The 57,671-nt window shown below is 42.6% G+C and carries 49 protein-coding genes, 5 tRNA genes and 1 pseudogene (1 of these 55 cut by a window edge); 34 read left to right on the top strand and 21 right to left on the bottom strand.

Going from position 1 to position 57,671, the window contains the following annotated elements; all coding sequences use genetic code 11:
- Positions 1–313 precede the first annotated feature (313 nt).
- Positions 314–1,591: an HlyC/CorC family transporter gene (locus F9Y84_RS06625; RefSeq protein ID WP_147388843.1), complete on the bottom strand. Its 1,278-nt coding sequence runs from the start codon at positions 1,589–1,591 to the stop codon at positions 314–316.
- A 68-nt stretch (positions 1,592–1,659) separates the two neighbouring features.
- Positions 1,660–2,466, bottom strand: a complete 807-nt coding sequence (locus tag F9Y84_RS06630) for a cytochrome C assembly family protein (protein ID WP_125254077.1) — start codon at positions 2,464–2,466, stop codon at positions 1,660–1,662.
- Positions 2,467–2,674: 208 nt separating this feature from the next.
- Here F9Y84_RS06630 and ffh point away from each other — a divergent pair, with 208 nt between their 5' ends.
- Entirely contained in the window at positions 2,675–4,054 is a 1,380-nt protein-coding gene (gene ffh, locus F9Y84_RS06635) for a signal recognition particle protein (RefSeq protein ID WP_147388844.1), read from the top strand.
- A gap of 49 nt (positions 4,055–4,103) precedes the next feature.
- Here the strand turns inward: ffh and F9Y84_RS06640 are convergent, their stop codons facing one another.
- Positions 4,104–5,819, bottom strand: a complete 1,716-nt coding sequence (locus tag F9Y84_RS06640; protein ID WP_225740685.1) for a tannase/feruloyl esterase family alpha/beta hydrolase — start codon at positions 5,817–5,819, stop codon at positions 4,104–4,106.
- Positions 5,820–6,074: 255 nt separating this feature from the next.
- Here F9Y84_RS06640 and rpsP point away from each other — a divergent pair, with 255 nt between their 5' ends.
- The 8 genes from rpsP to F9Y84_RS06680 all read left to right on the top strand — a co-directional run bounded on the left by rpsP (position 6,075) and on the right by F9Y84_RS06680 (position 13,852).
- Positions 6,075–6,323: a 30S ribosomal protein S16 gene (gene rpsP / locus F9Y84_RS06645; protein ID WP_017216164.1), complete on the top strand. Its 249-nt coding sequence runs from the start codon at positions 6,075–6,077 to the stop codon at positions 6,321–6,323.
- A gap of 17 nt (positions 6,324–6,340) precedes the next feature.
- Entirely contained in the window at positions 6,341–6,874 is a 534-nt protein-coding gene (gene rimM, locus F9Y84_RS06650) for a ribosome maturation factor RimM (protein WP_125254079.1), read from the top strand.
- Complete coding sequence (trmD, locus tag F9Y84_RS06655) at positions 6,874–7,641, top strand: tRNA (guanosine(37)-N1)-methyltransferase TrmD (protein ID WP_128731398.1); 768 nt, start codon at positions 6,874–6,876, stop codon at positions 7,639–7,641. The genes rimM and trmD overlap by 1 nt, the downstream gene beginning before the upstream one ends.
- A gap of 33 nt (positions 7,642–7,674) precedes the next feature.
- Positions 7,675–8,034, top strand: a complete 360-nt coding sequence (gene rplS, locus F9Y84_RS06660) for a 50S ribosomal protein L19 (protein ID WP_125254081.1) — start codon at positions 7,675–7,677, stop codon at positions 8,032–8,034.
- 212 nt (positions 8,035–8,246) lie between these two features.
- A complete protein-coding gene (tyrA, locus tag F9Y84_RS06665) occupies positions 8,247–9,395 on the top strand; it encodes a bifunctional chorismate mutase/prephenate dehydrogenase (RefSeq protein WP_147388845.1) in 1,149 nt (382 codons plus the stop codon).
- A 695-nt stretch (positions 9,396–10,090) separates the two neighbouring features.
- Positions 10,091–12,100: a methyl-accepting chemotaxis protein gene (locus F9Y84_RS06670; protein ID WP_147388846.1), complete on the top strand. Its 2,010-nt coding sequence runs from the start codon at positions 10,091–10,093 to the stop codon at positions 12,098–12,100.
- Positions 12,101–12,272: 172 nt separating this feature from the next.
- Positions 12,273–12,800: a hypothetical protein gene (locus tag F9Y84_RS06675; protein ID WP_147388847.1), complete on the top strand. Its 528-nt coding sequence runs from the start codon at positions 12,273–12,275 to the stop codon at positions 12,798–12,800.
- A gap of 590 nt (positions 12,801–13,390) precedes the next feature.
- Positions 13,391–13,852 (top strand): GNAT family N-acetyltransferase, encoded by a 462-nt coding sequence (locus F9Y84_RS06680; RefSeq protein WP_147388848.1) that lies wholly within the window; start codon positions 13,391–13,393, stop codon positions 13,850–13,852.
- Positions 13,853–13,880: 28 nt separating this feature from the next.
- Here the strand turns inward: F9Y84_RS06680 and F9Y84_RS22105 are convergent.
- Positions 13,881–13,997: pseudogene (locus F9Y84_RS22105) on the bottom strand (IS110 family transposase); the annotation flags it as partial.
- A gap of 92 nt (positions 13,998–14,089) precedes the next feature.
- Here F9Y84_RS22105 and F9Y84_RS06685 point away from each other — a divergent pair.
- The 4 genes from F9Y84_RS06685 to F9Y84_RS06700 all read left to right on the top strand — a co-directional run bounded on the left by F9Y84_RS06685 (position 14,090) and on the right by F9Y84_RS06700 (position 17,829).
- Positions 14,090–14,491 (top strand): VOC family protein, encoded by a 402-nt coding sequence (locus F9Y84_RS06685; protein WP_147388849.1) that lies wholly within the window; start codon positions 14,090–14,092, stop codon positions 14,489–14,491.
- A 50-nt stretch (positions 14,492–14,541) separates the two neighbouring features.
- Positions 14,542–15,546 (top strand): hypothetical protein, encoded by a 1,005-nt coding sequence (locus tag F9Y84_RS06690; protein ID WP_147388850.1) that lies wholly within the window; start codon positions 14,542–14,544, stop codon positions 15,544–15,546.
- Between the two features lie 269 nt (positions 15,547–15,815).
- Positions 15,816–16,565, top strand: a complete 750-nt coding sequence (locus F9Y84_RS06695; RefSeq protein WP_128731405.1) for a type 1 glutamine amidotransferase domain-containing protein — start codon at positions 15,816–15,818, stop codon at positions 16,563–16,565.
- 133 nt (positions 16,566–16,698) lie between these two features.
- A complete protein-coding gene (locus F9Y84_RS06700) occupies positions 16,699–17,829 on the top strand; it encodes a serine hydrolase domain-containing protein (protein ID WP_147388851.1) in 1,131 nt (376 codons plus the stop codon).
- A 313-nt stretch (positions 17,830–18,142) separates the two neighbouring features.
- Here the strand turns inward: F9Y84_RS06700 and F9Y84_RS06705 are convergent, their stop codons facing one another.
- From F9Y84_RS06705 to F9Y84_RS06740, 8 genes are all read right to left on the bottom strand, one after another.
- Positions 18,143–18,970: a hypothetical protein gene (locus tag F9Y84_RS06705; RefSeq protein ID WP_147388852.1), complete on the bottom strand. Its 828-nt coding sequence runs from the start codon at positions 18,968–18,970 to the stop codon at positions 18,143–18,145.
- 243 nt (positions 18,971–19,213) lie between these two features.
- Positions 19,214–20,077, bottom strand: coding sequence for a sugar phosphate isomerase/epimerase family protein (locus F9Y84_RS06710; protein WP_225740686.1), 864 nt, complete (start codon positions 20,075–20,077; stop codon positions 19,214–19,216).
- 65 nt (positions 20,078–20,142) lie between these two features.
- Positions 20,143–20,895, bottom strand: a complete 753-nt coding sequence (locus tag F9Y84_RS06715; protein ID WP_125254090.1) for a gluconate 2-dehydrogenase subunit 3 family protein — start codon at positions 20,893–20,895, stop codon at positions 20,143–20,145.
- On the bottom strand, positions 20,895–22,577 hold the full coding sequence (locus F9Y84_RS06720; protein ID WP_225740687.1) for a GMC family oxidoreductase: 1,683 nt from the start codon (positions 22,575–22,577) through the stop codon (positions 20,895–20,897). The genes F9Y84_RS06715 and F9Y84_RS06720 overlap by 1 nt, the downstream gene beginning before the upstream one ends.
- Positions 22,577–23,272, bottom strand: coding sequence for a 3-keto-disaccharide hydrolase (locus F9Y84_RS06725; RefSeq protein ID WP_147388853.1), 696 nt, complete (start codon positions 23,270–23,272; stop codon positions 22,577–22,579). Before F9Y84_RS06725 ends, F9Y84_RS06720 begins: the two co-directional genes overlap by 1 nt.
- Before the next feature lie 171 nt (positions 23,273–23,443).
- Positions 23,444–24,661, bottom strand: a complete 1,218-nt coding sequence (locus F9Y84_RS06730; protein WP_147388854.1) for an MFS transporter — start codon at positions 24,659–24,661, stop codon at positions 23,444–23,446.
- A 14-nt stretch (positions 24,662–24,675) separates the two neighbouring features.
- The gene (locus F9Y84_RS06735; protein ID WP_147388855.1) at positions 24,676–25,731 is read right to left on the bottom strand and encodes a sugar phosphate isomerase/epimerase family protein; all 1,056 of its coding nucleotides are present in this window, start codon (positions 25,729–25,731) and stop codon (positions 24,676–24,678) included.
- 7 nt (positions 25,732–25,738) lie between these two features.
- Complete coding sequence (locus F9Y84_RS06740; protein ID WP_147388856.1) at positions 25,739–26,899, bottom strand: Gfo/Idh/MocA family protein; 1,161 nt, start codon at positions 26,897–26,899, stop codon at positions 25,739–25,741.
- 157 nt (positions 26,900–27,056) lie between these two features.
- Here F9Y84_RS06740 and F9Y84_RS06745 point away from each other — a divergent pair, with 157 nt between their 5' ends.
- From F9Y84_RS06745 to F9Y84_RS06755, 3 genes are all read left to right on the top strand, one after another.
- Positions 27,057–27,788, top strand: coding sequence for an AraC family transcriptional regulator (locus tag F9Y84_RS06745; RefSeq protein WP_128731265.1), 732 nt, complete (start codon positions 27,057–27,059; stop codon positions 27,786–27,788).
- Between the two features lie 600 nt (positions 27,789–28,388).
- Positions 28,389–31,373: a TonB-dependent receptor gene (locus tag F9Y84_RS06750; RefSeq protein WP_147388857.1), complete on the top strand. Its 2,985-nt coding sequence runs from the start codon at positions 28,389–28,391 to the stop codon at positions 31,371–31,373.
- Between the two features lie 144 nt (positions 31,374–31,517).
- Positions 31,518–34,358 (top strand): discoidin domain-containing protein, encoded by a 2,841-nt coding sequence (locus tag F9Y84_RS06755; RefSeq protein ID WP_147388858.1) that lies wholly within the window; start codon positions 31,518–31,520, stop codon positions 34,356–34,358.
- A 280-nt stretch (positions 34,359–34,638) separates the two neighbouring features.
- Here F9Y84_RS06755 and pheA read toward each other — a convergent pair whose 3' ends face one another.
- Positions 34,639–35,793: a prephenate dehydratase gene (pheA, locus tag F9Y84_RS06760; protein ID WP_125254099.1), complete on the bottom strand. Its 1,155-nt coding sequence runs from the start codon at positions 35,791–35,793 to the stop codon at positions 34,639–34,641.
- A 365-nt stretch (positions 35,794–36,158) separates the two neighbouring features.
- On the opposite strand from pheA, the gene F9Y84_RS06765 reads away from it, so the two are divergent.
- Entirely contained in the window at positions 36,159–39,122 is a 2,964-nt protein-coding gene (locus tag F9Y84_RS06765) for an EAL domain-containing protein (RefSeq protein WP_147388859.1), read from the top strand.
- A 122-nt stretch (positions 39,123–39,244) separates the two neighbouring features.
- Here the strand turns inward: F9Y84_RS06765 and F9Y84_RS06770 are convergent, their stop codons facing one another.
- A complete protein-coding gene (locus F9Y84_RS06770) occupies positions 39,245–39,574 on the bottom strand; it encodes an SUI1 family translation initiation factor (RefSeq protein ID WP_128731260.1) in 330 nt (109 codons plus the stop codon).
- A gap of 141 nt (positions 39,575–39,715) precedes the next feature.
- On the opposite strand from F9Y84_RS06770, the gene F9Y84_RS06775 reads away from it, so the two are divergent.
- The 4 genes from F9Y84_RS06775 (at position 39,716) to F9Y84_RS06790 (ending at position 43,918) form a co-directional block, all read left to right on the top strand.
- Entirely contained in the window at positions 39,716–40,021 is a 306-nt protein-coding gene (locus F9Y84_RS06775; RefSeq protein WP_147388860.1) for an STAS domain-containing protein, read from the top strand.
- Positions 40,022–40,042: 21 nt separating this feature from the next.
- Positions 40,043–41,701 carry a fused response regulator/phosphatase gene (locus tag F9Y84_RS06780; protein ID WP_147388861.1) on the top strand — a complete coding sequence of 553 codons (1,659 nt, stop codon included), beginning with the start codon at positions 40,043–40,045 and terminating at the stop codon, positions 41,699–41,701.
- A 128-nt stretch (positions 41,702–41,829) separates the two neighbouring features.
- Entirely contained in the window at positions 41,830–42,495 is a 666-nt protein-coding gene (locus F9Y84_RS06785) for a GAF domain-containing protein (protein ID WP_147388862.1), read from the top strand.
- Positions 42,496–42,727: 232 nt separating this feature from the next.
- Entirely contained in the window at positions 42,728–43,918 is a 1,191-nt protein-coding gene (locus F9Y84_RS06790) for an amino acid aminotransferase (protein ID WP_128731256.1), read from the top strand.
- A gap of 130 nt (positions 43,919–44,048) precedes the next feature.
- On the opposite strand, the gene F9Y84_RS06795 is transcribed toward F9Y84_RS06790, so the two are convergent.
- Entirely contained in the window at positions 44,049–44,357 is a 309-nt protein-coding gene (locus F9Y84_RS06795) for a YebG family protein (RefSeq protein ID WP_125253516.1), read from the bottom strand.
- A gap of 272 nt (positions 44,358–44,629) precedes the next feature.
- Between F9Y84_RS06795 and F9Y84_RS06800 the strand changes: the two genes are divergently transcribed.
- On the top strand, positions 44,630–44,932 hold the full coding sequence (locus F9Y84_RS06800) for a ComEA family DNA-binding protein (protein WP_128731985.1): 303 nt from the start codon (positions 44,630–44,632) through the stop codon (positions 44,930–44,932).
- A gap of 53 nt (positions 44,933–44,985) precedes the next feature.
- On the opposite strand, the gene F9Y84_RS06805 is transcribed toward F9Y84_RS06800, so the two are convergent.
- From F9Y84_RS06805 to F9Y84_RS06815, 3 genes are all read right to left on the bottom strand, one after another.
- The gene (locus F9Y84_RS06805) at positions 44,986–45,294 is read right to left on the bottom strand and encodes a hypothetical protein (protein ID WP_125253518.1); all 309 of its coding nucleotides are present in this window, start codon (positions 45,292–45,294) and stop codon (positions 44,986–44,988) included.
- Positions 45,295–45,306: 12 nt separating this feature from the next.
- Positions 45,307–45,816: a disulfide bond formation protein DsbB gene (dsbB, locus tag F9Y84_RS06810; RefSeq protein WP_128731984.1), complete on the bottom strand. Its 510-nt coding sequence runs from the start codon at positions 45,814–45,816 to the stop codon at positions 45,307–45,309.
- 169 nt (positions 45,817–45,985) lie between these two features.
- The gene (locus tag F9Y84_RS06815; protein ID WP_147388863.1) at positions 45,986–47,482 is read right to left on the bottom strand and encodes an amidohydrolase family protein; all 1,497 of its coding nucleotides are present in this window, start codon (positions 47,480–47,482) and stop codon (positions 45,986–45,988) included.
- Between the two features lie 145 nt (positions 47,483–47,627).
- Between F9Y84_RS06815 and F9Y84_RS06820 the strand changes: the two genes are divergently transcribed.
- From F9Y84_RS06820 to F9Y84_RS06830, 3 genes are all read left to right on the top strand, one after another.
- Positions 47,628–49,400 (top strand): winged helix-turn-helix domain-containing protein, encoded by a 1,773-nt coding sequence (locus F9Y84_RS06820; RefSeq protein ID WP_147388864.1) that lies wholly within the window; start codon positions 47,628–47,630, stop codon positions 49,398–49,400.
- Positions 49,401–49,660: 260 nt separating this feature from the next.
- Positions 49,661–50,374 (top strand): fatty acid metabolism transcriptional regulator FadR, encoded by a 714-nt coding sequence (gene fadR / locus F9Y84_RS06825; protein ID WP_125253522.1) that lies wholly within the window; start codon positions 49,661–49,663, stop codon positions 50,372–50,374.
- Positions 50,375–50,695: 321 nt separating this feature from the next.
- Positions 50,696–51,301, top strand: a complete 606-nt coding sequence (locus tag F9Y84_RS06830) for a peroxiredoxin C (RefSeq protein WP_099641288.1) — start codon at positions 50,696–50,698, stop codon at positions 51,299–51,301.
- A gap of 419 nt (positions 51,302–51,720) precedes the next feature.
- Here the strand turns inward: F9Y84_RS06830 and F9Y84_RS06835 are convergent, their stop codons facing one another.
- The gene (locus F9Y84_RS06835; RefSeq protein WP_147391149.1) at positions 51,721–51,963 is read right to left on the bottom strand and encodes a hypothetical protein; all 243 of its coding nucleotides are present in this window, start codon (positions 51,961–51,963) and stop codon (positions 51,721–51,723) included.
- Positions 51,964–52,178: 215 nt separating this feature from the next.
- Positions 52,179–52,730, bottom strand: a complete 552-nt coding sequence (gene smrB, locus F9Y84_RS06840) for an endonuclease SmrB (protein ID WP_125253524.1) — start codon at positions 52,728–52,730, stop codon at positions 52,179–52,181.
- A gap of 95 nt (positions 52,731–52,825) precedes the next feature.
- Between smrB and prmB the strand changes: the two genes are divergently transcribed.
- The 3 genes from prmB (at position 52,826) to F9Y84_RS06855 (ending at position 55,423) form a co-directional block, all read left to right on the top strand.
- On the top strand, positions 52,826–53,761 hold the full coding sequence (gene prmB, locus F9Y84_RS06845; RefSeq protein ID WP_147391151.1) for a 50S ribosomal protein L3 N(5)-glutamine methyltransferase: 936 nt from the start codon (positions 52,826–52,828) through the stop codon (positions 53,759–53,761).
- Between the two features lie 47 nt (positions 53,762–53,808).
- Entirely contained in the window at positions 53,809–54,906 is a 1,098-nt protein-coding gene (aroC, locus tag F9Y84_RS06850; protein ID WP_147391148.1) for a chorismate synthase, read from the top strand.
- 85 nt (positions 54,907–54,991) lie between these two features.
- Positions 54,992–55,423: a hypothetical protein gene (locus F9Y84_RS06855; RefSeq protein WP_147391147.1), complete on the top strand. Its 432-nt coding sequence runs from the start codon at positions 54,992–54,994 to the stop codon at positions 55,421–55,423.
- Between the two features lie 61 nt (positions 55,424–55,484).
- On the opposite strand, the gene folD is transcribed toward F9Y84_RS06855, so the two are convergent.
- A complete protein-coding gene (gene folD, locus F9Y84_RS06860; protein WP_125253528.1) occupies positions 55,485–56,339 on the bottom strand; it encodes a bifunctional methylenetetrahydrofolate dehydrogenase/methenyltetrahydrofolate cyclohydrolase FolD in 855 nt (284 codons plus the stop codon).
- A 416-nt stretch (positions 56,340–56,755) separates the two neighbouring features.
- On the opposite strand from folD, the gene F9Y84_RS06865 reads away from it, so the two are divergent.
- The 6 genes from F9Y84_RS06865 to tig form a co-directional block, all read left to right on the top strand.
- Positions 56,756–56,832 (top strand) — tRNA-Pro (locus F9Y84_RS06865).
- A gap of 43 nt (positions 56,833–56,875) precedes the next feature.
- Positions 56,876–56,952, top strand: a tRNA-Arg gene (locus F9Y84_RS06870).
- Between the two features lie 24 nt (positions 56,953–56,976).
- Positions 56,977–57,052: transfer RNA gene (locus F9Y84_RS06875), tRNA-His, on the top strand.
- Between the two features lie 19 nt (positions 57,053–57,071).
- Positions 57,072–57,148 (top strand) — tRNA-Pro (locus tag F9Y84_RS06880).
- Between the two features lie 21 nt (positions 57,149–57,169).
- Positions 57,170–57,246, top strand: a tRNA-Pro gene (locus tag F9Y84_RS06885).
- Between the two features lie 279 nt (positions 57,247–57,525).
- On the top strand, positions 57,526–57,671 hold the 5' end (the start) of the coding sequence (gene tig, locus F9Y84_RS06890; RefSeq protein WP_125253529.1) for a trigger factor. It continues 1,159 nt past the right edge of the window; the window shows 146 of its 1,305 coding nt (coding positions 1–146); the start codon lies at positions 57,526–57,528; its stop codon lies off the right edge, out of view.

The raw sequence follows: 57,671 nt of genomic DNA on the forward strand, positions 1-57,671 counted from the left end.
TTGACACACCATGAGAACTCTAACAAGTGGCTGAATAGAGATTATCAGAGCAAGTCATGTCTCTGCCTTCACAACTGTCACGCTATACTCAGTTAACTCGTTAGTCACGCGTTACTTTACAAAAAATAGCGATGAATTAGCCTAAATGCGTTCATTGTAGTGATTAAGGTGATGTGGCATTGGTATTGCGAGCGTTACGCCTTGGTTGGGCCTTTTGACTCCCTGCAGTAATGGCTTTTGATAGTATGGTAACAAAGCCTAGCAGATACAGCTAAGTATAAATAAGGCGAGCTAACTAGTTCGCCTTTTAGTATTAGCTGTGTTTTGTTGCTTCAGTCTCTAGTGAGACCTTTACTTGCTTAATCATGTTCTCTTTGATCTCAACCACTTCCATACGATAGTTGTCGACACGTAAGCTTAGCGGGGCATCAGGAATGTCTTCGAGGTGCTCGACAATCAAGCCGCTTAGGGTTTTAGGGCCTTCTGTAGGTAAGTCCCAATCCATCTCTTTGTTTAAGTCACGAATGTTGACACTGCCTTCTACCATTACTGTGCCGTCGTGTTGCATGTTGACGTCTTCACTCGGTGCACGCGTCTGCGTTGTCGTAAAGTCGCCCACAACTTCCTCAAGTATATCCTCAAGCGTTACTAAGCCTTGAATATCACCATACTCGTCAACCACAAGCCCGATGCGTTCTTTTGCTTTTTGGAACTTGATGAGCTGAGTATTTAACGAGGTATTCTCTGGGACATAGTAGATTTCTCGCACTGCTCGCAGTAGCGATGGCTTATCAAATTGTTCTTTGGTCAGTAGGCGTAGTGCATCTCTGGCATGAATAAAGCCTACTGCATCGTCAATTTGGTCACGGTAAAGTAGTACACGGGTGTGCTGAGCATTGGTTAACTGACGGGCAATGTCTTTCCACTCGTCGTTAATATCAATGGCATTGATTTCACTTCGTGGGATCATGATGTCTTCCACAGTAACATGATCTAAATCGAGAATAGAAGTCAGCATATTTTGGTGGTTGGAAGGCAACATTGCACTGGACTCATTCACCACGGTTTTTAATTCTTCTTTACTGAGACTATGCTCTTCAATTTCTTGTGGTGTGATACCAACCAAACGTAGCATGCCGTTGGTGATCCAATTGGTTGCAACAACCAAAGGGAATAGTACTTTCAATAATACTTTAAGAATAACAGAGCTAGGGAATGCGACTTTTTCTGGATATAGCGCAGCTAATGTTTTTGGTGTGACTTCAGCAAAAATAAGCACCACAAGTGTAAGACCGAAAGTAGCGACAGCAATACCCATGTCGCCATAAAGGCGTAATCCGATAATTGTTGCGACCTGAGCGGCGGCTATGTTGACAAGGTTATTTCCGATCAGGATCAGACCAATCAGTCTGTCTGGACGGTTGAGGAGGTTACTTACACGCTTCGCGCCACGGTGATTCTCTTTTTCAAGATGTCGCAGGCGAATACGGTTGATTGACATGATACCGGTTTCTGAACTAGAAAAATAAGCCGACATCAAAATGAGCACACCGAGTATAATAAACAAGGCGCTGGTCGATATGTCTTCCAACAGTGGATCCCTTTTTTACTTACGAAAGCGTATTAAGCGTTAGTGAGTTACGATAGTCAAGTTAAAGTTTAAAACCTGCCTAAAATCACTTCTTGTATAAAGCGACTACCAAAGTACCCAAGCGTAACGACACCAGAAGCGGTGATGATAGAGATAACAACCGGCTTACCACGCCATCCAAACACACGATGTCCAAAAGCTATTACTACATAGATAAGCCAGCCCACGATAGACAATATGGTTTTATGGATAGTCTCTTTGGCGAACATGCCGTCTAAAAAGTAAAAACCAGAAGCCAAAGCGAGCGTAAGTAGTCCAGTGCCCACAAACAATAGCTGATAAAGCTGCCTCTCTACCTGCATAAGCGGTGGTAAGTGGCTCGTCATGATGGCCAAGTCTCTTTGTTTTAGACGCTTATCGATAAACATAAACTGGATAGCGTAGAGTGTAGCAATAATAAGTACGCAGTATGCCAATAGCGATAATGAAATATGTAGCACTAAGCCAATATCTACGTTTATGGTATCCATAATAATATGATGCGGGATAAACAGACTAGCTAAGAGTAAAATTGCTGCAAATCCATACACAACAGGAAGCAGTAAGGTTGCAGGAAAACGCAAAGATACCGTGGTTACTGAAACCACAATAACCCAGCAGGTTAATAGTGCGACATTTACCGTGCTGAGGTCTTGACCTTGATGAGTAAATACAGAGTTTACCAACACGAGCATGTGGGTCAAAATAGCAACGGTACTTAGTATTAAAGTCTTCTTTTGATTAGGTCCTTGTTTGTCAAATAAGCGCGACAAAACATGACTGGTGGCCATGGAATAAAAAAGGCAGGCGATTAATGACAAGCTAACAATCAACATAAAGATAAATGCTCAATTTTTTGGTTTTCCTTTACGGCTATTGTATTTAAAGCCACTTCGCTTGCATAGAGTTTTATTTCAATCTATTAACTTATTCTTATTTTAGTGCAAGGAAAGCGTAAAAAGCAGAACAATCAGCTTGAATACTGTATTAGTCGCTCGCATATCAGTATAATGCCCGTTAATTTCGAGATTTTGGAACCGATACATGTTTGAAAACCTCCAAGAGCGTTTAGGAAAAACGCTCAAAAACATTAGTGGCCGTGGCCGATTAACCGAAGACAATATTAAAGAAACACTCCGTGAAGTCCGCATGGCGCTACTTGAGGCTGACGTTGCCTTGCCAGTTGTGCGCGACTTTGTAAAACAAGTAAAAGAACGTGCGGTTGGTGTTGAAGTCACAAAAAGTCTGAGCCCAGGCCAGGTTTTCATCAAGATTGTTCGTGAAGAACTTGAAAAGTCTATGGGTGAAGCCAACGAAGAGCTGAACTTAAATGCTCAACCGCCAGCGGTTGTGATGATGGCAGGCCTTCAAGGTGCGGGTAAAACCACCAGTGTTGGTAAGTTGGCTAAGTTCCTAAAAGAGCGCAAAAAGAAATCTGTGCTGGTGGTCAGTGCTGACGTTTATCGTCCCGCTGCTATCAAGCAGCTTGAAACTTTAGCCGCTGAAGTCAACGTCGAGTTTTTCCCTAGTGATATTTCACAAAAGCCAATTGATATCGCAACGGGTGCAATTTCTCACGCTAAGAAAAAATTTATTGATGTGGTACTTGTAGATACCGCAGGTCGTTTGCACGTTGATGCAGACATGATGGATGAAATCAAAGATTTACATGCGGCAATTAATCCTATCGAGACTTTATTTGTGGTCGACTCAATGACGGGTCAGGATGCTGCAAATACGGCAAAAGCGTTTGATGAAGCGCTGCCGCTAAGTGGTGTGATCTTAACCAAAACAGATGGTGATGCACGAGGTGGTGCAGCATTGTCAATTCGTCACATTACGGGCAAACCTATAAAATTTATCGGTGTAGGTGAAAGGACGGATGCGCTTGAGCCATTCCATCCAGATAGAATTGCGTCTCGGATCTTAGGTATGGGTGATGTATTGTCCCTTATCGAAGAAGTAGAGATGAAAGTCGATAAAGACAAAGCTCAAAAAGTGGCTGAAAAAGTCTTTAAAGGCGATGGCTTCACATTGGAAGACTTTGCAGAGCAGCTACGTCAAATGAAAAACATGGGCGGTATGATGTCGATGCTAGACAAGCTTCCGGGCATGTCAAATCTTCCCGATGCAGTAAAAGGCCAAGTAAATGACAAGACCTTTAATCAAATGGAAGCCATTATCAGCTCAATGACACCTAAAGAGCGCGCGCGTCCTGAAATCATCAAAGGTTCTCGTAAGAAGCGGATTGCAGCCGGTTCTGGTACACAAGTACAAGACATCAACAAGCTGCTGAAGCAATTTACCCAAATGCAAAAAATGATGAAAAAGATGAAGGGTAAGGGCGGCATGATGAAGATGATGAAGAACATGAAAGGGATGATGCCACCAGGTATGTTTGGTGGTGGTGGACCTAAGTTCTAACACTGTTTATATTACAAAAGGCGAGCACCTCACTGCTCGCCTTTTTACTTTATCTAACTCGTTTGCCAATTATATCGCCGGACTCGTTAGAGGTAACGGATATTGATTTATTAGTAAAATCGGGCACAAAGGGTTTAAAGTTTTCAGCTTTTTTAGGATCACCACTACCGATGTACTGCGCCTCTTGCGGATATGAATATACTGGGCGGGTGAAAATAATATTACCTTGCGTATCTTCTTTTTGTGTCATCAGTGTATCTGGTGCTACCCCAGTATCTAGCCAGTGTTCTAACGCAGCTATGGCATCAAAGGTTTCAGCACCTGGCCCTTCAATACCACAATGAACAAGCCCAGGGGGTAAAAATAGCCGCGCAAAGTCGTATGTATTATCTTTGCCCATGTAGTTGATCACTGCGTTGTACCAGTCAATCGTTGCGTAAGCAGGAATTGCCGCATCTGACCATCCGTGTAGTACTATCATTTTGCCGCCGCTATTTCTAAATCCGGTCAGATCAGGGTGGTCAGCATCCATAAAGCTTGAAATAGACGAGAGTTCGCCGACTTCATTGTTATAAGAAAAACTTCTCCAATTGCCTTGGTGATATCTCTCTTGAGGAAACGCAAGGTATTTCAAATATTCGGTTGCGGCATAGTAGTGGTAAGGTTTGATAAATGGTGCTTCTGGGAATAGCCAACCTGTCCACTCCGGTTCAGAGCCATAAGGTAGGCCACCATAAATGGCGTTGCCCTGTTGGTCGTAGGAAGGGGCATATATTTCTTTGATTGCATTGGCCTGACGTGGTGTTAGACACTTACTAGAACTGTTGTTTTCACATATCAGCGTTTGCGGGTCAAAATCACAGCGTCTTGGATCGCTGATCAACCCATCAACCAAACCATCTTTATGATCGCAAGCTGCCATGACAGCCTGTGAGATAAAATCCGTGTAGCTGGCGTCGAGCAGTGCATTGTCGTTTTCATCCAATATTGCTTTGGCATTATCCATACAGTTGATCAGGTTGACTTTGGTGTAGTTAATTGTTGGTCCTCTGGCGATTACCCCATCAAAGTCGTTAGGGTAACGCTTAGCAGCCATGATGCCTGCATGACCTCCTTTTGAGCAACCTGAAATAAATGAGTAGGTTGGAGGCTTGGCATAAAAGCGTTCAATAATAGCTTTTGCCGCAACCGCTACCACATGATTTGCTCGATAGGCAAAATCTTCCTTTAATGACACATTATTTTTAGCCCACAAGCCATCAAATCCGGCTGCGGTATGGCCGCCATCATGAGACATGGTGGCGTAGTTACGTATGATCCCTGCCATCGTGGGGTAGTTTGATACTTCGCCACAAAAACCCATACAAGCATTGAGTAAAAAGCGTTTATTCCAAGCTTGATCCAGTGGCAATCTCAGCTGAAAGCGTATCGTTGGTGCTGCATAGCCTTCGACTAAACAGTGTGCAGGGAGCGTGTTTGTCCCTTTGGGGATTGGGGCACCTAATAACCGACTATATTTATACGTCCAAAGCTCAGTATCGGCATCAAGGGTTTGGCTTGGGATATATTCAGCATTAGTAATACTTGTTGCCGCGTTACCATTTTCCAGTTGGGAGTAGTCACCAAAGCGTAATAGCTTACAGGCTGTCGCTGTGTCATTATTTGCGGCGAAAGCTGAGAGTGTGGTTAAACTGGCCGTACCAAGAAGAGCTACGCCGATGAAGCGCTGCGCTATGCGGTGTGTTTTCATCCTTATTCGGATCATGTGATTACTTTCCTTAATAACAAAAAATAACAGTGCGTTTTGACTTTTACCGTGCTTACACACCGTCTGTGTTTGTACCTAAAATGAGACGGTAGTGCTGAGGTAAACTTTACTTTTGCGTTTTGCTGAGCGAAATCTGCGCTTGGCTTTGGAATTTACTTGCATTGCGCGTGAAAATGCGTAAAATGCCCGAGCTTCCCGTAGTGGGAAGTACAAACTTATTAATGAAAACAGTCAATCTATGTAGAGGACGGTATGGTAACTATTCGTTTGCAACGTGGCGGCGCTAAAAAGCGTCCATTCTATCAAATCGTGGTTGCGGATAGCCGTTTCTCGCGTGACGGTCGTTTCATCGAGAAAGTAGGTTTCTTTAACCCGATCGCAGCAGGTCAGGAAGAAAAAGTACGTTTAGATTTATCTCGTGTTGATCACTGGGTAGGTCAAGGCGCATCTCTTTCAGATCGCGTTGCTAAGCTGGTTAAAGACGCTCGTAAAGCGGCTTAATAGGCGTAAGTGTAACCATGAGTCAAAGTAAAACCTCGACAATCGTTGTTGGTAAGCTTGGTGCTCCTTATGGCATCAAGGGTTGGCTTAAGGTGCATTCATTTACTGATGATCCCCAAGGGATCTTCGATTTCAGCCCATGGTTGATAGGGCAACAAGGTAAATGGCAAAACCTTGAAGTGAGCGACTGGCGTCGTCACAACAAGGGATATATCGCTAAATTTGCGCAAGTAAACGACAGAGATGAGGCAATGGCTTATACCAATGCAGAAATCGCTGTTTATGCTGAGCAGCTTCCTGAATTACCTGAAGGGGAGTTTTATTGGCGAGATCTTATTGGCATGTCGGTCGTAACAAATAAAGGTTACGACTTAGGCGTAGTCGATGACTTGATGGAGACAGGCTCAAATGACGTTTTGGTTGTGAAAGCAAACAAAAAAGATGCGTTTGGGCAATCTGAAAGGTTAATTCCATTCTTAACAGACTCTGTTATTTTGGACGTTAACCATGAAGAGAGAAAAGTTACTGTAGATTGGGATCCAGCGTTTTAATGAGTGATCAGCAAAAGCTATGGGTTGGGGTGGTTTCACTTTTTCCTGAAATGTTTGATGCGATAACTCAGCAAGGCGTAACGGGTCGAGCTGTGAAAAACGGCTTGATTGAGTTTAATTGCTGGAACCCCCGAGATTATGCCATTGACAAGCATAGAACTGTGGATGACCGACCTTATGGTGGTGGTCCTGGAATGCTAATGATGGTTGAGCCTCTCAAAAAAGCCATTCTTGATGCCAAAGCGGCAGCAGGTGATGGTGCTAAAGTAATTTATATGTCCCCTCAAGGGCGAAAACTAGATCAGCAAGGTGCGTCAGAATTGGCGAAATCTGAAAAATTGATACTAGTTGCGGGTCGTTATGAAGGTATTGATGAGCGGATCATCGAGTCTTTTATAGATGAAGAATGGTCCATTGGTGATTTTATACTGAGTGGCGGTGAGTTACCTGCCATGACATTAATTGATGCAGTCGCACGATTAGTGCCAGGCGTACTAGGTCACAACCAATCAGCTGAACAAGATTCATTTTCGGATGGCTTGTTAGATTGTCCTCATTATACTCGGCCGGAAACATTGGATGATAAAAAGGTGCCTGCTGTATTACTCAGCGGAAACCACCAAGAAATAGCCAAATGGCGCTTAAAGCAGTCTTTGGGTAGAACTTGGCAACGTCGTCCTGACTTGTTGCGTAACCTAGCTCTGACTGAGGAGCAGGCGGCATTACTTGCTGAGTTTCAGCAAGAGAATGACCAAGCTTGTGGCTAGAAGACAGTTACACCTAGGAATGTGAGAAATAAAATGGCAAAAGTAAACCAAAATATTATTAAAGAGCTTGAAGCTGAACAGCTTAAGCAAGACGTACCTGCGTTCGGCGCTGGTGATACAGTTGTTGTACAGGTACGCGTTAAAGAAGGTAACAAAGAGCGTCTACAGGCCTTTGAAGGTGTTGTAATCGCTAAGCGTAACCGTGGTCTACACTCATCTTTCACTGTTCGTAAGATTTCAAGCGGTGAAGGTGTTGAGCGTGTATTCCAAACGCACAGCCCTCTTATCAGCAGCGTAACAGTTAAGCGTCGTGGTGCGGTTCGTCGTGCTAAGCTTTACTACCTACGTGAGCGTTCTGGTAAATCTGCACGTATTAAAGAGAAACTTAACTAATACGTCGCATTTATCAAATGCAGATAAAACAGGCCGCTATATGCGGCCTGTTTTGGTTTTAGCCTTGCTCATTATTCCCATTCTGTAAATACTCACTCTCATATCACATCTTTTGTCATGATATTTTCATGGTAGCTTACTTTTAATGCGGCTTACTTCTTGTTAGACTCGGTGTATTATTTAATTTACTACCGTATATATAAGTTTACATCATGAATGGGGCTAATGATTTAGAAGCAATACGCGTTGCAATAGATGAGTGTGATAGCGAACTTGTCGCATTACTTGCAAAGCGCAAAGCATTGACCGAGCAAGTTGGAAAAATAAAACAGCAAAAAGGCGCGCCACTGCACGTGCCAAAGCGCGAGGCTGAGCTTATCAAAGCACGCCGTGTAGAAGCCGAGAACAAAGGGGTTAACCCTGATCTTGTCGAGGATATTCTGCGCAGAATGATGCGAGAAGCCTACGAAAACCAACAAAGTGAGCTTGCGTGTGCAGCACCAATAATGTCACCTATTGTGATCGTTGGGGGTCAAGGTGCCATGGGTAAACTGTTTGCGAAACAGTTTAAACGCTCCGGTTATGAGGTACGAATACTTGATAAAGATAATCAATCAGAGGCTACTGCGTTACTAAATGATGCAAAACTGGTGTTGGTGAGCGTACCAATTAACGCACTAGAGCAAGTTGTTAATGCACTGCCTGCGCTACCTGATGATTGTATTCTCGCTGATATTACCTCGGTGAAACAGGCGCCGCTAAAAGTGCTGTTGAACAAGCATAGCGGCCCTGTTGTGGGGCTGCACCCAATGTTCGGCCCTGATATATCACATTGGGTTAAACAGACTATAGTTGTGTGTGAAGGACGCATGCCAAAACAGTGTGAAGGGCTAATCAAACAGCTGAGAATTTGGGGAAGCCAGCTGGTGCAAATGGACGCTAAAAAGCATGATCAATCTATGCAGATTATCCAAGTTATGCGCCACTTAACCACTTTTGTATACGGGCAGTTTTTATCTAAGCAATGCCATTCACTGAAGGAGCTAAGAAGCTGCTCATCGCCAATTTACCAATTAGAATTGATGATGGTCGGGCGTCTATTTGCGCAATCGCCAGAGCTTTACTCTGATATTATGCTTGCGCAATTTAATGATGTTGAAGGGCTTTTAGCAAGCTATCAAGATACCTTCGAACAAACACTGACGAAGTTGCAGCAGGGCGACAAAGAAGGCCTAATGCAGTCTTTTTCAGAGGCCAAACAGTATTTCTCAGAAAGCGCGAAACACTTTCTATCACAAAGCCGAGGCCTGCTTAACAAAGCCAATGACGCTAAAGTGTTGGATTATGAGGAAAGTATTTAGCTTTTAGGTATGCCAGTTCAATGAGTTAAACATTATCGCTTTACACCGAAGCATTATGGACAACAATTTGAGCTGGTATGTAATACTTTGTTTGTTCTCAGGGCAAAGTAGTAACGACTCGATCACGGCAAACGAATGTTGCGTAGGTGTGATTGATTTGTACATGAGGGTGTTTTTACCATGACAAACATCATAGCTTCAGAGTGCGTAATTACTGCTGGGTATCTTGGGTTTGTGGTGAAATATTTCTCGTGGTTCTCTAACTAGAAACTTGAATTTTTTAAACCATTATAGATAGCATTTACTCTAAAAGTTTCTTCCGAGTAACTTGCGTAAGTTACCGCTAACTTGATGACTACAGTATCATTTTATTTAGACTATATTAAATTATCAGTCCAAAAGGTTAATTATCTGTAAGGGTTAGCCTTGCATTTATTGACAACAAACACTTCTAGAGACTATAACAAGATAAATAAGTTTGAAGTAGAATCAATGATGCCTTTATATTTTTTCAGCGCTTATAATCGCCAGATTGTCTCTTTACAACACTCAACGATATCTCTTTGCATGACATGTAGAGGTGATATTTCGCCATCCTGATCTTTTATTCCGGCTGTTTTTTTGTATGCAACGGTGAACGTATAGTCATCATCGCTGTTAAATCTTTTGTTACTCCAACTTTTAGTGGTGGCATAATGTTTAAATCTCTCGCTCGTGTTGTTTCCAGCCATATGACGTTAATGGTATTGATGCCATGTATGTTACTTGGCGCTGTCATTTTTTATGATGTATCAGTATCTGCTAAAAGAATGAAGGACGCATATGACGCAGAGTATAATGCCTTTTTGAGCCATGCAGTTTTAAATGTGATCCATGAAACACAAAAAGAGCGGGGAGCATCAGCAGGCTTCATTGGCTCTCAAGGTCTTAAGTTTGAGCAAAACTTAAGGCTGCAACGTAATCTTACCGATAGTGCAATTGCAAAACTAAAGCAACAACAGCAAAAGTGGGATCTTATGCCAGAAATGGCACAAGAGCTGATAGAGTTTGAGAGTAAATTATCTCGTTTATCTAGTGTACGTTCTAGTATCGATTCTCTTTCTATGCCTATTTCAGAAGCGCTAAAGTATTACACAGATATTAACCTAAAGGCTCTACATATCGTTATCAAGGCCTCGAGACTGAGCAACGATCACACTATATCTACTGAATTAGTCGCAATATATAACTTTTCAAATGCCAAGGAATCAGCTGGTATAGAGCGCGCAGTTTTGTCTAATGTGCTTAGTGCTAATACATTTACACCTTCACTGAAAAACAAATATGTTGCTCTGATAACCAAACAAGCCGTATACCTTGAAGAAGCGTTAGAAGCCTCTCCTCCACAAATGCGTGAATTATTCAAACAAGCGTTGAATCATTCATCCATGCGCGCCGTTGACGTCTTCAGACAAAGTGTTGCTGATAAAAATGATGGCTTTAATCTCAGCGCTGAAGCATGGTTTAAAGCTGCGACAGAGCGAATCAACATATTAAAAGAGGCAGAAGAAAAAGCACTAACATTGGTTGATAGAACAGCTATTGATATCCAACAGCATGCCGTGTTGGTCTTGGTAATAGAATTTATCATATTAATTGTTGGCTTTTTTATTACTGCAGCATTGTTTTTTGCGATTCGTCTGCGTAAGCAACAATCAGCAATGATTGCTGAGGGTATTGAAATTGCTCGAGTCAAAAAAGACTTAGGTCATGAAATTAAAGTAGTCACCGAGGATGAGTTAGGGCAATCAGCAAAAAGCATTAACAATCTAACGAAGCAATTTGAGGACGATTTGGTTGAATTTGCTAGAGTTTCAATGGGTATAACCAATTCGTCAGAAGAGACAGCTACCGCCATTCAGCAAAGCCAAGATAACCTAATTAGTCAACAATCAGGGATCCAAACTATTGCATCCGCTTCAGAACAAATGAGCGCTAACATACAAGTCATTGCAAGCTCCATGCATGAAAATGCCACCGCAGCTAAAACTGTGACACAAGAGTCTTTACAAGGACAGCAAGTTGTGGAGGATGCTGTAAATGTTATTCAGCAAGCATCAAATGATATGGAGCGATCCGCAACTACGGTGGATGAACTGAACAATCGAGTGGGTAGTATTTCATCGATGGTTGATATGATTAGAAGTATTGCTGAGCAAACAAATTTATTGGCATTGAATGCAGCTATCGAAGCTGCAAGGGCTGGAGAACAAGGAAGAGGTTTTGCTGTTGTTGCAGACGAGGTGCGCAGCCTTGCCAGTCGTACTCAAAACTCGACTGAAGAAATTTCCGCGCTAGTATCTGAGCTTCAAAGTAGTTCATCAGAAGCATCCAATGTTATCACTCAGGGCAAAGAAAACGCGCTAGAAGCTGCGGCACGTGCAAAAGAGATCAAAATAGCTTTGCAACAAATTGTTGAACAGGCACAACAAGTAGAGTTAGTCACAGAGTCTGTTTCAAACAACACGCAACAACAAAGCAATGCAATTGATGAGGTCAGCAAAAATATCTCTGCAATATTTGAAAAAGCCACGGAAAATGTATCCGGTGCAGAGCAGATAAGCATTGCCGCACGTGATATTGCAAGTGCAGCTAAAGTGATGGACAAGCTCATTGCTCAATATCAAGTGAGCCAAGTAGGAAAGCATCGTAAAAGAGAGTGTTAGTTACGATTGTAAAAATTTAATGCCGATATTCACCATCATTTTGGCTATAAATCAATAAAGTTTGACGTGGGTATTCGTTATCTACTCTATTATAAAGTTGCTAGCTCCCATTAGGAAATGCAGAGGCTAGCACCATAAAATCATTATGTTTAGCAGATTTAGGGAAATAGCAATGTTTGCAAGCTTTCTAGTCCCATTATTAGCATTTTTAGCTACAGTGTTGTCTATTCGTGGTGAAACATGGAATTCTGCCGAGTCAGGAATTAGAAAAGTCACAGGGGTAGGCTGGCTTGCTTTTGGAGTGGCAGCTATAGCTCTCATAACAGGTATTTGGACTGCAAAAGAACAATATCGTAAAGAAATGTATGGGAAGTATATTGCTTACTATGATTTTATCGATCCGCTGCTTAATCTAGAAAACTTGATGCAAGCAGGTGATTTCTCAGAAGACACTCTACAAAGCAGCGGTTTTATCCAGTACTGCCGTGAAGTTAGCGAGTTATATAAACACTGGAATACACGAGTACCTGGGGAGGTAATGACAACCATCGGTTCTTTAGGGCGTTGTGAAATATTTGAGGAGCCTATGGATGATGTCGGGTATGTAGTTACGTTGTCTTGGGTAAATGACCAGTTATGCCAAATCATGCAGGCTGCCGAAGTTAGTGGAAAATGTGACAAACGTGTCAATGTAGATTGAGCATGAAATTTGGCTAATAGACCACCATATCGTCATGAAAGGCCCAATATGTCCGCACTTGAAACCAAGTGTGACAGTGCTGAGGCCTTTTCTCGAACTTTTAAACAAAGTCCTTCAAAGTTTAGATAAGCTGCAATTAAACTTGGTTGTTATGACGTTTTCAATTTTTCACCACAAAATTTAGCAATGCAGACAAGACTTGCCGATATTATCAACTTTGAGCAGATTCAAATTGCTTTTTTTAGAGCACAAAGAGTCAGCAAAACGGATATTTGAAAGTGCAGGTAAGCTTATCGCTTGGCGACAACAGTTTTTTGATGCTGATCCCCGTTGTTATCTGGCTTAAGGTCAATAATACAATACCAGCGAGATGCAACTTGTTCTTAACGAGCCAACTAATAGCTCGGATAAGTCGCTTTTGTGTGTAGCGGGCAATTTGTGTATTGAATTTCTAACCATCGACTGTTAACTTTCTAAAATTATTAAATAAAGCTCACTTAAATTTCATTTTTATTTATCTTTTGGATAAGTGAGATATTCAAGAGTACACGCTAATGAGCAGTTGAGCGCCAAACGTAGCATGGAAGAATATGGAAATAATTGAACTAGATCCTAAGTCCGAAAGTGTGAAGTCGGTTGTAAATGAGATAGACGACTTGATGAACACGCTTTATCCTCAGGAAAGCAATCAGTTGTTGTCGATTGAAGAGTTAATGAGCGACGATGTTTATTTTATCGGGGTCAAAAATGGTAAGGAAGTTATAGGTTGTGGGGCAATTGTTCGTAAATGCAACGATGGTATTTATGGTGAATTAAAGCGTATTTACGTAAAGCCAAATTATCGTGGTAAAGGAATTTCGAAATCGATAATGAATGCTCTGATAGCGTATGCTAAAGAAGAAAGATTCCCAGCTATAAGGCTCGAAACAGGTATCAAGCAGTCTGAGGCAATCAATCTGTATGAAAAACTTGGTTTTAGAAAAAGAAAACAGTTTGGAAGCTATCTATATGATCCATTGAGTATTTATATGGAACTTGAATTATGTGTCTAATAAGAGACCATGGCGTCAATAGCTAATTTTATGCTTGTGGTGCTTGCCACATTATCCCGTCTCTGAGTATCGAATTTAAGATCACAATTATCTTCCTAACACAGGCAATCAGTGCAATTTTTTGGTTTCCTGCAACCACCAATTTTTAATGTTGACCTCACATTGTTATTAGACTGCCTACACTTTAACCGGGTATTATGCGCTTTTTTAAAAAGTCTTAAAATTGTGGAAAAGATCATGTCTAACACGGTTCAGCAGCAAATCGGAAACATCGCTTTAGTCGTTGAAAATTACGATGATGCGATAGAGTTTTACACGCAAAAACTTCAATTCACGCTAGTTGAAGATAGCGATTTAGGAGGCGGTAAACGCTGGGTTCAAGTCTCCCCTCCAAACTCCAATGGTACGAACTTACTGTTGGCTCAAGCGAGTACACCAGAACAAATGCAAGCAGTAGGAAATCAAACTGGTGGTCGTGTATTCTTGTTTCTACAAACAAATGATTTCTGGCGTGACTATGAGTCAATGAAGGCACAAGGTGTTATATTTAATGAAGAACCAAGAATTGAAGAATATGGCACAGTAGTGGTATTTCAAGATCTCTATGGTAACAAGTGGGATTTACTGCAACTAACATAGAGTCGTTAAGTAACACGTACATAACCTGAGGTTTGGATAAGGAGGTATCGGTGAATCGTTCCATTAAGTCAAAATTGCCCCTAATATTTCTTGTTTGTATTTCGTTATGGTGGGGATTCTATTACCAATCTAATGGCTCGCTTAATGATTATGGCAGTGCAAATTTTGAATGGTTGTTTCTTTTAGATGCGTTGATTGTGCTGCCAATTATCTGCTTTTTTTGTGTAGAAGATAGAAAAGAAGCCTTCTTAAAGTCGGTTATTTTAGTGTGTTTGGCTGTACTTATCGGCAGTTACATTATTCCCGAACAAAGTAAGCTAATTTGGCATTATCTTGAAAATGGGCGCTACGTTTTATTGGCTATCACGCTTGCTTTTGAACTGGCTGCAATTTTAACTGTATACCTTGCGATTAAAGCCGCCATTTGCAAGTCTGAAGACCCCGACCAAGCCATTGAAAAACCGATTAAAAAATATGTTGGTGACGGCCCTGTTGCAAAGTTACTGAGTTTTGAAACCCGAATGTGGACCTATGCGCTTTTTTCTAAGCGAGTGCAGCCAAAAAACTTCAGTGGCGAGCAGCACTTCACGTATCACAACAAAGATGGGGCACAAAGCAATCTGCTTGGTTTTATCTTTTTAATTGCACTTGAAGTGCCAATTGCACATTTATTGCTGCATTTTATCTGGTCTCCGTTTGCGGCAAATATCGTCACTTTGCTGACGATATTTAGCTTGGTATTTTTCTTTGCAGAGTACCGTGCTGTTGCAAAACGGCCTATTTCTTTGGTGGGAAATCATTTATTCATTCGATACGGCCTTTATCAGCCATTCGTTATACCGTTAAGTAAAATAGCAAAAATTCAGAAGAGTACAGGGGTTGTGGGGCGCTCTAAGTCTATAAAGCGCTATAACTATTCGGGTTTCCCTAATGTTGAAATTGCACTGGTAGAACCAGTGGGGAGTGTTAAAAGTGTTTTCATTGGGGTAGATAATGCCGAACAATTTATCTCAACTTTATCAACTGAGGCATCACGGCTGGGAGCCGTTCGTTAAAGTCGACGTTATTGCCGTAAACTTCTAGATAATGCACGTGGTATATCGTCCTTAAACAGAGTATGCCATCGTATCACTTGCGCTTTTCTGACAGGCACTTCGCCTTTTCACTATCAACATTTAAGCAATGTAAACATGAGTAATAATCACGCACTAGGTCACTTTAGCTAGTCACGATGGCATTAATTTCCCAGATTAATTCAGCATTTAAACCTTTTGCTCATTTGCCTCGTCTAAAGAATGATTTTAGTTATTTATAAAGGAAAACTATGAAATTCTTTATCGCTATTATGCTAGCAGCAGCCTTATCTGCTACCAGCGCCATAGCAGCGCCTACAAAGAAAATACTAATGGTGGCTTCTAATATGGTAGATATGGGAGACCCTGAAAAACATGATGCACGAAACAACTTATGGGAATTTGCACCTCCGTATCATATTTTTGTTAGCCACGGCTTTGAAGTTGATTTTGTATCACCCAATGGTGGTGAAGTTAAGTTCATGATGGATCCGCTAGGGATAAGTAGTTACACCATCAAATATGAGGGCTTCTTAGAAAAAGCAAACAATTCACTCAAACCCTCTGAAATTGAACCGAATGACTATTGGGGAGTATTCATCGGTGGTGGCTACGGTGTCATGTTTGACGTTGCAGATAATAAAAAAATTCACTCCATTATAAGTAGCATCTATGAGTCAGGTGGTATGGTCGGTGTTGGTGGCCATGGTTCAGCAGGTATTGCAAACGTGACATTATCTAATGGGGAGTTTTTGGTGAAAGGGAAAAAAGTAGCAGGATTCCCTAACTCCACAGAACTATCTAAGCCATGGGCAAAGCAAGGAACACTTTTGCCTTTTCTTATTGAAAGTCAGCTTAATAAGAATGGTGCTATCGCTCAAAATAAGAAAACACTAAAAAATAAACACGCAGTGATCGCAGATCAACGGGTTATCTCAACAATGTTTTTGCCCTCAGCCGCACTTGTCGCAAAGGAAATGATAATCTTAAAGCAGCAGTAACAGTGCTTAGCAAGCCAACTCAAAGAACAATAAACGGTTGGTATTGCTTCTTTGATGCTAATTTTAACCAGTTATTTTGTTGTCTCTGATTAGAGCGCTAGATGCCGGTTACACTTCAAATTTAGGAGTTTTTGTGAATCGATTAATAACCCAGTCTGTATCATTGATATTTGTCATCTCATTAATGGCAGTGTTGGCTTCTTGCGCAAGTTATGATGCCATTAATTTTGAGTCCAATACGAAAGCGGAAATCACAGAATTTATTGATGACAATCCTGGGCAGGTGGTCTCAATTTCTGTTGTAGATGCAGAGAATACTTACCAATATCACTTAGGGACGTTAAGGAATGGAGATACACCTGATAACCAGACAATATATGAAATTGCCTCTATAACTAAAACCTATACCGGTTTAGTTGTTGCTAAAGCCATTCAGGATGGGAAGGTTGAGCTTGATAAAGATATTCGTCATTACCTCAAAAATAATGAATACAAAAATTTAGAGCTGTCTAATCAATATATAACATTACGACACCTTATGACTCACACAAGTGGTCTCCCACAAGAGTTTGCTTACAACAGTGAAGACAAAGCTAAAGGCGTTGCAGTTGCTTTTGAAAAAATGTCAAATTATTCCAGAGATAATTACTTTGAGGATCTTAAAAAAGTAAAGCTGAATTCTATACCTGGTGAGGACTATTTGTATTCAAGCGTTGGTACTAATTTAGCAGGGTATATTCTGGAATCTGTTTATCAAAAACCTTTTGCTTTATTGGTTTCTGAATTCATCACAGCTAAGTCTAAAGAGCAGCACACGAAATTTAGAGGCACTCACTTTAAGCCAGGCGAAATTACTGTGGGTATAAGAGATGGTGAACAAGTGCCTCTGTCCAGTGCATATAGTTTTGCTGGGGGAGGGTTGACTACAAACGTTGAATCTATCACGCAGTATATTCAACACCAACTTTCGGCAGAGCCTGAGGTAGCTATTTCTCATCAACTTCTGAATGAAAGTTGGACGGGTCATGGTATGGCATTTTTTTGGTACACAAATAACTATGATTCAAATGAACAAGTTCTATACCATAGTGGTGGTTCAATGGGCACATCTAGCTGGCTTGCCATTTATCCGAAGAAAAAAATTGGTATTTTCATTGCAACCAATGTAGCTGGAAAAAATACTCAACCAAAGTTAGAAGCTATTTCAAATAAGGTTTTTGACCATTTAATTGAATATAAAAAAGCTTTAAAGTCTGAGCTGTAATCGCTGGCTTCGTTGTACGTTGTAGTCAACAATTATTCACCGCTTATTACGGCCTTAGCACGCCTTAATGATATACGAACCTATAGCATTGAAAATTAAGTCAGTATATAGGCCAGATCAAAGTACGGTGGTTGCTGACGCTCTCTTTAGACATTGGGTTAAAGATCATCGAGGGGTCAAGCTATTGGAAAATTGTAGCAAACTTTGACTCCTCGTGGGTTTTAAAGCCCAAGGTAAAGGTGACTTATGTGTTGAGGTTGTAATTTTTACTTGTGGATAAATGAGGTATTCAGGAATACACGCTAATGAGTGGTCATGCTTCAGGAGATGACTCAAAAATTGGAGCAAACAGTATTTCTGGGTATCTATTTCGGACGGCATGTACAAAAATATCAACATTTTCTTGATAGCAGCAAGTTAGGTAGTTGATCCACTCTATATATCTTGAGCTCTTACCGTCTCGAAGTTGGCAAGAAAATTTTTCTATTGGGTTATCACCATTTAATACAGAGTCAATATCGAAGGTGTTTTTTATATTTTTCCATAGCATTCGCTCTGAATCTAAAAGTTTGGTGAATAGCTTGTTGAGGTACTTATCTTGTAAACCGAAACTCCCAAATCCTAGCTTGTAGTTTTTAACCGTTTCATTTAATTCACCAAAATGAACACCGCAGAAGCGCGGTAAATCAATAGAGCTGGAATAGAGCTTGTTTATATCGACGTAATAAAACAGAGTACTGAGAGCGGTGTAGTCATGAATGACAGTATCGTACAGTGTTGCTCCTGTGCTGTAATTGCCTTGATCAATGTCCTTTTCATGAGCCTTCTTCATCTTTCTGAGTACGTCAACGGTATAAATATGTTCATTGTCAAGTTTGTCAATCATAGTGTGGTGTGTAGGGCACATCCACATAAGGTTGTCATAGCTGTTGACTTTAGCTTCTGATAGATCTGGGTTGTGACGTGCTCCTTTTTTACCAATCGCTTCAATATGAGCCTTTTCGCCAACCACAGAGTTGTTACTAATTAGTAGCCTTTTACAAATTTCTCCTTCGTGACGATAAGAACATCGACCTCCTGCTGATGCAACCAGCCGTTTCAGATCTTTTTCGGTATAGCTACGGGTGATTTTCTTTGTCATAGTGTTCACAGTGTTCTTAATTAATAACCAAAGTGATACTATAACACATTGAAGCATAATAAAATTGCTTAAGGTTGATAGCTAACCTTTGGCATTTTTGTTCGGTTGGCTTGAGTGTCGCGGTAGTTACCCACAACTTAGCAAGTTGTCACCCCACACACGCTTAAAACAATGAAAACAATCAGGTTTGATTAACCCAGCGTGACAGCTCTAGCTAACCATTACAAGTAGATTTATTCCAGCTTATTGCTCACCTAATATCTTATCTAAATTCGCTTTTGAACGGGCGACGCTTTCTAGTGGTGTCAGGCCATTTGGATATTCTTCTTGTTCAATCACTAACCACTGCGTGCCGCCGTGTTGCTGCATAGTTTGGATGAGCGTTTTCCACGGATACGCGTTTTCACCAATAATTGGACTTTTGCCGTCCCCTTGGTGCGTGCGTATTTTAATATGGGTGGATACAGTTCTTCCTGCATATCGCTTAACATATTCGCGGGCTGATTTACCTGCGTAATTCACCCAGCCAACATCAAGCTGTAGTGGCAAGTCATTGGGGGTATTGGTGGCGATGTAATCCCAAAAAGTGCTAGCAGCGTACGCATTAAATTCTTTTTCATGATTATGAAATCCGATCTTCATATCGTAACGTTTGGCAACTTGGTGCACGTGGTTTAGTTGCTTTACAAATGTTGGGACATGATTGTTACTCCACGCTCTTTCATCCCAAGGGATAAAGAGTGTAGATACGCCTAAGGTTTTGTAAAAGAGCAGGGTGCTTGTTAGTTTGTCTTCAGCTAACGCGTCAAAGCCGACGTGCGCGCTGCTCGCAACTAAGCCGAGTTTAGCTAGTCTTTGCTTTAATTTACTTGGGTTATCGGTATAGCTGCCAAAGTTTCCGGCAAATTCAACACCTTCAAATCCCATGCTTGCAAGTGCTTGCAAAGTACCGTCAAAGTCTTTTGTCAATTCATCTTTTACCGACCATAACTGAACACTTATAGGTAAGTATTGCAGAGCTGGCTTGGCATACAGTGGTGAGATAAAACTTAAAGCAATGAACAGTAGTGCCTGCGTTAATCGTTTTGTGCTTTTAACAAACATCATCTACTCCAAAAGAAAAAGCAGAGATAAACTCTGCTTCGATTCGTCATAACAAAATGACTCAAGGGTTAGTCACGGTACGCATACTGGCTTAGTCCAAGTTCGGCCAGTACGCCATCTAGATGTGCCTTGGCTTCGGCAGTCGGCCCAGGGTAATCGCCTGCAATTGGCACGTTTCCAAGGTAACCAATATCCTTACAGCCCTCTGGTGTGCAGAAATAAGCGCCGAGGACGAGATCCTTGAAGCGCAAAAAAGCTTTACCAATTCGTTGAAATTGCTCTGGCGTGTGTTTATCAAAATACGCAATGTCATCAATTATTGCTTGCTGTTGAGCGGTTGCAAGCGCGACAAACTGCTGCTGAAAGCGTAATTGTGATTCATCATCAATCCAAGCTAATGCGTGCAATATTGTTACTCGGTCTTTTTGCTGGCCATGGTATGGCGCGCTTACCCATTCATCAATAACACTTGGCACTTGTACTTCAGAGGCAGACGGATGGCTCTCTTCTTTTGGCACAATCCAATCCGCAAGGACAGCCACTAAGGTAAGTTGTGCTTCAGTTAAGGTTAATGGCCATGGTGATTCTGGTGGGATCACCATGTTGGGATCTGTACCATATCCTTTAGCTGTTACGGGTTTAATATCAACATCGGGCCAGTGTCCAGCATTTGGCGTAATCGTCTCTTCTACCACTTTACTACAACCTGCGGTCACGGTGAGCGCTGAGCCTGCTGCAAGCAAGCCTAACCATTTTAATGACTCGCGGCGCGTCATACCTGAAACATATCTGTAAGGGTTAAGGTTATCAGGTGTATTCATCACAGCACTCCTTTATCAATCTGTTCAGCCAGCCAAGTCGAGTTTCGCATCGCCAAAGTCATAATGGTTAAGGTGCAGTTCTTATGCGGGTTTGAAGCAAAGACCCCTGCGTCCATTACAAATAGGTTGTTACAGTCCCAAGTTTGGCCCCATTGGTTGGTGACGGAATCTTTGGGTGAACTGCCCATTCTTGTGGTGCCGACTTCATGAATGATCTCACCCCCTTTTGAAATAGCCTTTTCCGCAGGAGGTAGTTCGCCGACCTTGGCGCCCATGGTTTCAAGGATTTGCTTTGCGGTTATAAGGCCGTGTTCAATTTGCTTTAGCTCTCTGTCAGACCATTTGAAATGGAATTTGGCAACTGGGATCCCCCATTTGTCTTTGACACTCTCATCAATTTCCATGTAAGAATCTGGGTTAGGTAGCATTTCTCCGCGTAGTGCAAATCCAACATAAGAGCCATACGCGTCGCGTACTTGCTGCTTTAGCTCGGGGCCATAACCTTGCTTGTCGCCTGAAACGCCAGAGCCCGGTTCCCTAAAGCCACTGCTAATTTCAAAATGGTAGCCTCGAGGGAAGGCTAACTCACCTTTTTCTTGTGCTTTGTGGCCCCACCAAGGAATAAATAGGTGGTTGGCGGTATGGCCATCTTCGTTATAACGAGGGCGGCCTTTTAACGCGGGTATTTGCGCACCAAGCCAAGCACCAGTGGAGTCCATCAGATTCCGTCCAACGTGGCCGCTAGAGTTGGCTAATCCATTAGGGTGTTTAGTATGTTTTGAGTTCAGTAAAATACGTGCAGATTCACAAGCACTGGCAGCGAGTATGACAACGTCGGCGTTAAGAGCGTGCTCTTGTGCAGACTTTTTATCGACATAAGTGATGCCGGTAACCTTACCTTCTTCATCCGTAGTCACTGATTTCACCATGGCGTCGGTGATCACCTCAAGGTTGCCCGTAGCTTTTGCCATCGGAATTAGTGAAGTGGTGGTTTGAAAAGCCGCGCCAATAGAGCAGCCATGGCCACATGGCGTCGCATAAAAGCAAGCTGAGCGATCGCCTTTACTACGGGTAAGCACTGCGCGGTGCATGGGCACAGCTGGGATCCCTAATTTTTTAGCCGCAGCGGCAACAAGCAGCTCGGGTACTCTTGGTTTGGGCGGTGGCTGCAAGATCCCCGGAGCAGAGGGGGGCATATCATCAAGCCCAGTGTTCGTGCCACAGACTCCAACTATTTCCTCGGTTTTATCATACCAAGGTGCAATATCTTGGTATTCGAATGGCCAATCAGCCCCGTGACCGTCACGACTTTTCCCCTTGAAGTCATGTTCACTAAAGCGCAGCGAATAGCGCCCCCAATGGTTAGTTCGGCCACCAAGCATACGGGCTCGCCACCAATAGAAGTCGGTATTTTCAGCGTGTGTATAGGGTTCGTCAGGCACTTGCCAGCCACCATCAATGGTTGCATCGTAAAAGCCAAAGTTTTTATCTTTGTTACCTGCTCCCATCAAAGGTGCTTCGCTATTGCGACGGAACATGGGGGTTTCTTTCTTAGGATCGTAATTTCTACCGGCCTCTAGCATCAACACCTTATGTCCAAGCTTAGCCAGGGTGTATGCAGCCATTGCACCACCTGCACCGGAGCCAACGACGAGTACTTTATGGTTAAATTCCGCCATCATTAAAGCTCCCTGATCTTGATATTTTTAAACCAAACTTGGTCACCATGGTCTTGCAGACCGATATGGCCTTTTTTGCCTTCAGCGAATCCTTCCCATGTCGCGAACTTGCTGCCTTTGACTAGGGTATTCCATGTACTGCTACCTATCACCACACTGGTGGTACTGACTCCGTTCTGCCATACTTGGAGGTGATTATCTAGCATTTTAATACGTACTTGATTCCATTTTTCAGCAGGCTTATGTGCCTTACTTGGTGCGGCAATCAAGTCAAAGATAGAGCCAGCCAGATGAGAGTCGATTTTGTTATCAGGGTGCTCTTCGTTGTCTAAGATCTGGATTTCAGGTGCTCGTGAATAAATTGCACTGCCTATTTCATCGACCAGCACAAAGATCCCACTATTGCCTTTTCTTGACACTTTCCATTCGAGCTGTAACTCAAAATTACGATATATTTCTTTGGTTAGAATGTCGCCGCCGCCCCCTTGCGTTAACGTCATTGCCCCGTCTTTCACTTGCCATTTTGGGTCAAGAGTGTCGCGTTTAAAGTTACGCCAATGAGACATGTCTTTGCCATCGAATAACAATTGCCATCCCGCTTGTTGCTCTTGTTGGCTCAATTGATTATCAGTGGTACTCGCACAAGCGGTACAACTAACAGTCAACGCCAGCGTGAGCATTTTTATAGAGTTGAGCATAATGGAACCTCGTTTGTTCACTTTTTACTTGTTGCTACTTGTACCAATTAGTCTTAATACTTGCTCAATTTGAAGGCGCAAACCTAACGCAGGCTGCTTGAACAATTTTCGCCTTATTATCGGCAAGGCTTTTTCACCTCAAAATAGCAAGCTTAATTAAGCGAATTGGTATTACGCGTATTTCTCTACGCGCTTATTTTTATTGATATAAAGATAAAGGCCGATAAAAGCCACAATTAGAATCGCTGGAAATAACAGGATGTTTTCAAGCACTGCTTGACCGGCAATAAGTTCAGATTGCTGTGACGTTAATTCTGCGGCTTGCGCCTCACGCCTTGCTGAATCAATCCAACTGCCAATTACAGGATTCCACATGCTAACGGCAAACATACCAGCGCCCCCCATCAAAGACATGCCCAGAGCCCCCGTTTTTGGTGTGTACTCTGCAACACAGCCCAGCATCGTTGGCCAAAAATACGTGACACCCAAAGCAAATAAGATGGCGGCTAGGTAAACGGCTGCTCCGTGCACTTGACTCATCATAAAAATACCAGCCGTTGCTAATACAGCAGAGCCGAGCAGTACGCCCGTTGGGTTAAAGCGGTGGACAATGGGCCCTGCAAAAAATCTGCCCAATGCCATAAGTCCTGTGATAAGTGCAAGGATCATCATTGGAGATGCGCCAGAAGCTCCTAAAATACGCTCAATCCACTGTTGTGTACCAAGCTCGGTTGTTGCTGTTAAGGTCATACAGCAGATTAAAAATAGATATAATGGCGAGAACAGGTGTTTAAGGTTGCTGGTGGTAGAATGATCTGTGCGATCAAATTCCGGAAATTGTGATTTGATCATCATCGCACCGTAAATCAGCGTTGGAATTAATATCAAAGCAACTTGCCACTGCCAATTAAAGCCCAATGTCGTCATGGCACTCGATGCCAGAGCACCAATCACTATGCCGCCTGGGAACCAAACGTGGAAACGGTTAAGCATGGTGGTTGTATTTTTGGGGTACATTTCAGCGATCAGCGGGTTGCAGCCAGCTTCTACAGAGCCATTGGCAAAGCCTATCAAAAAGGTCGAGATGAGCAAAAGCCAAAAACCATCTGCGGTAATGGTCAAAACCAACCCTGCAAAGTGGCAAAAAAAGGCTAAAGCGATAAGCTTTTTGGCACCGATGGCGTTGTAAATAGCACCACCGAGCATGGTTGCTATAGGGAAGCCTAGAAATGCCATCGCGTTTACCCAGCCCAGCTCCGTGTCGGAAAGGCCAAATTGTCCGCCTAGCTGTCCTAAAATACCCGCTCGGATCGCAAATGTCATTGACGTCACAACCAATGCTAGGCAACAAAGATGGAAGACGATACGATTATAATTGTTATTTTTCATGGTCGCTGTCCTGTTTATATTAAACCGAGTATTTGCTTATTGCGCTCGGTGTCTGTACTACTGCCTGCGAAGTCATCGAAGGCTGTCTCTGTGGGTCTGATCAGGTTTTGTTTAATAAATTCAGCCCCTTCTTTGGCGCCATCTTCGGGATGTTTAATGCAGCACTCCCATTCCAACACCGCCCAGCCATCAAAACCGTACTGTGTTAACTTGCTGAATATTTTTTTAAAATCGACCTGTCCGTCACCTAATGAACGAAACCGTCCTGGCCGTTGTTGCCATCCTTGGTATCCGCCGTATACACCGCAGCGGCCGTTGGGGATAAATTCGGCATCTTTTACATGAAATGCTTTTATTCGCTCATGATAGATGTCGATAAATGCTAAATAATCCAATTGCTGTAAAACAAAGTGGCTCGGATCATAAAGAATATTGGCTCGGGGGTGGTGATTGGTCGCTGCTAAAAAGCGCTCAAAGGTGACCCCGTCATGCAAATCTTCACCGGGATGAAGCTCGTAGCACACATCTACACCTACCTCATCGAAACGGTTCAAAATAGGCAGCCAACGTTTAGCCAACTCCTCAAAGCCTTGCTCAACAAGTCCACTGGGCCTTTGCGGCCAAGGGTAAACAGTATGCCAAAGCAGCGCGCCTGAGAAAGTGGCATGAGCGGTTAGCCCTAGCTTTTCACTCGCACTGGCTGCAAGCAGTAATTGATCAACAGCCCATTGTGTTCTTGCTTGTGCTTTACCATGCACCTCTTTTGGTGCAAATCCATCAAACATCTGGTCATATGCTGGGTGTACGGCAACCAACTGACCTTGCAAGTGTGTAGATAGCTCAGAAATAGTAAGGCCATACTCATTGGCAATGCCAGTAATTTCATCGCAATAATCCTGGCTTTCAGCGGCTTTTCTTAAATCAAATAATCGCGCCTCCCAGCTAGGTAGTTGGATCCCTTTGTAACCTAATTGGCTTGCCCATTGACAAATACTATTAAAGTCGTTGAATGGTGTTTGCTCAGAAGCAAACTGCGCGAGAAAAATTGCCGGTCCTTTGATTTGTTTCATGTGTATTTTATCCGATGTTAAAAGGGTGCCACTTGGTTTCTTTTGCACTGGCAGCAACTGCGTTTTCTATAAATGCCATACCGCGAACTGCCGCTTGAATACTCGGTACGTCAAAGTCTTCTGGCTGGACATCCGGTTGTTGCTGGCGCGCTTGAATAAGCATGGCAAAATTAAGATAAATATTGGCAAAGGCCTCTAGATAGCCTTCAGGGTGACCTGCTGGCACACGGGTCGCATTGGTCGCGGCGTGGCAAAGCGTGCCGGCTCCTGTACGGAGTAACTGAGCCGGTGCATCTTTCATGCGTAGCCAGAGGCTATTAGGCTCCATTTGTGACCACTCGATACTGGCTTTGTCGCCATAGATTTTTAACGTGAGATTATTTTCCTCACCAAGTGCTATTTGACTTGCTAGTAGCACGCCTTTTGCACCATTATCAAAACGTAATAATACCGTGCCGTCATCATCTAGCTGGCGCCCACAAACAACGGTGTTTAAATCGGCACAAAGAGAAGTGATAGTTAAGCCACTTACATATTCGGCGAGGTTGGCTGCATGTACGCCAATATCACCCATACAGCAGCTGATCCCAGATTGACTCGCATCTAAGCGCCAACTTGCTTGTTTACTTTGCTCGTCATCTTCACTTGCAAGCCATCCTTGACTGTATTCAACAACGACTTTACGAATATTACCTAGTTCTCCTGTGGCAATACGGTGGCGTGCCTCTTTCACCATGGGGTAACCTGTATAGGTATGAGTCAACCCATACAGGCAATTTGTCTGTTGTAATAAGGTTTGTAGTTGTAATGCTTCGGACAAATTCAGCGTTGCAGGCTTGTCGCTTAATACATGAAAGCCATACTCGATAGCTTTTGCCGCTATCGGAAAATACAGGTGATTTGGTGTCACAATAGCGACAAAATGAATGCGTTCAGACTCAGGAAGCGCAGCTTCAGATTGCAATAACATGTGGTAGTCATCATAGCAACGTGTTGGTGCTAACCCTAGCTGTTTACCCATTGTTATACTTTTCTGTGGATCTGAGCTAAAAGCGCCTGCTACTAATTCTATCTGGCCGTCCAAACGTGCTGCAATTCGGTGTACAGCGCCTATAAAAGCACCTTCACCACCACCAACCATGGCCATACGGATTTTGCAATTATCCATTGTTTAGCTCCATCGAGTTATCAAGGTGAGTTGATCTGATGCTATTGATAATAGGAAAGTGCTATACCTTAGCGGTAATAAAAATTCGGTTGACAATGCAACAAAATCGGCGTTTAAATAAATTGGTTTAGTTCATTTTGTTAAGATGGGAAAGGGTGTGATAGAGCAAAGCATTTTGACTCAAGCTGGGGTCAATCAACTAATAGCGGCGTTTGATTTGATCCCAGATATTCTTTTTTGGGTGAAAGATACAGACAGTAGGATAGTGCACGCGAATCAACAGTTTGTTGAGCACCAAGGTTATAAAGCATTAGAACAAATATTGTACAAAACCGATTTCGACTTCTCGCCACCACATTTGGCATTTCAATATGTAAATGATGATAAGCGGGTGATGGAAGGGTACATAGTGACAGATAGACTAGAGTTAAATCAAACGAGTAGCGGTGATTTGGCATGGTTTTCTACATCTAAGCATGTGCTATTAGATGAAAATGGTAAGACTTTGGGTACATATGGTGTCACTCGGCATCTTGAAAAAACGTCAAAGGCGCTCTCTCATGTTAGAGCAATCGAAGCTCCTGTTGAATTTATTCGCACCAATTATCATCGTCATATCTGTATCGAAGAATTAGCAGACGTAGCTCACCTCTCCGTGAGCGCACTAGAGCGTAGGTTTAAAAAGCACCTAGCAAAAACCCCAAACCAGTTTATTAATGAAGTCAGATTAGAAAATGCCAGAAAGCTATTAGTTGAAACCCGTTTACCTGTGTCGCAGGTTGCCTATCAATGTGGTTTTTCAGAGCCTAGTTATTTTAGTAAGCAATTTCGTCGATTATTTGGTGATATTCCTTCACAGCTACGCAAAAAATTAGCATCAGTCGACTAGGGAGTTGCAGCGCCAGCAGCGTTAGATTTAGTGCAGAACGTGGTTTTTGGGGCGTAAACCATTGTTGTTTACAATAAGCGTTAATAGGTTTGTTATTAGCACTTCAGGCTATTTAGTGGTTACTGCACTTTATCTCTTTTTTGAGTGATCAGCTTTTACAGACTAGTAGAACCCAAAGTTGGCATACGTACCATTTTTACCAGAATCATTTTATTCTTTTTGTTTGATTTATTGGAATTAAATATTTTAGTTGGGCAAGTGAAGTTCAGGAGTCTTTTATTTCTTCTTTTTTTTCTTACGGTTATCTATTCCCATCCTGATACAAAACTATCCAATATCGTCATATTTTGTGAATATAGCGCATACTTCTTCGGTAATGAAGCGTATGAAGGTTTGCATCTTTTTTAACCTTTACGCCGATTTTGTTTTATTCCAAACCGATATTCTATTATCACTTTTGTTAATGCACTCACTATGCTGAACGAGTATTACAATTGGTTGCCCCCCTTTAAGGAAGCCAAAAAGGGTTGTCATAAGATCATCCGTCATGGAGCAGCAAGGGACGCATGATTTTATAAAAATAAAAATTTGGAGATAGTAATGGCCAATAATAATAACAGAAGCCATGCAGCAGGAAATTCACGGCAATTTAGCAAGTCTGTACTCGCTCTTGCGATATTATCAGCGACTAACTGGGCAATGGCTGAAGAAGCCGAAACAGAGCAGGCACAGGAAATCGAAACGATTGAGGTGCGCGGGATCCGCGCATCTATGGCTGAAAACTTGGCGATTAAGCGTTTATCAAACGCGATTGTGGATGCCATTACAGCAGAAGATATTGGCAAGTTTCCCGATAAAAATGTGGCGGATTCACTGCAACGTGTACCCGGTGTGGTGATTTCTCGTAGTGGCGGGGAAGGGGAAAACGTCAGTATTCGTGGCCTTTCCTCTGATCTTACTTTTACGCAGTTAAACGGCAATTTTATTGCTTCTTCTCCGGGCTCGCCGTCGCGCTCTTTTAGTTACTCTTTGTTGCCGTCTACCATGGTGCAATCGGTTGAAGTGTTTAAATCTTCTGAGGCGCGTTTAGATGAAGGTGGGGTCGGCGGCACGGTTATTCTACACAGCCGTAAACCACTGGATATGGAGGCAAATTCTGGGGCGTTAAATGTTGAATATACCTACGCTGATGTGACTGAAGAGTACGAGCCTAATTTTAGCGGCGTTTATTCTTGGAAGAACGAAGAAGAAACCTTTGGCTTGCTAGTTGGTTATACCAATCAAGACCGCACCAACCGGTCTTTAGGCGGTGATATGTCGGGCGGTGGCGGTTGGCGTTGGGCAACAAGTTCAGAATTGCCAGCGGCGGACACGGCGGGCAATGTGATTGCTGATAGTACACGTCGATTTGCAGCGTTAGAAGATGCTTATGGTAACGTTTATGATGGTGTTTGGGCACCGCAAGTTGCAGGTGTTGGGGTAACCAAAGAAAAACGTGAACGTCAGGGGTTACAAGCCACCATTCAATGGCGTCCAGTAGACGATTTATCTTTAACATTCAATCATTTTCATTTTGAGCTTGGGCAAAATCGCACCACGTCACAAATGTGGATCCCAGAGTGGAAGTACAGCCCAGATTACCTTACCGGTATTACCCTAGACGAAACCGGTACGATTGTGACAGGCATGGACTTTACCAGTGGCGCTGGTGGCACTGAAGGGAATCTTGAATTTCCTTGGATCATTGGTAGTTACACGGTAGAAAAAGACACCTCGGATACCTACGACTTCGCTTTTGAATATGCCGGTGATTTATATGATTTACGTGGTAAATTTGGTCACACTGAAGCCAGCGGAGGCCCTTCAGAATCTTGGAGCGCGGCGTATAAAAGCGGCCAACCTGCGAGTCGCAGCGATTCTGGACAGGTTGAAAACGCCGCTTCATTTGCTGGGTGGCGATTAGGCGACAGAGTGTCGCTGTACGCCGATCCCGCTTTGCTGTCTAACCTTCAGGCTGGTATTGCCGGCGATCCCGACCCGGGTTCGACAGGTTCAAGCTTTGTCGTCAGTGACTTAGAAGAGGACTATGCCCAGTTAGACCTTGATTATCGCGTCGGGTACGGCATCGTTGATACGCTGCATGTTGGTGCTAAATATCGTAAAGCGACACTGCACCGCGAAACCAACAACACCTTCTTCATCACTCAAGATGGGGCTGACAGAATTGCCAGTGGCGAGCTTGATCCATTCAGTCAAGGTGCCATTGATGAGGTGTCTTACCAGTGGATTGGTGGTATGCCAAAACTGGAAGATATTTTGAATACAACGTCTGAACAAAATATCCCAGGCGGTTTTGAAGTAAATACCATGCCCACGATCAATTGGGATAGATACCGCGAAATCGTGACCAGTGAATATGTTAAGCACACGCGCCGTGAGCCTGATTTTGTGTTCGACATAGAAGAAGAGATCATGGCCGCCTATCTACAAGCCGATTTTTCTTTTGGAGATTTTAGAGGAAACATCGGGGTACGCTATGTCGAGACTGAAACGCAGATTATGTCATCGGATAAAATTAACTACTTTTTAGATGACATTGATGATGTCACCGAAGAAGATATCTTAGGTGATGAGCGCCTTATTGACGTTGAAACCACCACCGTGCGTACCGTAACCGACTCGCAATTTTTACCTAGCTTCAATATTGTCTGGGATGCCAGCGACAATCTTGTTATACGAGGTGCTATCGCCAAAACGATGTCTCGAGCCCCGTTCAACGACATGGGAGCACCCGAGCAGTTAACCTTTATCTCTCAAGAATGGGCAGACGACAGGCTCGAGTTTAGAGGCAACCCTGTGGAGCCTGGATGGCGCGGCGCAGGTGGTAACAAAGCGCTAAAACCATTTGAATCGGTACAGATGGATTTATCTGCGGAGTATTATTATGGCGAAGGATCTGCGGTTGGCATTGCGGTATTCAACAAAGACGTAGATAACTTTATCGTGCCCTTGATCATTACCTCAGTAAGGCCGTTTGAGGGCTTTAATAACCCTTTTACCGGTGTTGAAATTGTGCCGCCGGGTGATATTACCGTCACGCCGTTTACCACCACCGCCAATGGTACAAACGCAACCTCTCGGGGAGTAGAGCTGTTTGCACAACATGCATTCGATAATGGCTTTGGTCTCAACGTTAACTACACCCTAAACGATACCAATCAGGCAGACATTAGCGTAGACGGTGAAAAGGTCGGTGAGTCTGCACTTGTCGGTAGTGCTGATAATCAATTTAACTTCTCCGTCTATTACGAGAATGACACTTTCAGTGTCAGAGCATCATATAACCGCCGAGGAGAGACCGCTTTGGGGCTTGCCGACGGGCTCACTGTATATCAGGAACCATATCAACAAGTTGATGTGAACGCTTCTTATAACTTGATGGAAAACCTGATCCTAACCGCGTCTGTGATCAACCTAACCAAAGAAGAACCGAGAACCTTTTATGGTGAAGATTCTAAAGCGAGATTGCGCAGCAGCAGCTACACCGGGCAGCGCTACTATGCCGGGATCACCTACCGATTTTAACTTTGGCGATAACCATAAAGTAATGCAAACCGGGTGAAGTCGTGTCAGTACAACGAGAAACAATATCACGGCTTATCACCTGCTTGTGGTGCGTTTATATCAACCTATTCACACGAGTTGGTTGATATGTAAGAAGGGATAAATATGAACACGTTAAATAAAATAAGAAATGCGATCCCGCTCATTGCCGTTAGCAGTTTATTGGCTGCATGTGGCGGCGGGAGCGATGATCCAAAAGTTGAAAAAGTGCCAGTAACCCCCGCTGTGACGACGGCAGAAGTATCAGGTTCAGTGATAAAAGGCGCGTTGAGTCAAGCCCGCATTTCGGTGACGGCGCTCAATGGCTCTAGCATGATGATGGATGAGAACTCGACAACCAGTCAAACGGGGGAATGGTTTATAGAGCTGGCTGGTAAAGCTGGGTTTGGTATTAATTCTACTATTAAAGTGACCGCCACAACGAGCGAAGGCTCGCAGATGCGCTGCGACGCGAGTCGCTGTGGCTCAGTAGGAATTGGGGAGCAGGTAAGTGGCGATTACATTTCTGGTGTGACTTTGGCTACTCTAAGTCATGTTGCCGTGCCGTTTGGTTCAAATGCCGATGGTAGTGCTGATGCTACCTTACAAATCAACGCCTTGACGACACTAGCAACCATGCTGGTGGAGCAGCAGATTGCCGAGGGGCGTAATGTCTCCACTCCTGAATTAATGGCACTGGCAAAAGCCCAGATGTCTGCGTTATTGCTTCGGGCTCTTGGTTGGCAAACAGGGAACACTAATGTTTTTGAGTTACCTGTGGTTAGCGCTGACCAATTAACGAATTTTGAATTAGGGGAAACTTGCATAACCTCTGACTCTGGTGAGCAAAGTTGCGAGATGACGTATGTTTCCGAGAGTGTGCAAAAGCTTTCCCTATTCAATGCTGCGTTTGCACAGTTTGACGAGCAAGGTTCCTTGCAAGGTATCTTAAGCGACTCTGCTAGTAATCTTAGCGCCGCACTTGGCGGTGATGAAGCTGCACTTGAAGCGCTTCGATTGCCAATCTACAACGCGCTGCAAGCTCACCCATTAACGAAGCAGCTAGGTCTTAGTGCCGATAGTATTATGGACTTAGCACTACCACTATTTGATGAGCCGGTATCCACCGGACCCATGCTGCAAGTCGTGACATCAGGTGCCACTATTACAGCAAGAAATGCGATTAGTGACGCCGAGAGTGCAGACAAGGCATTTGATGGCGATCCGCAAACTAAATGGCTTGACCACAATGATTGGCAGGGGCCACCGACAGAGGAAGCACCATCTTGGATCCAAGTGGATTTTCCCACTCAACAAGCAATTAGTGGTGTTTACATTACCAGTGCTAACGATGCCCCAGAGCGAGATCCAGAAAACTTCTCGTTATTAGCTTCAAACGATGAGGGCGCGAGTTGGGTTAATTTGGGCAATGTGGTTGGGGCGTCGTTTGAAGCGCGCTTTGAACGTCAAGGCTTTGTATTTGGTAATGCGCAAAAATATACCAGCTACCGAATTGCTGTGACAAAAAACAAAAATAACGATGGTTTACTGCAAATTGGAGAAATTCAATTTGTTGGGCCGGTTTATCCGAGCGTTGACCATACGGATACTGAGACGTTTGCGGTCACGGCAGGCAACAGTATCGGTGAGGCAGAAAACCAAGATAAGGCATTTGATAACGACCCAACCACTAAGTGGCTGGATCATAATGGTTGGCAAGGCCCACCTACTGTCGAAGCGCCTTCATGGATCCAAGTAGATTTTAATGAGGCGGTGGCAGTTAATCAGCTTGCGATAACGAGCGCCAATGATGCTCCTGAGCGAGATCCTGAGAACTTTGCTTTATTTGGCTCTAACGATAACGGAGTTACATGGCAGCAGTTGAGTAATTGGGTTGGTGAATCTTTTGAAGCAAGAGGAGAGCGCCAAAGCTTTGCGGTAGCGAATCAATTGCCATATCAAAGCTATCGCCTTGAGATAACCAAGAACAAAAATAATGATGGTTTGATGCAGCTTGCTGAGATTGAATTAATCGGCCCAGAAATCTCTGGATTAGATCATGCACAAGTTCAAGGTGCGAGTTACACGGCGCGTTTTAGTATTAGCGATTCAGAGAGCGCAGCGCAAGCCTTTGATAAAAATGTTGAGACTAAGTGGCTCGATCACAACGATTGGCAGGGGCCTCCCACTGCTGAAGATCCAGCTTGGGTTCAAGTAAGCTTACCACAAGCGCAAGCGGTAAATACTTTATACATTACCAGCGCCAATGATGCGCCGGAGCGTGACCCTGAAAACTTCCAACTTTTGGCATCTCACGATGGGGAAGTATGGCAATTATTAAATACTTGGGTAGGGGAGCCGTTTGAATCGCGTTTTGAACGTCGAGCCTTTGCGTTTGCTAATGGCTTGGCTTACACACATTATCGCTTGTCTATCAGTAAAAATGCGAATAATGATGGGTTAGTGCAAATAGCTGAAATTGAACTCGCTGGACCTCAGTATGCACTTGAAGACTTGTCTGACTTGGCTGGAACAAGCTTTACCACGCGTAATCGTATTGGAGATGCGGAAAGTGAACAAAAAGCGTTTGATAATGATACCGAGACAAAATGGCTAGATCACAATGAATGGCAAGGCCCGCCAACAGAGGGATCACCATCTTGGATCCAAGCTGATTTTACTGCGTCACAGATTGTGAGTGGTTTGGCTATCACCAGTGCCAATGATGCGCCAGAACGCGATCCCGAAAACTTTCAGCTACTGGGATCTAATGATGGTGGTCAGACGTGGACAGAAGTCGCGGTTTGGGTAGGTGAGCGCTGGGATGAACGCTTACAACGAAGAGTGTTTACTTTCTCCAATGCTTTTGCCTATCGCAGTTATCGTCTAAACATTAGCAAAAATGCGAATAACGATGGCTTAGTACAGATCTCAGAAATTGAGCTCCTTGGTCTTAGCAGCGAATAGCCTGAATTAAATAAATCTCAACCAAAAAAAGCCAGAGTGCAATTTGCGCTCTGGCTTTTTATTTTTCTCAGTGAGAGTGACTTAGTATGGTTGATTATGCCAATTTACTTAATTAAGTGGTCTATTTTGAGGCAAGAAAATCTTGTCGATAGCCCCGCTACCGCGTCCTACTATCGCCAAGGTACCTACCTCCGTGTAGGCAAGGCAAAAATTTTGCTATTTGCTCTAAATGAGAAGTTTTTAACGCAGCTAGCGTCAGGTTTAATCCCTCAAATTGAGATCATAATACATCCACAGCTTGTAGCGATTCGCTCTGGTAGCAGCCCAGTAATCGTACAAATTGAGTATGATCTTTTAACTCTTCAAGTGCCACTTGGACTTGTGAGTCTGCAATATTGGCAAGCAAATCTACATAAAAAACTTCTTCCCAAGGGTTACCAGGTACTGGGCGTGACTCTAACTTAACCATATTGATATTATGCTGTTTAAATACCATTAGCGCGTCGGCAAGTGAGCCAACATGCTGTTTGGTGGCCATAATTAAACTGGTTTTAGTTGGGATTTGAGTGGACACTTGAAGTGCTTTTCTTGCGACCACAATAAACCGGCTATGGTTTTCAGTTTGATTTGCAAGACCCGCCTTGACTACCTCAAGACCCATGTTTTTTCCTGCTTGGGCTGAGCCGATAGCTGCACTATTTGGATGCTCAGCCGCATGCTTTAAGGCACTTGAAGTCGAGTCGCATGTTTCATGCTGAATATCGCCAAGGCCTTGAATGAAACGGCTGCACTGGGCAAAAGGTTGCGGGTGCGCATAGATTTTTTCAATAGCTTGTAACTCTGTGTCAGGCAGTGCTAGCAAGCAATGTTCCACGGTATGCGTTACCTCGCCCACAATGGAGACTTGTGCATGCTGTAGTAAATCGAATACTTCGTTTATGCTGCCAGAGCTGGTATTTTCAATGGGTAAAATGCCGAAGTCGGCTTGGCCTTTTTCTACTTGCTCGGTGATTTGATCAAAGCTTTGGCAACCCATTTCCACAAGCTTGCCGGGACGACGGCTAAAATATTTATGGCATGCGAGTTGGCTGTAAGACCCTTGTCCGCCAAGGTAAGCAACGCGATGTGTATCACCTACAGCATCGGGATTTAAATTCTTTTGCAACATGGCTTGTTGGTTTAATACAGAGTCTTCTAAGATGGTTTGGAAAACGCTATTTATGTAAAAAGCATCTAGACCCAGAGATTTACCATAGCGGATTAATTTCTCTAGCAGTGCTTGCTCACGTGCTTCATCACGGATTGGCTTATTGTTGGCTATTTTATATTCAAGCACGCCGTGACTAATGCGGCGTCGTTTTGCCAGTAGTATTAATAACTCTGAATCTATCTCATTGATGTCATGCCTAAGGGCATCTAATGTGTCTTGTGTCATAGGTCCTCACTCCCATTTAGCCAAAAAAAAGCCCCCCGATGTTGGGAGGCTTAGCTATTCTTTTTCACTCGCGAACAGTCAAGCCTCTTCACCTAAAGAAGCTAAAAAAGAAATATGTGTTGCGTGTGATGAAATTCATTTTTTCAAACCTTATTTTGAAATCGAATACATTATTAACATAGAACCAAAACGAAACACAAGTACTAGTTTGAATGTGGTGGAAAAAATTCTTAGGGGCTATCAATAGAGACACTTCATCTGTTTGACTTATATATAGGTTAATCAAACGTAACTTATTGGCGAGTCGAAAAATATTCTGATATATTCAGGCAATACACCACTACAAATAGAAGATAGGCTAACTTGTGGGTAATCGTCGCCCACCATCCAGATATGGTGCGAACTCCTTAAGTGTAAAATTATCGATGCTGATCTCGGCAATATGCCTGATCTCTGGCGTTTTTGCGGCCGCATTGATGCTAAAATCTGAAGAAAAGCAGTTAATCTACGAAGAATATGATGAGCTAAAACGTTTCAGCGCACAGGTTAACAGTCAGTTTTCAAGCTACTTAGAGTTAAAGTCTAGCTTAGCTGAGCAAGCAAATTCTGTTGTCGCCAAGCACCTTCTTTACAGCAGTGAAGACTTCTCTGGCGCGCCCGCGAATATAGAAAAGCGGGGTGATAACCTTGCAAGCACTGCAAGAAATGGCTTATCCGCTGCTCTGTATACTGATGGCAATGATTCACAAGCAATGCAAAAGCTCTTTTCAGAGTCGGAATTACTTTGGAATATACTCGCGCCGCCACTGTTACAAGATTTCTTTAACTTTTATCTTTCTACAAAAGATGGTTTTGTGAGAGTCGCGCCCCCAAATGCACTGCTGGCCAAAGACCCTCGGTTAGTCAATAACCAGCTACATAATTTGCCAATACTACATGCAGATCAAAACCCAACGCGCGAGGCCGTGTGGTCAGGCGCTTATTTTGATCGAGTATGGAACAAATGGGTGATCAGCATTTTGGTTCCACTTTATCTTGATGATACCTACATTGGTCTAACTGGGAGTGATATTGAATTAGAGACGCTACTTGAGAAACTTCCGCGCTCTGATCAACAACAAAATTTTATTGTTTTTGACAAACAGGGGCGCTTATTAGCTGCGCCTGGTTTACTTCAAACGACTGCTATCACTGGCAAACTCCAAGACTACACTGAGCTGCCCGAGGGGTTAAGCAAAATTGTACAAGCAGCACTATTTACCAAGCTACCTAATATTCAAGATGAATTTAAGCACAGGGATAAATGGCATATTATGCACGTTACCCATATTGCCAATTTAGATTGGTACATTGGTATATACAAAAAGCGTGCTTCTGCTATTTCAGCAATAGAAGAACTAAAGGTGAAGTTCTTTGGCTTGTTTATTCTTTACGCGATTTTTGTTGCGCTGTTATTACATCAAGTTTTATATCAATTGGTGCTCAAACGTATCAATGCGCTAGTTAAAGCGGTAAAAGGGTTCGGTCGTGGTCAATGGGATATGCCAACGTTGCCAAGCACTGACGATGAAATTGGTCAGCTTAATGCCTCTTTTAATGATATGAGCGTAGAGATCAGGCAACTTGTCAACGGCCTAAATCAGCGTATTACCGAAAAAGAAATAGCCGAAAAAGCGGCAAACAGGTTATCTAAAGCAGTGGCTTTTTCGGGCACAGGGGTGGTTTTAACTAATGAGCATTTTCAAATTGAGTATGTAAACCCTAAGATGCAAGAAATGACAGGCTATGATGAACTGCATTTTATAGGCTCACCTCTTTTGAGTATTATTTCAAAAGACATGGCAATTTTAATTGATGACATTGATATTGATTTGCGCAGTCGTAACTATTGGCGCGGTGATACTATGCTTGCTGGTAATCGAGAAGCACCTATTTGGGTGAGTTTGAGTGTTTCGCCTATCCGTGAAGAGGGCGGTGCAATTTCAAGCTATGTTGCTTCAGCTCAAGATATCTCGTTTGTTAAAGAAAGCCAGCGCAAGATGGAGGAGCTTGCATATTTTGACACGCTAACGGGGCTTGCAAACCGTACCTTCTTCAGAATGCAGCTGCGCAAATCGATGGCGCTTGCAGAGCGCGGTCATTACGCCTTTGCTTTATTTTACTTTGACTTAGACGAGTTTAAGCGGATCAATGATACCTTAGGCCATGATGCTGGGGATCGCCTACTTCTTGAAGTCGCGACACGATTGAAAAAACGTCTTCGTGCCGAGGACACCATTGCAAGGTTAGGTGGTGATGAATTTGCGGTACTGCTCAGTGGTATTAATGAACGAGAAAAAGCCATGGACGTGGCAAATATTATTCAAAAAACGCTCTCACAGCCAATCAAATTGGGTAATAACGAGGTTATAGTCAGTGCGAGTATTGGCATAACAATGGCTCCTTTTGATAGCCAAGAAGAAGAGCAACTCCTAAAACATGCAGATTTGGCCATGTATCAAGCCAAAGCCAAAGGCCGCAATACCTATCATTTCTATAGCCAAGATCTAGATGCCGCAGCAAATGAGCGATTATATATCGAAAACGAATTACGCACGGCAATAAAAATGAAGCAGTTTACGCTGTATTATCAACCACAGGTAAACAGTGAAACCACTGAAGTGGTGGGCTATGAAGCGTTGATCCGCTGGTTTCACCCAATCGAGGGGGCGATCCCTCCTAGTAAATTTATTCCAATAGCAGAGGCAACAGGGCTGATAGTTGAGCTTGGTGCTTGGGTATTGGAAGAAGCCTGTCACTTTTCTCGTCGACTGAAAACAGCTGGTAAAATTGGCAATGTATCCATTAACTTGTCAGCGCGGCAGTTTAAAGATGCACAGCTTATTAAAACGTTGTCGGATATTATTGAAAAAACAAAGATAGAACCAACGCAGCTGCACCTTGAGTTGACAGAAAGTATGTTAATGGGAGACGTCGAAGCAGCAATTGCTCAGCTCAAGCACATAAAATCATTAGGAGTGTCGTTGTCTATTGATGATTTTGGTACCGGTTACTCTTCGCTTAGCTACATAAAGCGTTTTCCAGTAGATATACTCAAAATAGATCGCTCATTTGTAAAAGATATACCTGAAGATCCTAATGATATGGAAATTACCGCAGCAATTATTGCAATGGCGCAAAAATTAAATTTACAGGTAATTGCTGAAGGAGTGGAAACCGAAGCTCAAATGGCATTCCTGGCGAAAAACAATTGCTATATTGTGCAGGGTTACTACTACAGCCCACCACTTTGTGAAGCCGATATATTTAAGTTCGTTCCTACGATATAGTTTATTGTGATTGTATTGGTCCGCTCACTAACAGCGATTGGTATCCATATTGCTTTGCTTTTTAGTTTGATAAGACTTGTACGCGATACACCGTACAAGTCTTAATCTATGTATTATAACAATTAACCGCCCGCGATTTTTACCTTAAAACCTTGACCCTCTAGAAGCTGTTTAAGCTTGTCTCTATCATCACCTTGGATTTCAATAACTCCTTCTTTGACCGCACCGCCTTGCCCCATTTTAGACTTTAGCGTTTTAGCTATTTTTTTTAGGTCGTGCTGCTCACCATCAATACCCACTACCAACATGACGCCTTTACCTTTTCGGCCTTTTGTTTGCCTTTCAATGCGTACGGCACCATCTTTAAATACTTTTCCTAGTATTTGTTTTTTAGGTTCTTTTGTATCGATACGACCTATATCTGTCGAGTATACGAGTCTAGATTCTGACATCTAATTTGGCCTTATAGCTGTTCTTTTATAAGATGATAACAAAAAGCAGATTAGATGTTTTTATTTTTTGCTAAATGCTTTTTAAGCGTTATATTTAAACTGGTGAGGGGAAACAAATCAAAATAATTTAGGAGCTTAAAGATGAGCTTAAGTAAAAATGCTTCTGCTGATGGTAAAATATTAACAATTCAAATCAGGGGAAAGTTTGACTTTAATCTGGTGCAGTCGTTCCGACAAGCCTATGCGGAAGTCAGCGATCAAACCGAAAAGGTAGTGGTCGATTTGCGTGAAACTGATTACATGGATAGCTCTGCACTGGGTATGCTGCTGAACATGAAGAAAACACTCGGTACTTCCGTTTCTAGTATTCATATAAGTAACTGTCGCCCTCAACTCAAAAAAATCCTTCAAATATCAAGATTTGATAAAAAGTTCGATATTGACTGATCACAGCAAGATTAAACCCTCATGAATATCTTGGTTGTTGATGATCAAATACTGAATTGCAGACTTCTCACGACAATGCTTGAACAGCAATTTTACACTGTTTTTTGTGCTCATAATGGTTCTGAGGCGCTAAAAATACTCGCGCTTCATGATATCGATATTGTCTTGTTGGATGTGTTGATGCCAGTGATGGATGGCTTTGAAACCGCGCCAAAAATAAAACAGCATGCCGGAAATGTGTACTTACCAATCATTTTTATTACCGCATTGGAAGATCAAAGTAGTTTTGAAAAGTGTCTCGCTGTAGGTGGGGATGATTTCATTCACAAACCGTTTGATAAAGTAATTTTGTCGGCGAAAATAAAAGCACATGCGAGAACTCGAAGGCTTAGTCAACAAAGTAACGAACAAAAACGACAGCTTGAGTATCATTACAATCAAATCGAACGAGAGCATGAAATTGTTGAGCATATATTTAGTAATGCTCTAGCCCAGCAGACAACGTATCCTGAGATATGCGAGTATCATTTATCACCAGCCTCTATGTTTAACGGTGATATGTTTTTAATGGCAAAAAGTCCGATGGGAGGATTTTATTGTCTACTAGGCGATTTTACTGGGCATGGACTTGCTGCGGCAGTGGGGGCATTACCCGCTTCAAGGATCTTTTATACCATGGTTCAAAAAGGGATGGCGGTAAGTGATATTGCCGTTGAATTGAATACAGCTCTGAATGAATTATTACCTGGACATATGTTTTGCGCCGCAGCCATCATTGAATTAAGTAGTTCAGGTAAGAGTATTTCTGCTTGGATCGGTGGGTTACCAGATCTTTATCTTATTGACAGAAACGGCAAGTTGATTAAAACAATAGAAAGCCAGCATATGGCATTGGGGATATTGGACACAGAGGAATTTGAGCGAAACTTATTGCACTTTGAAGTAAACCCTGAACAACGTTTGGTCATGGCAACGGATGGTATCATAGAGTCAGAATCTGATAGGGGGGACATGTATGGAGAGAGAAGACTAAAACGTTTGCTAGCAAGCCGACCTGTTATTTCAACCGAGCAAATCATTTCTGAAGTGAGGGAGTTTACAGGAAGTGGGGAGCAGCAAGATGATTTAAGCATTGCAATCATCAACTGTGTGGCGAGTGAATCTGTGGCATCAGTCCCATCTCATTATTCAAGCCTTCCATTCAATATATCACTCTCCTTGGATGCACAGCAGATGAAAACAACCGATCCAGTGCTTGAGTTGGTTGATTTGTTAAGCGAAGTAGGTGGAATTTCAGCACATCGCTCCAATATCTTCTTACTACTATCAGAGGCATATAATAACTCACTTGATCATGGTGTATTGGGTCTTGATTCAGAAATAAAAAATAAAGAAGACGGCTTTTTTGAGTATTACTGTCTCAGAGAGAGCGTTTTAAAAGAGCTGAAAGAAGCTTTGATCATTATTTCTGTACGTTATAGCCCTGAAGAGCTTAAGTTGTATTTTTCTATTTGTGACTCCGGAAATGGTTTTAAAGCGGGCACACGTAATCAAGTGAAGCAGGAGTATAGTCATGGTCGGGGCGTAAGTTTGCTGGGGGAAATTGCACAAAGTGTCAGCTATAATAGCGCTGGGAATGAGTTAGAAATGGTGTATTCACTTACCTCCGAATCTATTTAAAGCAAACTCAGACGCTCTTTTATTATACTCATACCAAAGCTTGAAAACCGCTATAAAACTACTACTTTTGAGTTGGCAATGTGACACCAGCGTGTTAGTCTTGCATTAATTTTAATTTGGATGTTTAGATGGCTAAAGTGTCACGTTATATTTCTTTAAGTGGGTTATCAATCCAACCTGAGCTTTTACAGCAGCAACTAGTCAAAGTAGATACATTCCTTGAGCAAAACACAAGTTCGGCGGTGTGGTCTTATCAAATCCCAGAGCTTGGTGAAGGAGGTAGTTGTAGTTTATTTGGCAACCTACAAGACACGCCTTTTTTATTGCAGGAATATATAGAAAAAGTTGAATCTAATGAGTATGCGTTGAGCAAGTTGCAAACAATAGTGTCGGCTGTGGTTGCGCATAGCGCAGTAGACTGGTTTGGGATCTATCAAGCTAGGGAAACTCAAGAGGGTAAGCAGCTGCTTAAACTGGCTTACCATGGTGCGCCGAGCAGACCATTATTTCCAATAACAGAGGCTTTTGCAGCAACGTCAAATAATATTCAAACGGTACTAAGTGCAAAGGCACGGGTAATTAACGATATACCGGCGTATGCTGCTAGGGGAGGGGAATATTATACGTGCGACCCTAAAGTTAAAGCTGAGGTGTGTTTGCCTTTATTTAATGAGCACGAGCAATGTATTGGTATTATTGATGCTGAAGCATTTACAGAGGCTTTTTTTGATGAGGAAATACTCGCGTTATTAGCCGCTGCATGTATTCGCATCCCACAATATTTACCAAAATAACCAGTCTATTTCTTTATTCAATTGGTAGCGTAGCAGCCCTAAGATAACTAGCACCACTTGATATTTTAGTCTGTAAACTTGCCTCTGCTTAGGTGCGGACAAGTTTACAAAAATGAATAAAATTCTAGATAAATATGGTAACTGGTAACAAATCTGTATGTTACCATCAACGCTATTGGAATCGGATGTCAATCATCCGAATTGGAATTAATTAAAATAAAAGAGATAAGCTATGTTCTCAGAGCTAAAACCACTCCCAACAGATCCTATTTTAGGCCTGATGGCCGCTTATAAGCAGGATAACAACCCACAAAAAATAGATCTTGGTGTCGGCGTTTATAAAGATGAACAGGGAAATACACCTGTTCTCAGAGCGGTTAAAAAGGCGGAAGCGTTTCGTCTAGAAAATGAAACAACGAAAAGCTACATTGGTTTAGCTGGTAATTTAGACTTTTGTCAGAAAATAGAGTCTTTATTACTTGGGGAGCATAGCGCGCTGTTGGCAAACCGTGTACGTACAGCACAGGCACCTGGTGGCACCGGTGCTTTACGTGTCGCAGCTGAGTTTATTAAACGTTGCAATACTAATGCAACTGTGTGGGTGACTACCCCGACTTGGGCAAATCACATTAGCTTATTTGAAGCCGCTGGCTTGACGGTAAAAGAGTACCCTTATTATGACTATGAAAATAAAGGGCTACTATTTGACGAAATGATCAATGCGCTAAAACAAGTGCCCAAAGGTGATGTAGTGCTTCTTCATGCTTGTTGTCATAACCCAAGCGGTATGGACCTGAATCAACAGCAGTGGCAAACCGTGGCAGAACTTGCAAAAGAGCAGGGCTTTACGCCTCTTATTGATATTGCTTATCAGGGCTTTGGCACTAGTTTGGAGGCCGATGCACAAGGGTTAAGAGCGGTTGCTGATCAGGTCGATGAAATGATTATCTGTTCTTCATGCTCGAAAAACTTTGGTCTGTATCGTGAGCGAGTTGGTGCGTGCTCTATTATTGCCAAAGACAGCAATGTCGCTGATGTGTCGAATTCGGTAATGCTAAGCGTGGTACGTAGTATCTATTCAATGCCACCAGCGCATGGTGCAGATATTGTAAATACAATTTTAAGTAGTACTGAGCTGACGCAGATGTGGCATGATGAGTTGGATGAGATGCGTGGTCGCATCAATGGCTTGCGTACATTGATAAAGGAAAGCTTAGCGGCAAAAGGCGTTGACCAAGACTTCTCATTTATTGATCGCCAGCATGGTATGTTCTCATTCCTAGGAATAAACAAAGAGCAAATCGACAGGCTTCGTAATGAGTATGCTATATATATTGTAGGTTCTAGCCGTGTTAACGTCGCTGGTGTAAGCAAAGATAATATCGATTATTTTGCAGATGCTGTAGCAAGTGTAATTAAATAAGCTTTATTACGCGTGATAAAAAAACCGCAATTTGCTGCGGTTTTTTTTGTGTGTAGAATTGCATGAATCGAATTTACTTTACGCAAATTTCACATGGAATAGATGCTACCGGAGACTAAATGTTATCCTTTTAAGCTTGTTTAATTTTAGTTACTTTATCTGAGGGATTTTCAGTCTCAACTTTACTTTTTGCACTGGCTTTTGTTGATACCTTGCCACCTTTTAATACGGAAACAAAGTCATCTTTTTGTTTTGCAATTTCAAGTGCTAGGGATTCGACTTGTTGTTCACTTAGTGGTACGTCTACCTTAGTCAGCATATCTTCTAGTGCCTCTGCGACATCTAACATTTTATCGTAAGCATCAGCCTCTTTTTTAGATGTGAAAGTCATACGCTCGACTCCATTTCTTTCAACAACATATTTGATGATAACTGCCATGGTTATTCCCCTTGTCACTGTTTTTATATACAGTAATCCTAAACTCCATAATACGCAAGTTATTTTGAAAATTTTTCAAGTTCGGATGAGTCTAGTTTGTTTTAATAACCTAAATTAAAACAGGAGGTTATCAATAATTTTTATTTATTGAACAATGAGTAGCTTTGACAAATCATAAAACACTGACTTTAGTTATATGGCCTTATTAATCATCAGTGAGAATGCAGGTGATAAATGAGGGATTGGATCTTTTCACACAAGGAGTGTTATTTATGTTGATAAAAACCATCACACTATCCATTTTACTTGCGCTAGGCCTTGGTCACTCTGTGACCGTTGCTAAACCTCCAGAGCAAGTCATCACAGTGCAATCACAAAACCACAGTGTATTAGACATTAACACAGCTGATGCGGATGCACTGTCAACTTTACCAGGGATTGGTATACATAAAGCTGAAGCTATTATTGAATATCGCGAAAAGCTCGGCCGCTTTAAATCCATACAAGAGCTGCTTGAGGTAAAAGGTATCGGGAATAGAATACTGGCCAAACTGGAGGGCAAGATAAAAGTTTGATAGAACAGGAGTATGCGGGCTAATTTTAGTTGTCCGCATACTAATTTAACTGTTTAGTCTACTTTTTGTGCTGAAGTAAACTCTGTTATTGCTTGTGTCAGTTTGGGTTGTCCAAAATAAATTTCTAGCGGTGTAGTAAGTAATGGGTAGATCAATCCTGCAACGAATAAGACAGGCAATAGGAGCCACCCTTCAAATACTACTAACGATGCAAAAAATGGAGTTAATAGTATTAATTTAGCGATCCGTAATAGCACCTTAGTTTTGGCATCAAGATGACTCAACGCGATACGTAAAATCATCTGTTTTTCACGGAGCTTAAATTCATCAAGTTGTGCTATTTGGCTTAACCTAAAATACATGAATTTGCTATCTCAACTTCTTTTTGTGAAATGGAAGAATAAAAACAAGATAAACACCGCGCTGTAAAATGCGAAAATGATTTCCATCCAACCAGGCATAGACAGTCCTGCAAAAGACCAATCTATATTACCGCAATCACCTGTTGCAGCAAAGAAGCTTGGCAGCCATTCGTGAAGGGGCATAAAAGATGGGAAATTAGGTATAAAGTCACAGGTGAAGGCAAATGGGTCTGTGGTTGTTTGCATCTCTATATGTTCGCGTGCAATCAAGAACCCCCAAATGCTTCCGACTCCCCACGAAGTAAATGCTAGGCTTCGCACGGCAAAATTACGCGGTGCTATCATACCGATTAAACCAGCAGCGAGTAACCCGAGCATCGCAAAACGTTGATAAATACACATGATACAAGGCTCTAACCCCATACCATATTGGAAGTAAAGCGCCACAGCCTCAAAAATAGCTGCTGAGAGCGCAAGCAATCCCCAAGACTGCTTTGAAAGGTGAAAAGATGCAATGCTCATTATGAAGAACCTCTTTTTGTTTTATTATGCTTTATCAGGCCCTATCAGAGCAACCTTCCATCGTGAGTGGGCGCTACCTTTGAGCGTTTTTGCGCTCAATTCTCAATATATCGGGTTGAAAAGAGCCTGCCAAAGGTCAACTAAGCGCTCAGCAGCACTAGTATCTGTTTCACCGCGCTCCTAAGGCATTGATATGTAGTGTAGCGCGCTTAATCATGGTGCCATTTACAATTACAGAATCAATATCGTTGTAAGCGCTTACTGACTTTAAAGGGTCGCTGTTTAAAAGTAGTAAGTTGGCAATTTTATTTACAGCTACACTGCCATATCTATCATCTAAAGAGAAGGCTTTGGCATTGTTTATGGTCGCTGCACTGAGCAAGCTAGCCAAGCCTACGCCAGCTTGGTGCATCATAGTCAATTCTTTATATGTAGATAATCCAGGTTGTGATGTATAGGTTGGTGCTGGCGGTGTATCCGAACCAAGTAGCAATGTGGCATCATTTTTATATAAGTAGTTAAGTGCTAACTGCCCTTGGGAAAAAATGCGTTTCAGCTTAGCGACTTTTTTCTGATTACTCATGCTGCCCCAACCTTGGTTCATTTCTTTAAAAAACCAACGACCAGGTTCACTTTGATACCAAGCAATCACAGGTGAAGGGAGCACAGTTTGATATTCTTCAGTGAAAGAGAATGTCCTGTCAGTTACTTTTGCCAATGAGTCCATTACAGTCAACGTCGGCTGATATGCAATGTCTTTTTCAATGATGCTATCAAGTACCGCTTTTACTGTTGGTGGCAGAACGTTTGTAGCTTGGTTGATATTAGGCGTTAACCAGTTCCAAAGACCATGAGCCATTATGTCAACATTGGCATCTACGGCAAGTTGCTGCATATCAACGGCATTGGCATGAGCCATGGAAGGTAATCCTATTGCCTTGGCAGACTCGGTCAAGCGCCTTGCATCACCTTGATAGATAAGCGGTATATTACTGTTTTCTCCAAAGCCATCTTCAAAGTAAAGTTTGGCACAAGTTGCGCCATCTGACCTCATGCGCTCAAGCGGTTGACTACCTTGATGTGAATGTACCTGTGATGGCGTGAGTTCATGTGTTGGGTCATTATGCTGTGCAATAAAATAAGGTTTATGATGATGTAGCTTAGCGTAGCTTAAGCCTTCGGCGTTATAACCTTGATAAACTGGCATTGCACCGCAAAAAAAAGCATTCGGTGCAGGCACATTAGCCATAAAATCAGCGATGCCACTTGCTGTATTTGACGGATCGATTACTTGCGTCACGCCATAATATAGATAGTTTCTTCCTTGCCTTTGCAAAAACGCCTTTTGCATCTGTTTGGCGTTTGGATCTGAAGCGAGTAACCCAGGCATAGTTTTAAGGTGTACGTGGCTGTCGGTGAGCCCCGGAATAAGGTATTTATCTTTCGCATCAACGACAGTTTTTGCACGCGGTTTTTTACGTGCATTGGATACCTTAATGATTTTGCCATTTTGTATCGCTATCCAATGATTTGAAATGATATTCACTTGGTGCTTATCAACAGGGTTTAAAATGATAGCATTGTCAATTCTAAGGTCGACAGCTGCAAATAACGCATTAGAAAATAGCATGCAGTATGTCGCGGCAAATAATATTTGTTTTTTCATAATAAAAATTTGTTTGTGTTGTAATAGGAGTTACCGAGCATAAATTGGTTTACAGTTGTTGAACTAATTTTCATATAAATAAACTCTTAAATTTTTCTAAATTTAATTAAAACTATAATAATCAATAATATAAGGTGTTTTTGAGTTGAAAGATTTGTTACTAGGTAATTGGTTAGTTATGCCTAAGTTGAATCAAATTATTGAGTATCCCAACGGGCAAGAGTACACAGTAACGCCAAAAATGATGCAGCTGTTACTTGTTTTGATCGAGGCGGATGCACAGCCGCTTAGCATTGACGAGATCATTGAATTGGTATGGAAACCAAAAGTAGTGTCTGACAGCTCAGTTTACCAAGCCGTAGCACAGTTAAGAAAAATCCTAAACTCAGACCCACAACATAAAGAGTATATAGAGAGAATATCAGGTCATGGTTATAGGATAGCTCCGAATGTACTCGTCACTCAAAATAGTATAAACACTTCGGTAAAAAGCAGTCGTTGGATCTGGTTTGCAAGTGTCGGCTTTACGTTAGCGCTACTGCTTGCGATTTTGACATCTATCTTTAACGAAAGTACTCGCAATAGCGCAGAGGATGACCCCTACTTTGATGAGGTTACGCTTGCAAAGCACTTATCTAAAAGCACTAATATTGCAGAATTAGAGCAAGCAAAAAGCCTTTATCAACAGGTGCTGTCTAAGCAAGGAGAAAATATAGACGCGCTAAGTGGGTTATGTAATGCCTATATGGGGCTTAGCTTATTTGGTGAAATATCAGAATATGAGTTATTGGCGCTATGCCGTCCTTTACTGGAAAAAGCACGCGGATTGGAAGAGAAAAATATTGAAGTTATCACCTCCTTGGCTCGATTCGCTGTAATAGAAAATAACGATATACAAGCACAGAAATATTTTACTCGTGGTTTTGAAATATCAATAGACAATCCGAGGTTATGGCATTGGTATGGACGATTTCTTCGCAAGAGCAATGACATAGAAGGTGCCGTAGTAGCACACCAAAAAGCGTATCGATTAGCGCCAAATGATGCCGTTATCGTTCGCGGTTTAGCCTACGCCTATCTAAACTTTAGAGACATGAGCTTAGCGAGGAAATATTTTGAACGCAGTGTTGCCATCGCACCCCACACCAAGAATAACCCACTTTACCAGTTAGACTTCTATCCTTTGAGTCAAAAGCGGGCGCTCCAGTACCTACAGTGGTATCGTGAAAATCATGTTGATCACAATAAGCTCTACCCCGCACAACAGCTAAGCCATATATTGATGTTGCTCAGCTTAGGACGTACACAAGAGGCTAATACGTTGTATCAGCAAGCCACACAGTTCACGACCACTTCAGCATCCTTCAGACTATATGTTGAAGCAGGGCTGGCTTGGCAACAAGGTAATGCAGAAAAAGCCGAAACGCTTTTAAAGCAACGTTATACGCTAGGCTCAAACGCTAAGCACTACGTGATGCCCTATGTGATGGCACTAATTGCGAACCGCAAATCTGAATTAGCAAAGGAGCTTTTTGAGCGTCATTTTAGTGAAGTTAGCTCTTTGCTGGCACCTATTTCAGAGCATACTGGGCAGTACCTCATCTATGCCTTAATGCTAAAGCTCACGGAACAACAAAATAAGTATGAGAGAGTAAACACATTAATTTCGAATCACCTCGCCCAAGATAAGGTGCTTGACACCTCCTTGCTAGCGCTGTGGTTTACTATTAATAACGAAGAGCTCCGTGCTAAACAAGCACTCACTGATTTACTCAATGATGGTTGGCTTCCAGATTATAACGATAGCTTCTTTGCAATTGAGCTCTATTTTTCTTGCTTTGCTGATCATGAGTTTAAACGTCAATGGCAACGACGTCTCAAGCGTATACAAGCCCAGCTGGAGGAGCGGGTAGAATAACCTACATCGAGCAAAGTTATGGATGAACTTAAATCGTGGCTATCCGTTGAGGTACGAGACGTCTTACCTATATCTCAAAAAAGGCAATAAATACAGCGAGCCTTGTGCCGCTACTTCCGGAGGTTATCTTTGCTATGTAGCATCAATTTCTGGCTTGGGTGATTTGTTGCTTGTTAGTTGAGCTTCATCTGGTACAATCAGTGGATTAACGAGCACAACCTGCCAATATAGGCATTGATGTAATAATAAAGTGGTGTGAGATGAGAATTTTCAAAGCCAAGAGCCCAGCTGGATTTGCTGAAGAATATATTGTTGAGTCAATTTGGAACGGCGAATTCCCTCCGGGATCAATCCTACCTGCTGAGCGTGAGCTTTCTGAACTCATTGGTGTAACCAGAACAACACTACGCGAAGTATTGCAAAGGCTGGCACGCGATGGTTGGTTGACTATCCAGCATGGTAAGCCAACTCGAGTCAATAACTTTTGGGAAACGTCAGGGCTAAATATTCTCGAGACACTAGCGCGTCTTGATGAAGATAAAATGCCTGAACTAACCGATCAGTTGCTGTCTGCTAGAACCAATATCAGCGCCATCTATACTCGTGCTGCTATCAAGTTTAACCCTCAACGTGTTATTGATATCTTATCCAAACATGCAGAATTAGCGGACACCGCCGAAGCATTTGCCGATTATGACTATCAGGTGCACCATGAACTGGCAGGCGCAGGTCAGAACAAAATTTATGTACTTATCTTAAATGGATTCAAAGGGTTGTATTCTAAGATTGGTTGTCATTATTTCTCTGATTCAAGAACGCGAGATCTCGCTAGACAGTTTTACGCAGACCTTACCACGTTGGCAGAAAACCAAGAACATGATGGTGCAATCTCTCTGATGCGTAAATATGGTCATCAGTCTGGCGAAATTTGGCAGCAGATCCGTGGTGATATGCCTGAAAATATCATGGACTAAATTAGTCACAGAATTATACATTAAAGGCTTCATAGTGAAGCCTTTTTTGATCTCAGGTGTTGGTTTGCAAGATATTTGCTACTTTTTCCGGCAATCGAATTTATAGATTGATGCTATCGGTTAATTCGATTGTTATTTCTGTTCCTACGCCAATACACTAGTCAAAGTTTTTGGTAGTAAAAAAGCACAAGGCACTTTAGTGAACGCTAAATGCAAAGGTTGTTTTTTTATAAGCATGCCACAATATTAAGTACCAGATGTTTTGAACTCGATAGAGAGACAAAACAAGATTGGAAATAAACCTAACTATTGGAGATAAAAATGGGTGTATTAGTAGGCCGCAAGGCACCAGACTTTACAGCAGCAGCAGTACTAGGTAACGGTGAGATCGTAGATAGCTACAACCTGCACGAGCGTATTAAAGGTAAAAAAGCGGTTGTTTTCTTTTACCCACTAGACTTCACTTTTGTTTGTCCTTCAGAGCTAATCGCATTTGACAAGCGTTACGAAGAGTTCCAAAAGCGTGGTGTTGAAGTTATCGGTGTTTCTATCGACTCTCAATTCTCACACAACGCATGGCGTAACACTCCAGTAAACGAAGGTGGTATTGGTCCAGTTAAATACGATCTAGTTGCTGACGTTAAACACGAAATCTGTCAAGCATACGACGTTGAGCACCCAGAGGCTGGTGTTGCTTTCCGTGGTTCTTTCCTAATTGACGCTGAAGGTAACGTACGTCACCAAGTAGTGAATGATCTACCACTTGGCCGTAACATCGACGAAATGCTGCGCATGGTTGATGCACTTGCATTCCACGAAGAGCACGGCGAAGTATGTCCAGCTGGTTGGACTGAAGGTAAAGCAGGTATGGACGCAAGCCCTGAAGGTGTTGCAAAGTTCCTATCTGAGAACGAAGGCGCACTATAATTTAGTGTCTGCTATGTAATACCAATTTGACTTAATACTTGCTCAATTTGAAGGAGTAAATCTGACGCTAACAGCGTTAGAAATTTCTCATTTAGAACAACTAAATAGCAAAATTTTTGTCTAGTTATCGACAAGATTTTCTCGCCTCAAAATAGACCACTTAATTAAGCAAGTTGGTATAATATCTATAAGATATTAAAAAGAAACCCGCTAGTTAGCGGGTTTTTTTAATTGCTTTCGATTTCTCGGCGGCTTTCTCAGGGTAATACGTTGACTATTCGGCAGCCCTGCCTCTTTAGCAAGTGCCATGCTAGTTAAAATTAATGTACTGACCGAGCGACTTTATTAGTTGAATGCTTAGGTACGCTGCAAATAAGCTTATCACTGGAGTTGCTAGTAAACTCAAAAATGTAAGTTCATTAATCATTACGCTTTTCCTTTTCGTCTTTCTTGTTAGTATTTTCAGCTTGAAATGCTGCTTGCAATGATTGTTTGGTTTCGATTCTCAGCTCTTCGATGTTGGCCTTTATTGATTCACTGATCGCTTGTGATATTTTGCTTTTCACATCCTGTAGGATGGAGTCGTCTATTTCTGTAGCAGTAGTTGTCATGCTAGCTGTTAGTAGTAACGTAGTCATGGTTAGTTTCGCTAAAGTAGTCATAATAAGTTTCCTTGTAATTTGTTAGTCGCAATAACTATTACAAAGGTTGTGCCAACGTGAATTTATTTTTTAAAGCTTTGATTTTTAAATCAATTTAGTTTTCTATGAAGAAGTTAACGTAAGACGTTGGTGAATTTGACGAAGGTGACATAACAAAAATAACGAAGTTTTAGTCAAATATATAAAGAGGAGGTTGAGCTCGTAATGAGGCCGAATTAACGGCCAAAACTTGGATCGTCTGGTAGGTCGACAAGGATCAATACAGCACCTTTACCACCGTACTCTAACGGTGCTTGGTGTATCGCTAAGACATCAGGGTGTTGTACAAGGTATTGCGGCACTTTATGTTTGAGTATTCGCTCGCCAATGCCGTGAACAATGCAGGCACAAGCAATATGCTGTTTTTTACAAGCATGAATTAACGCAGCAAGCTCTTGTTTGACGGTCTCTTTGTTCAAACCGTGTAAATCTAATATCAGCTCTGGTGCATAATCACCACGCCTAAGCTGTTTAGCGAGATAGCGGTCAGCGCCAGCCTTAACATAATTAATAGTTCCCGAAGTATCGATATCAGGAATATACTCGTCCGAAAAGTAAAACTCTGACTGTTGCTGCTTCACTTGTTGTTTCAGCTCTACACTCTGAATTTTTTTCGTTTGTTTGAGCTGCACCTGATCTTGCTTAAGAGGTTTTACACCATTCAAGGACTCGCGAAACATCGCGAAATCATCATTTAGGTCAGCATTAGTGTTAGATTCTTTGTTCATGGTGACATTTTAAATAAAAAAAGCATAAAAACCTAGCTTAAAAACCGCTACAATGTCGCCATATAGTTTGATCTTAGAGAATCTTCATGACGGAAATGTCACAACCACTAATCACCGACGAAATGGCAAATGAAGCGTTTCAAGACCTCCATACCATCCAAGACTGGGTACGATGGACTGCAACTCAGTTTGTCAGCAATGAGGTCTTTTTTGGTCACGGAACAGATAACCCGTGGGATGAAGCGGTAAGTTTGGTGCTGCCTGTGCTCCATATGCCTATTGATGCACCTAAAGAAATTATGCACGCCCGTGTGACGCAAAGTGAAAAATCTCACTTGATAGGCTACATTAAAGCACGTATTGAACAGCGTATTCCCGTGGCTTATTTGACCAATCAAGCTTGGTTTGCTGGTATGCCGTTTTATGTTGATGAGCGCGTATTAGTACCACGCTCTCCATTTGCAGAATTAATTGCAAAACATTTTTCTCCTTGGGTGGCATCGCCTAACAAAATAAACCGTATTTTAGATATGTGTACGGGCTCTGGTTGTATTGCGATTGCACTTGCCAAAGCATTTGAGCGTGCACAAGTAGATGCAGTAGACATCTCTTTTGAAGCTTTAGAAGTGGCTGATCACAATATCAATCAGCATATGATGCACGACAGAGTGTTTGCCATCCAGTCTGATGTATTCAGTGGTGTACCGGGCCAAAAATATGACTTAATCGTAGCAAACCCACCTTACGTTGATGCTGAAGACATGTCTGACTTGCCTGAAGAGTTTCATCATGAGCCAGAGCTTGGTTTGGCGTCAGGAGAGGATGGCCTTGACGTAACCCGTACTTTGTTAGCAGAAGCTGCGGATCATCTAAATGATGACGGTTTGTTATTTGTCGAAGTCGGCAATTCTATGGTACATATGGAACAGCAATTCCCTGAAGCACCTTTCACTTGGTTAGAGTTTGACCACGGTGGTCTGGGGGTCTTTGTGGTATCCAAACAGCAATTGTTGGAATACTTTAAAAACTGATAGGGAGCCAATGCTCTCTATCGTCTATTTTGGAATGAGGAAAAACGATGGCAGGCAATAGCATTGGCCAATTATTTAAGGTGTCGACCTTTGGTGAAAGCCATGGCGCTGCGCTTGGTGGCGTGGTGGATGGTGTACCACCTGGGCTTGAGATAACTGAAGCTGACTTACAAATTGATTTGGATAGACGTAAACCGGGTCAAAGCCGATACACAACACAGCGACGCGAAGGTGATGAGATAAAAATCCTTTCGGGTGTATTCGAAGGTAAGACGACCGGAACTAGTATTGGACTGTTAATTGAAAATACCGATCAACGTTCCAAAGATTATTCTAACATCAAAGATTTATTTCGTCCGGGCCATGGCGACTACACCTATTGGCACAAATATGGCCACAGAGATTACCGTGGTGGTGGACGTTCGTCTGCCCGTGAAACAGCGATCCGAGTTGCGGCTGGTGCGATAGCGAAAAAATATCTAAAACAAGCTCATGGCATTGAGATCAATGCTTGTCTTTCCCAATTAGGCCCTATTAAAGCTCAAACGTATGATTGGTCAGTTGTGGAAAACAACCCCTTTTTCTTTCCTGATGAGTCTAAGCTTGAAGCGTTAGATGAATATATGCGTACGCTAAAAAAAGAAGGTGATTCAGTTGGCGCGAAAGTTAAAGTTGTGGCGAAAAACGTGCCGGTAGGTCTAGGTGAACCTGTTTTTGACCGCCTGGATGCCGAAATTGCGCACTCCCTAATGAGCATTAATGCGGTAAAAGGTGTAGAAATTGGTGACGGCTTTGATGTGGTTGAACAAAAAGGTTCTGAGCATAGAGATGAGCTGACGCCGCAGGGCTTCACCTCAAACCATGCAGGTGGCGTATTAGCAGGTATTTCAACAGGGCAGGACATTATCGCGTCAATTGCGCTAAAACCTACCTCAAGTATCTCAGTCCCAGGGCAGAGCATTGATACCCAAAATCAACCGCAAGAGGTAGTTACCAAAGGCCGCCACGATCCATGTGTGGGCATTCGTGCCATCCCTATAGCGGAAGCGATGTTAGCCATAACACTTATGGATCATCTATTACGTCACCGCGGTCAAAACCAAGACGTCAATTTGCCGCACAAGCCCATTTCAAGCCATCTCTGATTTTATTCGGCGTCCTGGGGTTATTTGACTTCAGGTTGTTCTGGCACAGTGTTTGCTCTTCTTGAACAAATCAAGGAGAGCAATCATGATCACTTATCAATCTCACTTTGCAACTCGTACAGTAGAGTCTGCTTCGCAGCAGCACAGCCCTACCCAAACTAATCGAGCTAAATCAAGTGCTCAAGAGCAAGCGTATGTCGCGGCTGCGAATATAGCTGCACAATCTTCTCGTGCACTCGACCATAAAGTAGACGAGCCATTTAAATATGAAGTAGTGGAGCGTAATGAAACATTTCTCGAAAAAATGAGAGAAGCGGTAATGTTTAGCCGCTTAGGGGCAAATAAAGAGAAAATTGATGAATTAAAAGAGAAAATGGCAGAGCTTGAAAAGCTCGCAGCCGAGGGAAAAATTTCACCCGAAGAATTAGAAGAGCGTATGGCTGCATTAGAAGAAGCAATGAGAGATGCGGTAACTCAAGAAGAAAACAAAGCGAACAAGGACACGCTACTGAGTTAGTGAGGCTCAAAATGATAAAGGCCTCATTAGAGGCCTTATCAGTGTTATAACTCAATACTGTTTAGCTATGGTAGTTTTCACACGCTTCAAGGGTGTTTTCAATCAAGCTAGCTACTGTCATCGGGCCTACGCCACCAGGCACTGGAGTGATAAAGCTCGCGTTTTGTTCCGCGATGTCATATTGCACGTCACCGACTAACTTACCTGATTCCAATCGGTTGATACCTACATCAATGACAATGGCACCTTCTTTAACCCAGTCACCCGGAATAAACTCAGGTTTACCGACTGCGACGACGAGTAGATCTGCACGACGAACGTGGGCTTCCAAGTCTTGGGTAAATTTATGGCAAACGGTTGTGGTACATCCTGCCAGTAGCAGTTCAAGTGACATTGGACGACCTACAATGTTTGATGCACCAACCACAACAGCGTGCATCCCTTTATAACGCACACCGGTAGAGTCGAGTAGGGTAATGATCCCTTTTGGCGTACAAGGTCTTAGTGCTGGCATTCGTTGAGCAAGACGACCCACATTATAAGGATGGAAGCCGTCGACGTCTTTGTGAGGATCTATACGCTCTAACACTTTTTCCGCGTCTAGGCCTTCAGGTAGTGGCAATTGTACTAAGATCCCATCAACTTCAGGGTCTGCATTAAGCTCGTCAACAAGCGTGAGCAGTTGCGCTTCGCTCGTGTCACCTGGTAAGTCGAAAGATTTAGAAACAAATCCAACTTCTTCACAGGCTTTACGTTTTGAACCAACATAAACTTGACTCGCAGGATCCTGACCTACTAACACAACTGCCAAGCCTGGTGCTCTCAGACCTTGTGCCAGTCTCTCTTGAACTCGTTGTGCAACAGTAGAACGAACTTGTTTCGCGATAGCTTTGCCATCAATGATGTTTGCCGTCATGATTGACCTATATTAAGGGTTAAAAAACTTGAACGATGATAGAGCCTTTAAATTCTCCTATACAAGTACTTTTATTGAGTGATGACTCTGCTTGTAAAGAAAAATAATGGGGTTGCTCTATTTATATGTCCTGCTAATTAGTTTGATAGAGGACATTTGCCCGCTATTTTCGCAAAAAACAGCCAGCCCGCCAAGTTAGCATTGCGTAAAACCGGAGGTTTTCACAACTTGCCTAGGTAAGAGCGTATAAAATTTGATTAAGTCAGCTGTTTTATCAACAATTTGTGGTAAAATTAGGCAGTTGAAACAAAAACTAAAAAAAATATTTGACCTGCTGGGGGCAAATCACTATTATGCACCCCGTTGCCAACGAGGACTCACCGATAAAAAGGTTCTTAGTTCTCCAAGGTCACAGTCGGCGATTAGCGCAGCTTGGTAGCGCACTTGGTTTGGGTCCAAGGGGTCGCAGGTTCAAATCCTGCATCGCCGACCACTTTTAAAATAAGATAGTAGCATGAAGATGTTTACTCGAGTTTGCGCCCTTAGCTCAGCTGGATAGAGCAACGCCCTTCTAAGGCGTCGGTCGAAGGTTCGAATCCTTCAGGGTGCGCCATCTTATTTTAATCCACATGTAGTGGCGGCTGTAGCTCAGTTGGTAGAGCCCTGGATTGTGATTCCGGTTGTCGTGGGTTCAAGTCCCATCAGTCGCCCCATCTACATGCCAAAATTAGTCGGCGATTAGCGCAGCTTGGTAGCGCACTTGGTTTGGGTCCAAGGGGTCGCAGGTTCAAATCCTGCATCGCCGACCACTTCTACAAAATACTTATGTTCGGCGATTAGCGCAGCTTGGTAGCGCACTTGGTTTGGGTCCAAGGGGTCGCAGGTTCAAATCCTGCATCGCCGACCACTTTCTCTCTATCAGTATCTCAGTCATTTATTTCAAATTTACTAACTTTTAATCAATTAGCACCAATATGCCTAATTATTTAACCTGATTGCTCGACTCCGTCGTTGAATAGGTTATAATGCCGCGTCTATTAATTAACGTAGTGCCCGTAGGGCAGGCAACAAGCGTCACATGCAACGGAGAGTTTGGCAGTTTAGCCGAAGGCCCACAAAAGCATGATGGTTGTCTTGTTAGTAAGGAAGGCGCTTTGTCGCCCAAAAATGAAGATTGAGGTAAATCATGCAAGTTTCTGTTGAGACGACTCAAGGCCTTGAGCGCCGTCTGACCATCACCGTTCCTGCAGAGAACGTTGAGACTGAAGTTAAAAAACGCCTACAACAACTGTCAAAAACACAGCGTATCGATGGCTTCCGCCCTGGTAAAGT

The organism is Pseudoalteromonas peptidolytica, assembly GCF_012641745.1.
Classification (GTDB): Bacteria; Pseudomonadota; Gammaproteobacteria; order Enterobacterales; family Alteromonadaceae; genus Pseudoalteromonas; species Pseudoalteromonas peptidolytica.

Bases quoted from the DNA above. Each gene is read 5' to 3' on its own strand.
- F9Y84_RS06715 (WP_125254090.1), bottom strand. From the start codon at position 20,895: ATGAATACACCTGATAACCTTAACCCTTACAGATATGTTTCAGGTATG.
- F9Y84_RS06670 (WP_147388846.1), top strand. From the start codon at position 10,091: ATGTTTAAATCTCTCGCTCGTGTTGTTTCCAGCCATATGACGTTAATG.
- F9Y84_RS06785 (WP_147388862.1), top strand. From the start codon at position 41,830: ATGGCTAAAGTGTCACGTTATATTTCTTTAAGTGGGTTATCAATCCAA.
- dsbB (WP_128731984.1), bottom strand. From the start codon at position 45,816: ATGAGCATTGCATCTTTTCACCTTTCAAAGCAGTCTTGGGGATTGCTT.
- F9Y84_RS06815 (WP_147388863.1), bottom strand. From the start codon at position 47,482: ATGAAAAAACAAATATTATTTGCCGCGACATACTGCATGCTATTTTCT.
- rpsP (WP_017216164.1), top strand. From the start codon at position 6,075: ATGGTAACTATTCGTTTGCAACGTGGCGGCGCTAAAAAGCGTCCATTC.
- tyrA (WP_147388845.1), top strand. From the start codon at position 8,247: ATGAATGGGGCTAATGATTTAGAAGCAATACGCGTTGCAATAGATGAG.
- F9Y84_RS06775 (WP_147388860.1), top strand. From the start codon at position 39,716: ATGAGCTTAAGTAAAAATGCTTCTGCTGATGGTAAAATATTAACAATT.
- F9Y84_RS06685 (WP_147388849.1), top strand. From the start codon at position 14,090: ATGTCTAACACGGTTCAGCAGCAAATCGGAAACATCGCTTTAGTCGTT.
- F9Y84_RS06800 (WP_128731985.1), top strand. From the start codon at position 44,630: ATGTTGATAAAAACCATCACACTATCCATTTTACTTGCGCTAGGCCTT.
- ffh (WP_147388844.1), top strand. From the start codon at position 2,675: ATGTTTGAAAACCTCCAAGAGCGTTTAGGAAAAACGCTCAAAAACATT.
- F9Y84_RS06855 (WP_147391147.1), top strand. From the start codon at position 54,992: ATGATCACTTATCAATCTCACTTTGCAACTCGTACAGTAGAGTCTGCT.
- F9Y84_RS06755 (WP_147388858.1), top strand. From the start codon at position 31,518: ATGAACACGTTAAATAAAATAAGAAATGCGATCCCGCTCATTGCCGTT.
- fadR (WP_125253522.1), top strand. From the start codon at position 49,661: ATGAGAATTTTCAAAGCCAAGAGCCCAGCTGGATTTGCTGAAGAATAT.
- smrB (WP_125253524.1), bottom strand. From the start codon at position 52,730: ATGAACAAAGAATCTAACACTAATGCTGACCTAAATGATGATTTCGCG.
- trmD (WP_128731398.1), top strand. From the start codon at position 6,874: ATGAGTGATCAGCAAAAGCTATGGGTTGGGGTGGTTTCACTTTTTCCT.
- F9Y84_RS06710 (WP_225740686.1), bottom strand. From the start codon at position 20,077: ATGATGTTTGTTAAAAGCACAAAACGATTAACGCAGGCACTACTGTTC.
- rimM (WP_125254079.1), top strand. From the start codon at position 6,341: ATGAGTCAAAGTAAAACCTCGACAATCGTTGTTGGTAAGCTTGGTGCT.
- F9Y84_RS06680 (WP_147388848.1), top strand. From the start codon at position 13,391: ATGGAAATAATTGAACTAGATCCTAAGTCCGAAAGTGTGAAGTCGGTT.
- F9Y84_RS06735 (WP_147388855.1), bottom strand. From the start codon at position 25,731: ATGAAACAAATCAAAGGACCGGCAATTTTTCTCGCGCAGTTTGCTTCT.
- F9Y84_RS06720 (WP_225740687.1), bottom strand. From the start codon at position 22,577: ATGATGGCGGAATTTAACCATAAAGTACTCGTCGTTGGCTCCGGTGCA.
- prmB (WP_147391151.1), top strand. From the start codon at position 52,826: ATGTCACAACCACTAATCACCGACGAAATGGCAAATGAAGCGTTTCAA.
- F9Y84_RS06730 (WP_147388854.1), bottom strand. From the start codon at position 24,661: ATGAAAAATAACAATTATAATCGTATCGTCTTCCATCTTTGTTGCCTA.
- F9Y84_RS06630 (WP_125254077.1), bottom strand. From the start codon at position 2,466: ATGTTGATTGTTAGCTTGTCATTAATCGCCTGCCTTTTTTATTCCATG.
- F9Y84_RS06770 (WP_128731260.1), bottom strand. From the start codon at position 39,574: ATGTCAGAATCTAGACTCGTATACTCGACAGATATAGGTCGTATCGAT.
- F9Y84_RS06805 (WP_125253518.1), bottom strand. From the start codon at position 45,294: ATGTATTTTAGGTTAAGCCAAATAGCACAACTTGATGAATTTAAGCTC.
- F9Y84_RS06750 (WP_147388857.1), top strand. From the start codon at position 28,389: ATGGCCAATAATAATAACAGAAGCCATGCAGCAGGAAATTCACGGCAA.
- aroC (WP_147391148.1), top strand. From the start codon at position 53,809: ATGGCAGGCAATAGCATTGGCCAATTATTTAAGGTGTCGACCTTTGGT.
- F9Y84_RS06695 (WP_128731405.1), top strand. From the start codon at position 15,816: ATGAAATTCTTTATCGCTATTATGCTAGCAGCAGCCTTATCTGCTACC.
- folD (WP_125253528.1), bottom strand. From the start codon at position 56,339: ATGACGGCAAACATCATTGATGGCAAAGCTATCGCGAAACAAGTTCGT.
- F9Y84_RS06675 (WP_147388847.1), top strand. From the start codon at position 12,273: ATGTTTGCAAGCTTTCTAGTCCCATTATTAGCATTTTTAGCTACAGTG.
- F9Y84_RS06795 (WP_125253516.1), bottom strand. From the start codon at position 44,357: ATGGCAGTTATCATCAAATATGTTGTTGAAAGAAATGGAGTCGAGCGT.
- F9Y84_RS06705 (WP_147388852.1), bottom strand. From the start codon at position 18,970: ATGACAAAGAAAATCACCCGTAGCTATACCGAAAAAGATCTGAAACGG.
- F9Y84_RS06780 (WP_147388861.1), top strand. From the start codon at position 40,043: ATGAATATCTTGGTTGTTGATGATCAAATACTGAATTGCAGACTTCTC.
- F9Y84_RS06830 (WP_099641288.1), top strand. From the start codon at position 50,696: ATGGGTGTATTAGTAGGCCGCAAGGCACCAGACTTTACAGCAGCAGCA.
- rplS (WP_125254081.1), top strand. From the start codon at position 7,675: ATGGCAAAAGTAAACCAAAATATTATTAAAGAGCTTGAAGCTGAACAG.
- F9Y84_RS06835 (WP_147391149.1), bottom strand. From the start codon at position 51,963: ATGACTACTTTAGCGAAACTAACCATGACTACGTTACTACTAACAGCT.
- F9Y84_RS06725 (WP_147388853.1), bottom strand. From the start codon at position 23,272: ATGCTCAACTCTATAAAAATGCTCACGCTGGCGTTGACTGTTAGTTGT.
- pheA (WP_125254099.1), bottom strand. From the start codon at position 35,793: ATGACACAAGACACATTAGATGCCCTTAGGCATGACATCAATGAGATA.
- F9Y84_RS06790 (WP_128731256.1), top strand. From the start codon at position 42,728: ATGTTCTCAGAGCTAAAACCACTCCCAACAGATCCTATTTTAGGCCTG.
- F9Y84_RS06740 (WP_147388856.1), bottom strand. From the start codon at position 26,899: ATGGATAATTGCAAAATCCGTATGGCCATGGTTGGTGGTGGTGAAGGT.
- F9Y84_RS06640 (WP_225740685.1), bottom strand. From the start codon at position 5,819: ATGATCCGAATAAGGATGAAAACACACCGCATAGCGCAGCGCTTCATC.